The organism is Falsiroseomonas bella, assembly GCF_003173615.1.
Lineage (GTDB): Bacteria > Pseudomonadota > Alphaproteobacteria > Acetobacterales > Acetobacteraceae > Falsiroseomonas > Falsiroseomonas bella.
Map to the genome: position 1 here is coordinate 280,802 of NZ_QGNA01000006.1, position 42,372 is coordinate 323,173.

Annotated in this window: 39 protein-coding genes (1 of these 39 running past the window's edge); 16 read left to right on the forward strand and 23 right to left on the reverse strand. The window is 71.3% G+C overall.

Annotation, left to right across the window (positions count from 1 at the left end; translation table 11 throughout):
• The 3 genes in view from DFH01_RS24685 to DFH01_RS24695 are tightly spaced (each overlapping or abutting the next) and all read right to left on the reverse strand, a layout consistent with a single transcriptional unit that may run on beyond the window.
• Positions 1–1,375, reverse strand: the 5' portion of a protein-coding gene (locus tag DFH01_RS24685; RefSeq protein ID WP_109873172.1) for an adenine deaminase. The gene continues 392 nt to the left of window position 1, outside the view; 1,375 of the gene's 1,767 nt are visible here — the first part of the coding sequence; the start codon lies at positions 1,373–1,375; the stop codon falls past the left edge of the window.
• Positions 1,372–2,931, reverse strand: a complete 1,560-nt coding sequence (locus tag DFH01_RS24690; RefSeq protein WP_109873173.1) for an ABC transporter substrate-binding protein — start codon at positions 2,929–2,931, stop codon at positions 1,372–1,374. Before DFH01_RS24690 ends, DFH01_RS24685 begins: the two co-directional genes overlap by 4 nt.
• Positions 2,928–3,620, reverse strand: coding sequence for a phosphoribosyltransferase (locus tag DFH01_RS24695; protein WP_109873174.1), 693 nt, complete (start codon positions 3,618–3,620; stop codon positions 2,928–2,930). Before DFH01_RS24695 ends, DFH01_RS24690 begins: the two co-directional genes overlap by 4 nt.
• Before the next feature lie 88 nt (positions 3,621–3,708).
• Between DFH01_RS24695 and DFH01_RS24700 the strand changes: the two genes are divergently transcribed.
• Positions 3,709–4,638 carry a nucleoside hydrolase gene (locus DFH01_RS24700; RefSeq protein WP_109873175.1) on the forward strand — a complete coding sequence of 310 codons (930 nt, stop codon included), beginning with the start codon at positions 3,709–3,711 and terminating at the stop codon, positions 4,636–4,638.
• 161 nt (positions 4,639–4,799) lie between these two features.
• Here the strand turns inward: DFH01_RS24700 and DFH01_RS24705 are convergent, their stop codons facing one another.
• The 3 genes from DFH01_RS24705 to DFH01_RS24715 form a co-directional block, all read right to left on the reverse strand.
• Entirely contained in the window at positions 4,800–7,721 is a 2,922-nt protein-coding gene (locus DFH01_RS24705) for an ATP-binding protein (protein WP_109873176.1), read from the reverse strand.
• 1 nt (position 7,722) lies between these two features.
• Positions 7,723–8,805, reverse strand: a complete 1,083-nt coding sequence (locus DFH01_RS24710) for a TRAP transporter substrate-binding protein (protein ID WP_109873177.1) — start codon at positions 8,803–8,805, stop codon at positions 7,723–7,725.
• 131 nt (positions 8,806–8,936) lie between these two features.
• The gene (locus tag DFH01_RS24715; RefSeq protein ID WP_233256265.1) at positions 8,937–10,241 is read right to left on the reverse strand and encodes a Coenzyme F420 hydrogenase/dehydrogenase, beta subunit C-terminal domain; all 1,305 of its coding nucleotides are present in this window, start codon (positions 10,239–10,241) and stop codon (positions 8,937–8,939) included.
• A gap of 89 nt (positions 10,242–10,330) precedes the next feature.
• On the opposite strand from DFH01_RS24715, the gene DFH01_RS24720 reads away from it, so the two are divergent.
• Positions 10,331–10,765: an OsmC family protein gene (locus DFH01_RS24720; RefSeq protein WP_199231393.1), complete on the forward strand. Its 435-nt coding sequence runs from the start codon at positions 10,331–10,333 to the stop codon at positions 10,763–10,765.
• Between the two features lie 9 nt (positions 10,766–10,774).
• On the opposite strand, the gene DFH01_RS24725 is transcribed toward DFH01_RS24720, so the two are convergent.
• From DFH01_RS24725 to DFH01_RS24740, 4 genes are all read right to left on the reverse strand, one after another.
• Positions 10,775–12,481: a methyl-accepting chemotaxis protein gene (locus DFH01_RS24725; protein ID WP_109873178.1), complete on the reverse strand. Its 1,707-nt coding sequence runs from the start codon at positions 12,479–12,481 to the stop codon at positions 10,775–10,777.
• Between the two features lie 86 nt (positions 12,482–12,567).
• Complete coding sequence (locus tag DFH01_RS24730; RefSeq protein WP_109873179.1) at positions 12,568–13,899, reverse strand: TRAP transporter large permease; 1,332 nt, start codon at positions 13,897–13,899, stop codon at positions 12,568–12,570.
• Positions 13,900–13,956: 57 nt separating this feature from the next.
• Positions 13,957–14,478 (reverse strand): TRAP transporter small permease subunit, encoded by a 522-nt coding sequence (locus tag DFH01_RS24735; RefSeq protein ID WP_233256266.1) that lies wholly within the window; start codon positions 14,476–14,478, stop codon positions 13,957–13,959.
• Positions 14,479–14,480: 2 nt separating this feature from the next.
• Entirely contained in the window at positions 14,481–15,566 is a 1,086-nt protein-coding gene (locus DFH01_RS24740; protein WP_109873180.1) for a TRAP transporter substrate-binding protein, read from the reverse strand.
• 201 nt (positions 15,567–15,767) lie between these two features.
• Here DFH01_RS24740 and speB point away from each other — a divergent pair, with 201 nt between their 5' ends.
• The 6 genes from speB to DFH01_RS24770 all read left to right on the forward strand — a co-directional run bounded on the left by speB (position 15,768) and on the right by DFH01_RS24770 (position 22,813).
• Positions 15,768–16,655: an agmatinase gene (speB, locus tag DFH01_RS24745; protein ID WP_109873181.1), complete on the forward strand. Its 888-nt coding sequence runs from the start codon at positions 15,768–15,770 to the stop codon at positions 16,653–16,655.
• Between the two features lie 566 nt (positions 16,656–17,221).
• Positions 17,222–18,457: a type III PLP-dependent enzyme gene (locus tag DFH01_RS24750; protein WP_109873182.1), complete on the forward strand. Its 1,236-nt coding sequence runs from the start codon at positions 17,222–17,224 to the stop codon at positions 18,455–18,457.
• Positions 18,458–18,495: 38 nt separating this feature from the next.
• On the forward strand, positions 18,496–19,914 hold the full coding sequence (locus DFH01_RS24755) for a homospermidine synthase (RefSeq protein ID WP_233256267.1): 1,419 nt from the start codon (positions 18,496–18,498) through the stop codon (positions 19,912–19,914).
• A gap of 76 nt (positions 19,915–19,990) precedes the next feature.
• On the forward strand, positions 19,991–20,986 hold the full coding sequence (gene denD, locus DFH01_RS24760) for a D-erythronate dehydrogenase (protein WP_109873183.1): 996 nt from the start codon (positions 19,991–19,993) through the stop codon (positions 20,984–20,986).
• Positions 20,983–21,921: a 2-hydroxyacid dehydrogenase gene (locus tag DFH01_RS24765; RefSeq protein ID WP_109873184.1), complete on the forward strand. Its 939-nt coding sequence runs from the start codon at positions 20,983–20,985 to the stop codon at positions 21,919–21,921. The genes denD and DFH01_RS24765 overlap by 4 nt, the downstream gene beginning before the upstream one ends.
• A gap of 139 nt (positions 21,922–22,060) precedes the next feature.
• Entirely contained in the window at positions 22,061–22,813 is a 753-nt protein-coding gene (locus DFH01_RS24770) for a PRC-barrel domain-containing protein (protein ID WP_109873185.1), read from the forward strand.
• A gap of 20 nt (positions 22,814–22,833) precedes the next feature.
• On the opposite strand, the gene DFH01_RS24775 is transcribed toward DFH01_RS24770, so the two are convergent.
• Genes DFH01_RS24775 through DFH01_RS24785 form a run of 3 tightly spaced genes read right to left on the reverse strand, consistent with a single transcriptional unit; the run spans position 22,834 to position 26,664 of the window.
• Entirely contained in the window at positions 22,834–24,537 is a 1,704-nt protein-coding gene (locus tag DFH01_RS24775; protein WP_109873186.1) for an ABC transporter permease subunit, read from the reverse strand.
• A 13-nt stretch (positions 24,538–24,550) separates the two neighbouring features.
• Positions 24,551–25,591: an ABC transporter substrate-binding protein gene (locus DFH01_RS24780; protein ID WP_109873187.1), complete on the reverse strand. Its 1,041-nt coding sequence runs from the start codon at positions 25,589–25,591 to the stop codon at positions 24,551–24,553.
• Positions 25,588–26,664 (reverse strand): ABC transporter ATP-binding protein, encoded by a 1,077-nt coding sequence (locus DFH01_RS24785; protein WP_233256268.1) that lies wholly within the window; start codon positions 26,662–26,664, stop codon positions 25,588–25,590. The genes DFH01_RS24780 and DFH01_RS24785 overlap by 4 nt, the downstream gene beginning before the upstream one ends.
• 251 nt (positions 26,665–26,915) lie before the next feature.
• Between DFH01_RS24785 and DFH01_RS24790 the strand changes: the two genes are divergently transcribed.
• Genes DFH01_RS24790 through DFH01_RS24805 form a run of 4 tightly spaced genes read left to right on the forward strand, consistent with a single transcriptional unit; the run spans position 26,916 to position 30,929 of the window.
• Positions 26,916–27,947, forward strand: a complete 1,032-nt coding sequence (locus DFH01_RS24790) for an ABC transporter substrate-binding protein (RefSeq protein WP_109873188.1) — start codon at positions 26,916–26,918, stop codon at positions 27,945–27,947.
• A gap of 25 nt (positions 27,948–27,972) precedes the next feature.
• On the forward strand, positions 27,973–28,734 hold the full coding sequence (locus tag DFH01_RS24795; RefSeq protein WP_109873189.1) for an ABC transporter ATP-binding protein: 762 nt from the start codon (positions 27,973–27,975) through the stop codon (positions 28,732–28,734).
• A gap of 9 nt (positions 28,735–28,743) precedes the next feature.
• On the forward strand, positions 28,744–29,604 hold the full coding sequence (locus tag DFH01_RS24800) for an ABC transporter permease (RefSeq protein WP_109873190.1): 861 nt from the start codon (positions 28,744–28,746) through the stop codon (positions 29,602–29,604).
• A gap of 5 nt (positions 29,605–29,609) precedes the next feature.
• Complete coding sequence (locus DFH01_RS24805; protein WP_109873191.1) at positions 29,610–30,929, forward strand: cytosine deaminase; 1,320 nt, start codon at positions 29,610–29,612, stop codon at positions 30,927–30,929.
• A 4-nt stretch (positions 30,930–30,933) separates the two neighbouring features.
• Here the strand turns inward: DFH01_RS24805 and DFH01_RS24810 are convergent, their stop codons facing one another.
• Positions 30,934–31,515, reverse strand: a complete 582-nt coding sequence (locus DFH01_RS24810) for an NAD(P)H-dependent oxidoreductase (protein ID WP_109873192.1) — start codon at positions 31,513–31,515, stop codon at positions 30,934–30,936.
• A 56-nt stretch (positions 31,516–31,571) separates the two neighbouring features.
• Between DFH01_RS24810 and DFH01_RS24815 the strand changes: the two genes are divergently transcribed.
• From DFH01_RS24815 to DFH01_RS24825, 3 genes are all read left to right on the forward strand, one after another.
• The gene (locus DFH01_RS24815; RefSeq protein ID WP_233256269.1) at positions 31,572–32,009 is read left to right on the forward strand and encodes a cupin domain-containing protein; all 438 of its coding nucleotides are present in this window, start codon (positions 31,572–31,574) and stop codon (positions 32,007–32,009) included.
• Positions 32,009–32,590, forward strand: a complete 582-nt coding sequence (locus tag DFH01_RS24820) for an NAD(P)H-dependent oxidoreductase (RefSeq protein ID WP_109873193.1) — start codon at positions 32,009–32,011, stop codon at positions 32,588–32,590. Before DFH01_RS24815 ends, DFH01_RS24820 begins: the two co-directional genes overlap by 1 nt.
• A gap of 66 nt (positions 32,591–32,656) precedes the next feature.
• Complete coding sequence (locus tag DFH01_RS24825) at positions 32,657–33,625, forward strand: tripartite tricarboxylate transporter substrate binding protein (RefSeq protein ID WP_109873194.1); 969 nt, start codon at positions 32,657–32,659, stop codon at positions 33,623–33,625.
• 112 nt (positions 33,626–33,737) lie between these two features.
• Here DFH01_RS24825 and DFH01_RS24830 read toward each other — a convergent pair whose 3' ends face one another.
• From DFH01_RS24830 to DFH01_RS24870, 9 genes are all read right to left on the reverse strand, one after another.
• A complete protein-coding gene (locus tag DFH01_RS24830; RefSeq protein ID WP_158287895.1) occupies positions 33,738–34,397 on the reverse strand; it encodes a type 1 glutamine amidotransferase in 660 nt (219 codons plus the stop codon).
• Between the two features lie 25 nt (positions 34,398–34,422).
• The gene (gene queG, locus DFH01_RS24835; protein WP_109873196.1) at positions 34,423–35,463 is read right to left on the reverse strand and encodes a tRNA epoxyqueuosine(34) reductase QueG; all 1,041 of its coding nucleotides are present in this window, start codon (positions 35,461–35,463) and stop codon (positions 34,423–34,425) included.
• Entirely contained in the window at positions 35,460–35,975 is a 516-nt protein-coding gene (locus tag DFH01_RS24840; protein WP_199231401.1) for a type II toxin-antitoxin system VapC family toxin, read from the reverse strand. Before DFH01_RS24840 ends, queG begins: the two co-directional genes overlap by 4 nt.
• Positions 35,879–36,139 (reverse strand): type II toxin-antitoxin system Phd/YefM family antitoxin, encoded by a 261-nt coding sequence (locus DFH01_RS24845; protein ID WP_109873198.1) that lies wholly within the window; start codon positions 36,137–36,139, stop codon positions 35,879–35,881. The genes DFH01_RS24840 and DFH01_RS24845 overlap by 97 nt, the downstream gene beginning before the upstream one ends.
• A 38-nt stretch (positions 36,140–36,177) precedes the next feature.
• The gene (queF, locus tag DFH01_RS24850) at positions 36,178–36,645 is read right to left on the reverse strand and encodes a preQ(1) synthase (protein ID WP_109873199.1); all 468 of its coding nucleotides are present in this window, start codon (positions 36,643–36,645) and stop codon (positions 36,178–36,180) included.
• The gene (gene tgt, locus DFH01_RS24855) at positions 36,642–37,772 is read right to left on the reverse strand and encodes a tRNA guanosine(34) transglycosylase Tgt (protein ID WP_109873200.1); all 1,131 of its coding nucleotides are present in this window, start codon (positions 37,770–37,772) and stop codon (positions 36,642–36,644) included. The genes queF and tgt overlap by 4 nt, the downstream gene beginning before the upstream one ends.
• Positions 37,769–38,863, reverse strand: a complete 1,095-nt coding sequence (gene queA, locus DFH01_RS24860) for a tRNA preQ1(34) S-adenosylmethionine ribosyltransferase-isomerase QueA (RefSeq protein WP_109873201.1) — start codon at positions 38,861–38,863, stop codon at positions 37,769–37,771. Before queA ends, tgt begins: the two co-directional genes overlap by 4 nt.
• A 57-nt stretch (positions 38,864–38,920) precedes the next feature.
• Complete coding sequence (locus tag DFH01_RS24865) at positions 38,921–39,256, reverse strand: hypothetical protein (RefSeq protein ID WP_109873202.1); 336 nt, start codon at positions 39,254–39,256, stop codon at positions 38,921–38,923.
• 64 nt (positions 39,257–39,320) lie between these two features.
• Positions 39,321–40,319, reverse strand: a complete 999-nt coding sequence (locus tag DFH01_RS24870; protein ID WP_109873203.1) for a Bug family tripartite tricarboxylate transporter substrate binding protein — start codon at positions 40,317–40,319, stop codon at positions 39,321–39,323.
• Between the two features lie 170 nt (positions 40,320–40,489).
• Here DFH01_RS24870 and DFH01_RS24875 point away from each other — a divergent pair, with 170 nt between their 5' ends.
• The gene (locus DFH01_RS24875) at positions 40,490–42,250 is read left to right on the forward strand and encodes a glucan ABC transporter ATP-binding protein/ permease (RefSeq protein WP_109873204.1); all 1,761 of its coding nucleotides are present in this window, start codon (positions 40,490–40,492) and stop codon (positions 42,248–42,250) included.
• The last annotated feature ends 122 nt before the right edge of the window (positions 42,251–42,372 follow it).

Below are 42,372 nucleotides of genomic sequence, written 5' to 3' on the forward strand. Positions count from 1 at the left end.
GCGCGCCCCAGCCATCCGTCAGGCAGGTCCGCGGCACCGCGGGCGCACGGCCGTGGCGATGGATCATGGTGATCAGCGCATGGCCCTCGGGCACCACCGCCACGCCGTTGCGCACCGCGACCTCCGCCTCGCCCCAGCTCACGAAGCGCGCGCCCACCACCTTGCGGAGCCGCGCCTTGCCATCCGCCACCCCGTTCGGGCGAAGCTGGAAGGCCTCGAGCGGCTGCGGCGCCAGGCGCATCGTGTCGCGCGGCCCTGCCGTGCGCGGTGGCGGCGTCAGCAGCTTTCCATCGCGCGCCACGAGCCTGCCCGCCGTGAAGACGCGCTCGACAGCCACCGTCGTGAGCTCGGACAGAACAACGATATCCGCCTGCCGCCCAGGCGCGACCAGGCCGAGGTCGTCGCGCTTCAGCCGCATCGCCGCATGCAGCGTCGCGAGGCGGATCGCCGCGATCGGCGAGACACCGCGCGCGATGACGCGCGCGATGGTGTCGCGCATGCCGCCCTTCTCCAGCAATTCGTCGGGGAAGATGTCGTCGGTGCAGAGCACGAGGTTCGGCGGCAGCATCGGCAGCGCGGCGAGTGCCGTCAGCGCATGCGGCAGCACGTAGTCATGGCTGCCGCGCAGCTCCACTGTCATCCCCGCGCGCAGCTTCTGGACGAAATCCTCGGCGTCGGTGACCTCGTGGTCGGAGGTGACGCCGGCCGCCGCATAGGCCTGCAGGTCGGCGTCGCGCATGCCGCGCGCATGGCCATTGACGTTCTTGCCGGAAGCCAGCCCCGCGCCGACGATGCCGCGCATATGCGCCGTGCCGCGCAGCACGCCCGGCATGTCCATCACCTCCGCGACGCCCGCGACCTCCGGCCAGGACAGCATCTCGGCCATCTCCGCCGCGCCGAACGCGGCTCCGGCCATCTCGAGGCCCGGCGCGGAGGGCACGCAGGAGGGGGCGGCGATCAGCGTGCGCAGCGGCAGGCCGCGGCTCGCTTCGATCGCCCAGCGCACGCCGGGCAGGCCCAGCACGTTGGCCAGCTCATGCGGGTCCCAGACGCAGGTGGTGGTGCCGGCCGGCACCACCGTGGCGGAATAGTCCGCCGGCGCCATCAGGCTGCTTTCGTAATGCAGGTGGCTGTCGATGAAGCCCGGCGCGAGGAATTTTCCTTCGACACTCTCGACCGCCGCGGCGTCCTCGCGCGTGCCCGGCTGATGCACGCTCGCGATCAGCGGCCCGACGATCCCGACATCCGCCGCGCGCAGTTCCCCGGTCGCGACGTCCACCACCGTGCCGCCGGCCAGCAGCAGGTCGAAGGGCGCCGCGCCGCGCGCCGCCTGAACGGCGCGCGCACGGATCGCGGCGTCCACCGGATCGTTCATCGGCTACGGCCGGCGCTGAAGGCGAGCGTCATCTCGTCCGTCCGCGCCACATAGGTGATGCCGCGTCGCATCGCCCAGGTGTTCACCTGGAAATACAGCGGGACCAGCGCCGTCTGGTCGCGCAGTGCCATGCGCGTCGCCTGCTGCGTCAGCGCGCGGCGCTGCTCGTTGTCGATGGTGGTGCGCGCGCGCTGGATGATCGCGTCGATCTCCGGGTTGCTGAAGCGCCCGCGATTCGCCGTGCCGAGGCCGAGCTGCGGATTCCAGGAATGGATCTGCGTCTCCAGCATCCCCAGGATCTCCGGGTTCGGCGAGAAGCCCGCGAGGTTCACGGAATACTTCAGCTGCGCCGCCTCGCTCAGCCAGACCGATCGCGTGCGCGTCTCCACCGTCGTCGTGAGGCCGAGCCGCGTCCACATCTGCGCGATCGCCTGCACGATCTGCTCGTCGTTCGGAAAGCGGTCGTTCGGGCCGTTCACCTGCACCGCGAATCCGTTCGGCAGCCCTGCCTCCGCCATCAGCCGACGCGCCTGCTCCAGGTCGAAGGGCGGCGGCGTCAGGTCGGGGGAGGTGCCGAAATAGCCCGGCGGGCCCAGGTCGCCGGCCGCCAGCGCCTGGCCCTGCATGATGCGGCTGACAAGCGCTTCCCGGTTGATCGCCAGGCTCAGGGCGCGGCGCACCCGCGCGTCGCGCAGCGGATTGGCGATGGGGCCGCCATCCTTGGCGCGGACATGCGGGCTGGTCTCCCGGTCGGAATCGAGGGTCAGGAAGATGAGGCGGTTGGACGGGCTCTCCGCCGTCGCGAAGCGCTGGTCGGTGCGCAGCCGGGCGAAATGGTCGGGCGGCACGATCTCGATCAGGTCCACGTCGCCCGCCTGCAGCGCCGCCACGCGCGCGCCGGGGTTGACGATCGGGCGGAACTCCACGCGCGCGAAGGCCGGCGCGCCGCCAGCGAAATCCGGGTTGCGCTCCATCACCACCGGGCTGCCGGGCTGCCAGGAGACGTGGCGGAACGGCCCGGTGCCCACCATCGCGCGACCGGCATTGTAGTCCGCCGTCGTCGCCCCCTCGCCGTGCTTCTTCGACACGATCATGACCAGCGCCAGGAAGTTCGGCAGCAGCGGCGTCGGCTGGTGCGTGCGGATCCGCACCGTCGTCGGGTTCACGGCCTCCACCGCCGCGATCGGCCGCGTCGCGTAGCGGAAGCTCGAGGGGCTGTTCGGCACGTCCCCGGCGCGCCCGATGGTGAAGGCGATGTCCTCCGCCGTCACGGGCGCGCCGTCGTGGAAGCGCGCGCGCGGATCCAGCGTGACCTCCCACGTCGTGTCGTCGATCACGCGCATCGCGGTGGCGATCGCCGGGCGCAGGTTCTGCTGGTGGTCCTGCTCCATCAGCGGCTGGAAGACATGCCTGCTGAAGGCGATGTTGGTGATCAGGCTGGCGAAATGCGGATCGAGGCTGGTCGGCCCCGCCTCCACGCCGATGCGCAAATTGTCCTGTGCAATCGCCGGGGTGGCGAGCAGGGTGGCGGCGAGCAGGGCGGCACGCATCTTCATGCGGCGATATCCTTGGGCATGAGGGGGCAGAGATCGTGGCGCGCGCTGCCTGGCGCCGGCACCCAGCCGTCGTCGGCGCGCGCGAAGAGAGGCGTGGCGAAGACGGCACGCAGCGGGATGTCGTGCGGCCAGTCGGTGGCCCAGCGGTCGCCCTGGATCATCGCGACCAGCAGCGCCACCGGCGTCACGCCGGCCGCGGCCAGCAGCGCGAGGCCCGCGCGCGCCGATCCGCCGGTGGAGACCACGTCGTCCACCAGCAGCACGCGCCGCCCCACGAGGCGCGGCAGCAGCCGCGGATCGAGCCAGAGCCGGCGCTCCACCGGAGAGGTGATGGAGGCGGCGTTCACGCTCAGCCGCTCCTCGTACCAGCGCTTGCGCGACCAGCCCGGCGCCACCCAGTTCGGATGGCCCAGCGCCTCCGCGACGGCGGGCGCGAAGACCTGGCCGAGGGTGGGCAGGCCCACCACAACCTCCGCGCCGAAGGTCCGCGCCAGTTCGGTCATCCAGGCCGAGAGCCGGCGCACCACCCCGAAGCTCGCCTGGTTCGCCACGAAGCCGGCCACCGCCGTCTCGCCCAGGTCGCGCAGCGGCAGCCGCAGCGCGCTGCCATCCGGCATCGGCGCGTCATAGGTCGTTGTCCAGGCGCGCGGCGGCGCGGCGCGCGGCACGAAGCTCTGCCAGAACTCCATCGGGTCTCGGCTGGGTGGCTGCGCCGCAGCGTGGCATGCTGCCTGCACGGACCGCAACCGGCGGCCCGCTTCAGGGAAGCGAGACGGCATGGCGCCGAAGCCCACCATCATCGATTGCGACCCCGGCACCGACGATGCCATCGCGCTGTGGCTTGCGTTGGCCTCGCCCGAGCTCGACGTCAGGCTGGTCACCGTCGCGGGCGGCAATGTCGGCCTGGAGGCGACCACCGCCAATGCGCGCGCCGTTATCGGCCTGACCGGCCGCGCGGTGCCCGTGGTCGCCGGCGCCGAGCGCTCGCTGCTGGCCGATTTCCGCGCGGAGCCGGCGGTGCACGGAACCGACGGCCTGGGCGGCGTCCGCCTGCCGGATGGCCCGCCGCTCACCCCCGGCATCGCGGCCGACGCCATCCGCGACCTGCTGCGCGCCGCGGCCCCGGACTCGGTCACGGTGATCGGCCTAGGCCCCGTCACCAACCTGGCGCTCGCGCTGGCGACGGAGCCCGCGCTCGCCGGCCGCATCGCGGAAATCGTGCTGATGACCGGCGCCTGGAGCGAGGGCAACATCACACCCGCCGCCGAATTCAACGCCTGGAACGACCCCGAGGCGCTGGCGATGCTGCTGAACCTCGGCCGCCCGCTGGCGATGGCGACCCTCGACCTCACCGCCCAGGCCTTCGTCACGCCCGATCTGGTCGCGCGCATGGCGGAGCGCCCGGGCGGCGCCTGCTGGCAGGCCGCGCTGGCGATCCTGCGGGCGCTGCCGGCCTCCAAGCGCTTCGGCCATCGCGGCTATCCGCTGCACGATCCGTGCGCCGTCGCCTGGGCGATCGCGCCCGCGCTGTTCGGCGCGCGGCACGCCCATGCCGAGGTGGATCTCGGCTCCGGCCCCTCGCGCGGGCGCACCGTGGTGGACCGCTGGAACCGGCTCGGCCGCCCGGCGAACCATTCGCTGCTGGAAACGCTGGACGCGCCGGCCTTCTTCGACCTGCTCGCCGCGCGGATCGCCGCGCTGCCGTGACGCGGCGCGGCGGGTCCATGCTCTGCGGACGAAGGACCGACCTGCAGCCGCCGAAGGCGGCTGAGGCCGCGAATGCGGCCCGCGCCGCGTGGCGCGTAGCCAAGCGAAGCGCCGGCGACTGAGGCGACGAGGGCGAAGCCTTCGTCGGCCCGCTACATGTCTCAGTCCGCGCTGCCGTGCATCGCGAGGCGCGGCGGCTCGGCCGGCCGGCTGTCGTTGACCGGCTGCGGTCGCAGCGCGGCTTCCAGCGCCGGCACCGTCGCCGCACCCACCACCCGCACCTGCTGCAGCGCTTCGCCCACCGGGGCGGCGGTGCGCAGCCGCTGCTGCAGCGCCTCGATCGCCTGGGTCAGCCGCCGCGCGCCGAGGGTGCGGGCGGCGCCGAGCAGGCGATGCGCGGCCTGGCGCAGGCGCTGCTGGTCGCGCTCCATCGCCTCCGCGCCCAGCGTCTCGACGCCGAGGCGCAGCTCCGCCACGAACTCGGCGATCACCACGGCCGAAGTCGGGCCGAGATCGGCGGCGAGGCTGGCGAGCGCAGCGCTGTCCACCAGCGGCGCATCGGGCAGGGGGGGCGCCGGCGCCGCGGCGCTGTCCGGCGGCTCGCCGGCGGCGAGCCGGCCGACGACGGCCAGCAGCGATTCGCGGTCGATCGGCTTCGCCAGGTGCCCGTCCATGCCGGCCTCGTGGCAGGCGGCGATCTGCTCCGGCAGCGCGGAGGCGGTGACCGCCAGGATCGGGATGCGCCCGCGCGTGCCCGGCAGTGCGCGGATGCGCCGCGTCGCCTCCAGCCCGTCCATCACCGGCATCTGCACGTCCATCAGCACGACGTCGTAGGTCTCGCGCTCCACCGCCGCCACCGCCTCGGCGCCGTCCGAGGCGCTGTCCACCCCGTGGCCGGCTGCGACCAGCATCGCGCGCGCCACCATCCGGTTCGCCGCCACGTCGTCCGCCACCAGCACCCTGAGCCGCCGGGCATCGCCGGTGCCGAGGCGCGGCGGCGGCTCGGTACGCGGCGGCGCCGGCGGCGCGACCTCGCGCAGCGGCAGCTCCACCCAGAACAGCGCGCCGCGCTCGAGCTCGGTGTCGCAGCCGATGCGTCCGCCCATCGCGCCGGCCAGCCGCGCGGAGATGGCGAGACCGAGGCCGGTGCCCGGCTGCTCCTGCCCGGGGGCGGCGGCAAGCTGGGCGAAATCCTCGAACAGCAGGTGCCGCTTCTCCGCCGGGATGCCCGGGCCGCTGTCCTGCACCTCCAGCCGGATGCCGAGGCCGTCCGCCAGGCGCCGGGCGCGCAGCTGCACGCGCCCGCCCTCCGGCGTGAACTTCACCGCATTGCCGAGCAGGTTCAGCAGCATCTGCCGCAGCCGCGTCGGGTCCGCCTCGACGCCGTCCGGGGTGCCGGGCGCGACATCGAGGGTGAAGCGCAGCCCCTTTCGCGCGACCTCGGGCGCGAGCAGCCCGGCGCAGGCGTCCAGCAGCGGGCGCAGCGCCACCGGGCGCGGATGCAGCTCCAGCTTGCCGGCCTCGATCTTCGAGAGGTCGAGCAGCCCGTTCACCAGCTCCAGCAGGTGCCGCCCTGCCTCGTTCAGCGTCGCCACCTGCTCGCGCTGCGCGGTGTTCAGCGCGGGATCGTTCAGCAGCACCTGCGCGAAGCCGAGGATGCCGTTCAGCGGCGTGCGCAGCTCATGCGACATGCGCGCGAGGAACTGGCTCTTCGCCTCGCCCGCGGCGCGCGCCGCGTCGCGTGCCGCGGCCAGCTCCTCCATGGTGCGCTTGAGCTGGGTGATGTCGGTGCGGATGCCGACGGTGCCGCCATCGGCGGTGCTGCGTTCCGTGATCAGCACCCAGCGGCCATCGGGCAGCAGGCGCTCGATCGGCGGGTTGTTGGCGTGCCGCCAGGCGTCCATCGCGTTGATGAACGCGTCGATGTCCGGCCCGGCCTGCGGATACTGCCCGCGCACCGCGCCCTCGCGCATGATGTCGCGGAAATGCGCGCCCTGGTGGATGAAGGGCGCGGAGATCGCGTAGAAATCCCTGTAGCGCTGGTTGCAGGCGATCAGCCGGTCGTCCGGGCCGAACATCACGAAGCCGTCCGACATGCTCTCCAGCGCGTTCTCGAGCCGCGCGCGCCAGCTTGCGCGCTCGGCCTCCACCTTCTCGCGCTGGCGCAGCCCGACCAGCAGCGCCGCCGCCAGCGCCAGCACCAGCAGGGAGAACAGGCCCGAGACGGCCAGCGCCCGCTGGCTGTCCTGCCGCCAGATCGCCAGCGCGGCCTCGGTCTCGATGGTCGCGGTCACCAGCAGCGACGGGTAGAGCGTCGGCCGCACCGCCACCAGCACGTTGCGATCGTCGAAGCGGCTCGTCGCCTGGCCCGCGCTCGGCAGGCTCGAGGCCTGGCTCGAAAGCAGGCGACCGATCCGCGTCTCGTCATGCGGCAGGGAGGCGAGCAGCAGGCCGTCCTCCCGCTCCAGCGTCACGCGCAGGCCGGGCGAATCGCCGCCCACGGCCAGCAGCGTGCCGATCAGCGGCACCGGCACCTCGGCCACCGCGGCCAGGGTGCCGACCCCCGGCATGGTCACCGGCCGCGAGAAGAACAGCGACCACTCGCCGGTCACCGGGTTGCGCACCGGCCCGCCGATCGTCAGCCCGCCGCCGCTCGTCCCGGCATCGAAGAAGGACGGGCCGAGGGGCACCGGCAGCGGCCGCCTGCGCGACACGGAAAGCCCGGTCGCGAGTGGCGTGCTGTCCGCACCGAACAGCAGCACGTCGCGGAAGGCGAAGTTCTGGTTGTTGAGTTCGCGCAGCACCCGCGCGGCCCCGTTGGCGTCGAAGCCGGTGTCGGAGATGAAGGGCCGCAGCACCGCCGGCAGGCCCGCGAGCATGGCGTCCACCTGCACGAAGTTGCGGTTGATCGAGGCCTCCACCGCGCGGCCGATCCGGTTGACCGTGTCGAGGGCGGAAAGCAGGGCCGCGTCCCGCGCGCGGGAGACCAGCAGCGCCGTCGCCACGCCCTGCATCAGCAGCAGCGTGATCGCCGCGGCGACGAGGGCGAGCCGCAGGCGGCGGGTGGTCTGCAGCAGCGACATCTCAGTCCGCCGAGGCCCGCACGCCCACCAGCGGCGCCAGATGCGTGTTCCAGGCGTCCACGCAGTCCTGCCCGCAGCGGTTCACCCAGCGCGGCAGCACCACCTCGGTCAGCAGCCTGAGGCGGCGCTCCTCGTCCGCCGGGCTCACCGGCACCACGGTCATCGTGCCGCGCCGGCCCGCGGTGCAGCCGGGCAGGTTGGCGTTGCAGGCAAGCCCCTCGCCGGTCTCGTGCTCCGCGGCGCGCCAGATGCGCTCCTCCAGGTCGCGCACGCCCTCGCGGATCGTCTCCCTGAGGTCGGGCGGCAGCGCGGCCCAGGCGCTGGCGTTCGCGGCGAAGGCGGAAAGCCCCCAGCTCAGCGCCAGCGCATGCACATGCGTGGTCACGTTGTAGAGCCCGATGGCATGGCCCGAGAGGGTCCCGGTGATGGCGCATTCCACCACGCCGCTGCGGAAGGCGGGGATGATCTCGGCGAAGGGCGTCACCACCGGGCTGCCGCCCAGCGCCTGGATCAGTTCCGACTGTCCGACCGAGGATGTCCGCACCCGTCGCCCGGCCAGGTCCGACAGGCCCGAGAAGGGCCGGTTGCAGAACACGACCTGTGCCGGATAGGTGTAGATCGCGAGCAGCTCGATGCCGTAGCGCTCGCGCAGGAGACCCTCCAGATAGGGGCGGAAGGCGCCGACCGTCCGGCGCAGCGTGGCCATGTCGGGTGACAGCGCCGGCAGGTCCACCGCGTTGAATTCCGGCTCTTCCGTGGCGGCCAGCGGCAGGATGACCGTGCCGAACGGCACCACGCCGAGGCGCATCAGCTGCAGCATCTCCTGCCCGCGGATGCCGCTGCGGTCGAAGGGCGAGATCTCGGCGACGATGCGCCCGTTCGTCAGCTCGCCGATGCGCCGGTGCCAGAAGGGCTCCTCGAAGCGCACGAACTGGCTGACGCCCGCCAGGCCGCCGATGACCTTCAGGCGATACGCCTGCTCCTGCGCCGCCGCCTGGCCAGCCAGCAGCATGGCCAGCAGGGCGCCGGCAACGTGGGCGCCCACCAGGCGGGCGAACAGGTTCCGGCGCGGGACCGGTGGCATCGCGAACTCCCTGCTGGACGCGGTGGAGCCTGGGCATGACACGGCACCGGTCGCTGCCATCACATCCGGTCGGCAGAAAATAGCAAGCCGGCGGCAACCGTTGCGCGAAGAACTTACATTACATGGAATTTTTACGAACGTCTCCTCACACCCCCTGGCTTTGTCGGTTGTGCAACGGATGGCTCCGCTCGCCCGACCTCCGTCGCGCCGGGCGAGAGCCCATAGGGCCGGACCAGCCGCCAGACATGCGGGGGCACCATGCTGCGCAGACGGCGCGGCGCCATGTGGCGGAGGAACAGCACGGTCTCGACTGCCTTCATCTCCACCCGGGCACGCGCGAATTCCAGCCCGCGCGGGCCGATCCGCGGCATCAGCCAGCCGAGCAGCGGCCGCAGGAAGTTGGGCATGCGCCGCAGCGGCAGCCCGCCCGCCGCGCGTTCCGTATTCGCCAGGAACCCCTTCACCGCGCCCGCCCGCCGCCCGGCGGAGACCGGCGCCGCCGCCTCCAGCTCGGCTTCCAGCAGCCCGACCAGCTCCTCGCCGCGCGCATTGCGCACCAGCAGCCATTGCGCGCCGGTGCCGCCCATGTAGCCCACGGTGATGTCCGCCAGAACGTTGGTGTAGTCCACGCAGGTGCGGCAGGTCAGCGGGAAGAAGTCGGGCGGCAGCCGGCTGATCGGCAGCTGCAGGAAGGGGATGGTGCGCACCCGGCCGTCGGCGTGGCGCAGCTCCACATGGTAGTCGGCGCGGAACTCCAGATAGGTGATGGAGGCAGGGTCCGGGTCCAGCAGGTCCAGGAACCGGTGGAACATCTCTGTCGTGGTGTTGTCGGAACACGGCGTGCCGATGACATACAGCCGCTCCAGCCCCAGCTCGGCCTCGATCGCGCGCAGCGCGTGGACCTGGCAGGGAATGCCGATCACCGCCAGGCGCCGATGCCCCGCCCGCGCCGCCGGCTCCAGCAGCGCGAGCAGCGGCGCGAAGCCCATTTTCATACCGCGGCACGCCGCCATGTCCTCCGCCCGCGTCACCAGCACCGGCACCGGCTTCCAGCGATCCTCCGGATTGGCGGCCATGGCCAGCACGGCATCCACCGCGCGCGTCTCCAGCAGCCGCTCGCCGATGCGTGTCGCGATACCGGTCCATTGCGCGCCGTCCGAAGGGGTTCGCAGCGCCGCGCGCAGCATCCGGCGGAAGGGGCCGAAATGCAGCTCGTCCGGCCGCGCGGGATCGCGCGCGCGGCCATGCACCTGCGCTTCCAGCGCCCCGTAGTCCGGGCGGAGGAACTGGCAGGCGCGGCCGCAGGCCTTGGCGAGCGCGGTGCGCGACAGCCCGCAATCCGTGCAGAGCGCCCGCGGCGCGGCCGGCGCCAGGGCAGGGGCCCAGGGGCCCGTCGCGGGGGGCATGGGCACGGTCTGCACGAGGTCGTGGGGCATCGGCGGCGAGGCTAGAGGCAGCGCCCCGCCCATGTCACGCTTTCCATCATGCGCGGCCGCTTCGGCCGGCGCGACGGGAGAACGGAAAGATGGCATCCATCCGGCGCGAGGGCTCGGCGCTCTGGCAGGGCAGCGGCAAGGAGGGCAAGGGCACGCTGACCACGCAGAGCGGCACGCTGAGCAAGACGCCCTATTCCTTCACGGCCCGCTTCGGCGACGGGCAGGGCACGAACCCGGAGGAGCTGATCGCCGCCGCCCATGCCGGCTGCTTCTCTATGGCGCTCGCCTTCCAGTTGAGCGGCGCCGGCCATCCGCCGCAGGAGCTCGCGACCACAGCGCGCCTGACGATGGAGCAGGAGTCCGGCGGCTGGAAGATCGCCGCCATCGTGCTCGTCCTGAAGGCGAAGGTGCCGGGCATCGCGAAGGAAAGATTCGACGAGCTCGCCGCCGCCGCCAAGGCGAACTGCCCCGTCAGCAAGGTGCTGAACGCAGCGATCACGCTGGACGCGACGCTCGAGGCATAGCCCTGCGCGTCACGCCGCGCGCATCTGCTCCAGGAAGCGGTCGATCTGGCCGCGCAGCGCCTCCGCGCCGCGGCTGAGCTCGCGCGCGGCGGCCTGCACCTGCGTCGCCGCCGCGCCGGATTGCGCCGCTGCCTCGTCCACGCCGGCGATGCTCGCGGTGACCGTGCCGGTGCCCTGCGCCGCCTGGTTCACGTTCCGCGCGATCTCGGCCGTCGCGGCGCCCTGTTCCTCCACCGCGGCGGCGATCGCTGTCGCGATCTCGTTGATCCGCTCGATCACCTGGCCCACCGCGCCGATCGCGGCGACGACGCGTGCCGTCTCGCCCTGCACGGCCTGGATCTGACCGGCGATCTCCTCCGTCGCGCGCCCGGTCTGCGCGGCGAGGCTCTTCACCTCCGAAGCGACCACCGCGAAGCCCTTGCCGGCCTCGCCCGCCCGCGCCGCCTCGATCGTCGCGTTCAGCGCGAGCAGGTTGGTCTGGGCCGCGATCTCGCTGATAAGGCGCACCACCTCGCCGATGCGGCTCGCCTTGTCCGAAAGGCTCTGCACCGCCTCGCGCGTGCGGCCGGCCTCGTTCACCGCCTCCGCGGCCATGCGGCTGCTCTCGGCCATCTGGCGCGTGATCTCGCCGACCGACGAAGCGAGTTCCTCCGCCGCGGCGGCGACCTGCTGGACATTGGCGCTGGCCTCGCCGGCGGCGTTCCGGACCGTGCCGGCCTGCCGCGCGGTCGCCTCGGCGCCGCCGGCCATGGCGCTGGCCGTCGCCTCCATCTCCGTCGCCGCGGCGGCAACGGCCTTCACCACGCCGGCCGTCTCGGCCTCGAAGCCGCGCGTCAAAGCGGCGACGCGGTCGGCGCGCGCGGCCTTGGTCGCTGCTTCCGCGACCGCGGCGTCCTGCATGGCGCGGTTTGCGACCAGCTTCTCGCGGAACACCGCCATCGCGCCGGCGATGTCGCCCACCTCGTCCCGCCGGGCGGCGAAGGGGATGGCGCTGTCGGTGTCGCCATCGGCCAGGCTGCGCAGCCTTTCCGCCGCGGCGCCAAGCGGGCGGCCGATCGCGCGGCTGCCGATCAGCCAGCCGAGCAGGATTGTTGCGGCGAGGCCGGCGAGGGAGACCAGGACAATGGTCAGTTCCAGCTGGGCAATGTCGGATTGCGCCGCGGCTTCGGCATCGACGGCAACCTCCTTCGAGGCCGCCTCCATCCCCCGCAGCGCGGCCCGCACCGCGCCGAGCTGCGCCGTCGCAGGCTCCGCCGCCGTCACGTAGCGCTGGCGCATCGCGGCGGAAAAGTCGTTGCTGCGCTCCGCATCCGCCACGACCGCCAGGGCGGCGTCGAGCGTGCGGTTGAACGCCGCGAGAGGCTCGCGCACCTGTGCCAGCGCGGCAAGCCGCTTCGGGCCGGCTATGGCTTCAAAGTTGCGCAAGGCGTCCGCCACGCTCGCCCGCAGCCGAGCGGTTTCACGAAGGTTGCGGGCCGCCTCCGCCGCGCTGAAATTCTCCGTCAGCCGATAGCGCTCGATGGCGATGGCCAGGACTTCCTGGTGGATGCGGGCGGCGTGGGTCAGCGCCTCCGCGGCTTCCGCAGCCGTCGTGATCTCCCCCGTCGTGTCTCGCGACTTCAGCGTCACGGCGGTGCCGAGAACCAGCAGGATCAACGCGAAGGCGGCGCAGAGCGCGGCAAGCTTGGCGCCGATGCGCAGATTGGCGAAGGACATGCATGGGGCTCCCTGCGCGTGACCTGTCGGGCACGCCCCAAGGGCTTAGCCGGGCAAAATTAATGGCACGTAATTATACATCCACGTCACCACCCGATCGCCTTGGGAAGCCAGGTCGCCAACGCCGGAAACAGGAACACCAGCCCGACCGCCAGCACCTGCATCCCCACGAAGGGCACGACGCCGCGATAGATGTCGCCCGTCGTCACCTCCGGTGGCGTCACGCCGCGCAGGAAGAACAATGCCCAGCCGAAGGGCGGTGTCAGGAAGGAGGTCTGCAGCATCACGCAGATCAGCATTGCCAGCCACACCGGATCCACGCCCGCGCTGGCGAAGACCGGCAGGAAGATCGGCACGGCGATGTAGGAGATCTCGATCCATTCCAGGAAGAAGCCGAGCACGAAGATCAGCGCCAGCATGAACCAGATGTCGGCCGCGACGCCGCCGGGCAGGAAGGCGAACAGGTCGTGCACCATCTGCTCGCCCTGCAGGCCGCGGAAGGAGAGGGCGAAGACCTGGGCGCAGATCAGGATGAACATCATCATCGCCGTGATGCGCGCAGTGCTCCGCAGCGTCTCCACGACGAGACCCGGCGTCAGGCGCCTCCCCACCGCGCAGACCACCAGCGCACCGAGCGCTCCCATCGCCGCCGCCTCGGTCGGCGCCGCAACGCCCGCGATGATGGAGCCGAGCACGGCGACCACCAGCCCGACCGGCGGCGCGATCACCCTGACCAGCTTCGCCAGCAGGTCGCGCGTCGAGGTCAGCGCCCGTTCTTCCGCCGGCACGGCCGGCACCATCTCCGGCCGGATGATCCCGAGGACCAGGATATAGGCGCAGTAGATCCCGGCCAGCATCAGCCCGGGAAACACCGCCGCGGCGAAGAGCGTGCCGACCGAGAGGTTCATGATGTCGGCAAGCAGGATCAAAATCAGCGAAGGCGGGATGATCTGTCCCAGTGTGCCGGAGGCGCAGATGACGCCGCAGGCCAGCCCCTTGTCGTAGCCGCGGCGCAGCAGCGCCGGCAGCGTGAGCAGGCCGAGCGTGACCACGGTGGCGCCGACGATCCCCGTCGTCGCGCCCATCAGCACGCCGACGAAGACGATGCCGAGGCCGAGGCCGCCCCGCAGCGCGCCGGAAAGCCGCCCCACCACCTCCATCAGGTCCTCGGCGAGCCGCGATTTCTCCAGCGCCACGCCCATGAAGACGAAGAGCGGGATGGCCAGCAGCGAGTAGTTGGTGACCACGCCGAAGATGCGGTGCGGCAGCAGGTTGAACAGCATCGGCCCGAAGCCGAGCCAGCCGAAGACGAAGCCCGTCACGGCCAGCGTCAGCGCCACGGGCATGCCGATCATCAGCAGCCCGAAGAAGCCGACGAGCATCAGGATCGCATAGACTTCGGTGATCGGCATGGTCATCGGCTCTCCCTCCCCCGCGCGCGGGGGAGGGTTGGGGTGGTGGCAGGGATCAAGGTGTCAGGTCGCTTCGCGCGCGGTCCTGAGCTGCGCAAACGCTCGCAACGTCTCCGCGGTGAACTGCAGCAGCAGCAGCGCGAAGCCCACCGGGATGAAGGCCTTCAACGCCCAGCGGAACGGGATGCCGCCGGGATTGGGCGAGCCCTCGTCCTGCGCGAAGGACACGCCGACATAGCGCCAGGACAGCCAGATCACGAGCACGCAGACGGCAAGCCCCGCCACGCCGGCGAAGAGGTCGATCGCCGCCCGCACCCGGGGCCGGAACTGCGCATAGAGCACGTCCACCCGCACATGCTCGCCATGCCGCAGGGCATAGGCCGCGCCGAGCAGCGCGATAGGCGACATCAGGTGCCATTCCAGCTCCTGCGCCCAGACGCTGCCCAGCGAGAAGCCGTAGCGCAGCAGCACATTGGCCGACATCACGACGACGAGCGCCGCGACCGCCACGGCCGAAAGCTGGCCGAGGCGGTCCACGACGGCATCGATCGCGCTGGCCAGGCGCGTGGCGGTGTCCTGCGCCACGCTCAGCCCTGGCGGATGCGGCTGTGGTACACGGCCTCGGAGTAGCCGGCCCAGGCATCGTATTTCGCCTTGTAGGCGAAGTAGCTGTCATGCACGCGCTTCGTCACCGGATCGCGCGACACGGCTTCGTCCAGCACAGCCATCGTCTCCGTCCGCATGCGCTCCACGATGGGGTCCGGCAGCGGCTGCGCGATCACGCCCTGGTTCTTCACCAGGTCCTCCATCGCCTCGGCATTGTTCTTCTGGCACCACGCCTCGGAGATCACGTTGCAGGCCGCGACGGCGTTCTCGACGATGGCCTTCAGGTCGTTCGGCAGCCGCGCCCAGGCAGCCTTGTTGATGATCAGCTCGGACGCCGTCGCCGTCTCGTGCCAGCCGGTGGTGTAGTAGTGCTTGGCCACACGCTGCAGGCCGAGCTGGCGGTCCAGGAAGGGCCCGACGAACTCCGCCGCGTCGATCACGCCACGCTCGAGCGCCGGGAAGATCTCGCCGCCCGGCAGCAGCCGCACATCCACGCCGAGCCGCTGGTAGACGCGCCCCGCGAGGCCCGGGATGCGCATCTTGAGGCCGCGCAGATCCTCAACCTTCTCGATCGGGCGGCGGAACCAGCCGGTCATCTGCACGCCGGTGTTGCCGCAGAGGAAGGGCACCAGGTTGAAGCGGTCGTACACCTCGCGCCACAGGTCGAGTCCGCCGCCGTCGTACATCCAGCCATTCAGCCCCTGGTAGTTCAGGCCGAAGGGCACGGCGGTGAAATACTGCGCGGCGAAGGTCTTGCCGGTCCAGAAATAGGCATTCGCGTAGTTCATCTCGACGATGCCGGAGGAGACGGCGTCGAAGCCCTCGGCGGCCGGGATCAGCTCGCCCGCGCCGAAGAACTGGATGCGGATGCGGTTGTTCGACATGCGCTGGATGCGGTCGATCAGGTCGCGCGCGCTGCCCGGGCCGGTGGAGTAGAACGCGGCCTGCGGCCCGTAGAAGCTCGTCATCCGCCAGTTGAAGGTGGTCTGCGCCGTCACGACGGCGGGCGTGGCGAGCGCGCCGGCAAGGCCGCCGGCGGCGCCGGCGACGAGGTTGCGACGATTCATCGTATGAAGTCTCCCGGACGAGATTTTCGCTCTGTCTTCAGCAACCCGCCTTCAGCAATCCGCGTGCCAGCGGGCTGCCGCGCGTGACGCTGCCTGCGTCGTCGCTGATGGTCGCAGACAGCGCATCAAGCCACCGTCGTGTGCCCGCTTCCTGGGCAATCCACGCTGGCATCCCCCGGCGCAAACGGGCAGGAGTGGCCCATGAGCCTCGTCCCGACCTTCGCCACCCCGCCCGGCTTCCTCGGCCTGCCGCCGCGCGCGGGCAGCACCGGGACGACGATCGCCGGCATCCCGCTCGACCTCGGCACAACCAACCGCGCCGGCACCCGCGAGGGCCCCGCCGCGATCCGGCGTGCCTCCCGCATGCTGGTGGATGGCGCGCATCCGGTGACGCGGGTGGATCCCCGCGCGCTGGACCTCGCCGACATCGGCGATTTCCGCCTGGCGCTCGGCGACCTCGCCGGCAGCCTGGCGCTGATCGAGCAGCAGGCCGCGGAGCATCAGCACCTGGTCGCGCTAGGCGGCGAGCACGGCATCACGCTGCCCCTGCTGCGCGCGCTGGCGAAGCGCGTCGGCGGCCCGCTCGCGCTGGTGCATTTCGACGCGCATTGCGACACCTGGCCCGAGAGCTTCGGCCAGCGCTTCTCGCACGGGCAGCCCTTCTTCCATGCGATCGAGGAGGGACTGCTCGATCCCAAGCGTATGATCCAGATCGGCATCCGCTCCCCGGTGGAGCCGGAAACGATGGCCTGGACGCTGGGCAAGGGGGTCACGATCCTCTCGGCGCAAGCGGTGCACGAGATGGGGCCGGCATCCGTGGCGGCCGGGATCGTGGACGTGGTCGGCCCCGCGCCCGCCTATCTCTCCTTCGACATCGACGCGCTCGACCCCGCCTTCGCGCCCGGCACCGGCACGCCCGAGATCGGCGGCCTGGCGAGCTGGCAGGCGCAGGCGATCCTGCGGCGCATCGGCGGCCTCGATTTCCGCGGCATGGACGTGGTGGAGGTGGCACCCGCCTACGACCACGCCGAGATCACCGCCCTCGCCGCGGCGACCATTGCCTGGGAATATCTCTGCCGCGCCGTATAATTCGGTAACATTTCCGGCCAATTCTCACCGGGGCAGGGTGGGTCGGTCGAGATCGCGTGCGTCGGCCGAAAAATCCCCTTGCAATCGCCCCAGGCCGCCGCTATTTCTCCGGCCGTCGCCGCGGCCTGTCCGTGGCGGCGAGTTCCGACGCCAGCGCACGTGCCGCGAGGCCCCGTTTCCGGGCCACAGCAACGACGGGACGCGTCTCTTGTCCGTGCCGGCCACCCATGGGCCGGAAAGTTCGGGGGAGCCGCCTGTGTCGCCTGAATGCCGCGGCGCGAGACGATCTCGCGACCCAGCCAGCGCCTGATCCGGCGCGCCACGCCCCGGCCCGCACCGCCGCAGTCCCCACGGGCTGCGCGCGGCGAGCGCCCGCGGCGCCGGCGCCCCGGTTGAGCGCGGCGCCCTGCCACGTCCCGCCCGCCCGCAAGGGCGGCGCGCCGTGCGCCAGGGGGCTGCGTCAGGCCGCCTCGCGGCTCCCTCCTTCCCCGCCGCCGCGCCGTGCCCGACAGGGCAGGGGCGTGGCGGCGGGGCGTCCTGCCACTCTGCGCTTCGGAACCCCTGCGATGACCGATCTCCGCTTCCGCGGCGCCGTCAGCCCGCTCTCCCGCGCGCCTGGCGGCGCGACGCTCCGCCGCCCTGACCAGAAGCTCCCCCGGAGCGTCGACGCGCTCGTCGCGCGCCTGCGCCCGGAAGCGCCGCTGCACTGCATCCGCCCCGCCACGATCGAGGGCGCGGCGCGGTCCTTCCTGGCCGCCTTCCCCGGCGAGACGCTCTACGCCGTGAAGTGCAACCCGGAGCCCGCGGTGCTGCGCGCCCTCTGGCGCGGCGGCGTGCGCCGCTTCGACTGCGCCTCGGAAGCCGAGGTGCGGCTGGTGCGCAACATGTTCCCGGACGCCGCGATCCACTTCATGCACCCCGTGAAGTCCCGCGGCGCCATCCGCGAGGCCTGGCAGCGCCAGGGCGTGCGCGACTTCGTGCTCGACAGCGCGGAGGAGCTTGCGAAGCTTCGCGAGGAGACCGGGGGCGGCGAGGGGCTTGGCCTCGTTGTGCGTCTCGCGCTGCCGAAGGGCGGTGCGATGTACGACCTCTCCGGCAAGTTCGGCGCCGCGCCGGCCGATGCCGTCGCGCTGCTGCGCGCCGCGCGGCCGCATGCGCAAAAGCTCGGCGTCAGCTTCCATGTCGGCAGCCAGTGCCTGGACCCCTCCGCCTATTCCCGTGCCATCGCGCTGGCCGCGGCGGTGATCCGGGAGGCGGGCGTGGCGGTGGACCTGCTCGATGTCGGCGGCGGCTTCCCGGTCGCCTACCCCGATGTCGTGCCCCCGCCGCTCCCCGCCTTCATGGCGGCGATCCGACAGGCCGTCGCGGCGGAGGGCCTTTCGGGCCTCGCGCTGTGGGCGGAGCCGGGCCGCGCGCTGGTCGCCGCGGGCACCTCCGTGGTGCTGCAGGTGCAGCACCGGCGCGGCGATGCGCTGTTCGTGAACGACGGCGTCTACGGCGCGCTGTCGGATGCGGGCGCACCGGGCTTCCGCTTCCCGGTGCGGCTGCTGCGCGACAGCGCCGCGCCGCTCGTCGCCTGCAGCTTCTTCGGCCCCACCTGCGACAGTGCGGACCACATGAAGGGTCCGTTCCTGCTGCCGGGGGATGTCGCCGAGGGCGACTGGATCGAGGTCGGCCAGCTCGGCGCCTATGGCGCCTCGCTGCGCACCGCCTTCAACGGCTTCGACCGCGCGGGCATTGCCGAGGTGGCGGACCCGCCGCTGCTCGAGACGCCTGGATACGAACTGGGCAAGGCCGCCTGAGCGGCCTTGCCCCCCACCCCTCATCGGAGACACCGACGGTGAAGCACGCGACCTTCCGCGGCCGCCTGGTCATGCTCGGCTTCGGCTCGATCGGCCAGGGCGTCCTGCCCCTCATCCTGCGTCACATCGAGATCGCGCGCGACGACATCACCATCGTCACCGCCGAGCCGCGCGGCCGCGAGGTCGCCGCCGAATACGGCATCCGGTTCGTCGAGCAGGCCGTCACGCGCGACAATCTGTCCGAGCTGCTCTCGCCACTGCTGCGGGCCGGCGATTTCCTGCTGAATCTGTCGGTGGACGTGTCGTCGGTGGCGCTGATGAAGCTCTGCCAGGAGCGCGACGTGCTCTATCTCGACACCGTCGTGGAGCCCTGGGCCGGCGGCTACACCGATCCCGCCCTCACGCCCTCCCAGCGCTCCAACTACGCGATGCGCGAGGAAGCGGTGGCGCTGCGTGAGATGGCCCGGGGCGGTCCCACCAGCATCACCGCGCATGGCGCCAATCCGGGCCTCGTCAGCCATTTCGTGAAGCAGGCGCTGCTCGACATCGCGCGCGACACCGGCGCGCCGATTGCCGCGCCGCCGCCGGCGTCCGACCGTGCCGCCTGGGCGAAGATCGCGGCCGATCTCGGCGTGAAGGTGATCCACATCGCGGAGCGCGACACGCAGGTCGCCGACCGCCCGAAGAAGCCCGGCGAGTTCGTCAACACCTGGTCGGTGGACGGCTTCGTGGGCGAGGGCTGCCAGCCCGCCGAGCTCGGCTGGGGCACGCATGAGAAGGCGCTGCCGGCCGACGGCCACCGCCACGGCTTCGGCTGCGACGCGGCGATCTACCTGATGCGCCCGGGTGCGAGCACGCGCGTCCGCACCTGGACGCCGCTCGAAGGCCCGTTCCACGGCTTCCTGATCACCCACAACGAGAGCATCTCGATCGCCGACTACTACACGCTGCGCGACGCCGACGGGCGCGTGCTGTACCGCCCGACCGCGCACTACGCCTACCATCCCTGTGACGATGCGGTGCTGTCGGTGCACGAGCTGGCGGGCAAGAACTGGCAGATGCAGCCGGAGAAGCGGCTGATGACGGACGAGATCGTCTCCGGCATGGACGAGCTCGGCGTGCTGCTCTGCGGCCACGCCAAGGGCGCCTACTGGTACGGCTCGCGGCTCACCATCGGCCAGGCGCGGGAGCTGGTGCCGCACAACAACGCCACCTCGCTGCAGGTGACGGCGGCCGTGCTGGCCGGCGTGATCTGGGCCATCGAGAACCCGCGCCGCGGCCTGGTCGAATCCGACGAGATGGACCACGACCGCATCCTGGAGATCTGCCGCCCGTATCTCGGCGAGGTCGTCGGCGTCTATTCCGACTGGACCCCGCTGCAGGATCGCGGCGTGCTGTTCCCCGAGGAGGTGGACGCCACCGACCCCTGGCAGTTCCGCAACATCCGCGTGGCCTGACGGCGCCCGTGCCCGCTCGCCTTCCTAACCCGCCCATTCCGCCCTAGCCTGCGCCCCGGTTCGGGAGGGTCCAGGCATGCATGTCCTCGTCATCGGCGCCGCCGGCATGGTCGGCCGCAAGCTCGTCGCGCGGATCGCCGCGGATGGCGCGGTGGGCGGGCGGCCAGTCACCAAGCTCAGCCTGATGGACGTGATCGCGCCGCAACTGCCCGAAGGGATGGCGGGCGAGGCCTGGGCGGCGGACATCTCCGCCGGCGGCGCCGCGGACCGCATGATCGCCGGCCGGCCGGAGCTGATCTTCCACCTCGCCGCCATCGTCTCCGGCGAGGCCGAGGCCGATTTCGACAAGGGCTACCGCATCAACCTGGACGGCACGCGCCTGCTGTTCGAGGAGATCCGCCAGGAATCGCTGCGCGCCGCCGGCGAGGGCGCGGAGTACAAGCCCCGCGTCGTCTTCACCTCCTCCATCGCGGTCTTCGGCGCGCCCTTTCCGGACGCGATCGGCGACGAGTTCTTCACCACGCCGCTCACCAGCTACGGCACGCAGAAGGCGATCGGCGAGCTGCTGCTGGCCGACTATTCGCGCCGCGGCTTCTTCGACGGCGTCGGCATCCGCCTGCCCACCATCTGCATCCGCCCCGGCCTGCCCAACAAGGCCGCCAGCGGCTTCTTCTCCAGCATCCTGCGCGAGCCGCTGGCCGGGAAGGAGGCCGTGCTGCCCGTGCCCGACACGGTGATGCACTGGCACGCCAGCCCGCGCGCCGCGGTCGGCTTCCTGCTGCACGCCGCGACGCTCGATACCGAACCACTCGGCGCGCGCCGCAACCTGACGATGCCGGGCCTCGCCGCGACGGTCGCCGAGCAGATCGAGGCGTTGCGCCGCGTCGCCGGCGACAAGGCCGTCGCGCTGATCCGCCGCGAGCCCGACGAGACCATCATGAGGATCGTCGCCGGCTGGCCCCGCCGCTTCGACGCGAAGCGGGCGGAATCGCTCGGCTTCCAGGCCGAGAAGAGTTTCGACGAGATCATCCGCGTGCATGTCGAGGACGAGCTGATGGGGAAGGTGCCGTGAAGCCCGGCGTTCTTGTCGTCGGGGAGCTGCCTGACTGGGATCTCGGGGCGCTGGCCGAACGCTTCGAGGTCCATCTCTACTACGCCACGGCCGACAAGCCCGGCATGCTCGCGCGGCACCGCGACACCATCCGCGCCATCGCAACGAAGGGCGAGGTCGGCGCCAGCGCCGAGCTGATGGACGCCCTCCCGAAGCTCGAGATCATCGGCTGCTACGGAGTCGGCTACGACCTGATCGACGTCCCCGCCGCCAAGGCGCGCGGCATCCGCGTCACCAACACGCCGGACGTGCTGACCGAGGAAGTGGCCGACATGGCCATAGGCCTGCTGCTCGCCGCCGCGCGCCGCATCCCGGCCGGCGATGCCTGGGTGCGCGACGGATCCTGGAAGACCAAGGGCTCCATGCCGCTGCAGACCCGCGTCTGGGGCAAGCGCATCGGCATCGTCGGCCTTGGCCGCATCGGCGCCGCCATTGCCCGCCGCGCGGAGGCCTTTCGCATGCCCATCGCCTACAGCGCGCGGCAGAAGAAGGACGTGCCCTACGACTGGTATCCCACCCCCGCCGCGCTGGCGCCGCATGTGGACATCCTGATGGTCTCCGCCGCCGGCGGGCCGGCCACCAAGGGCCTGGTGGACAGGACGGCGATCGAGGCACTGAAGCCCGGCGCGATCTTCTGCAACGTCTCCCGCGGCACGGTCGTGGACGAGGCCGCGCTGCTCGCCGCACTGAGGACGAAGCGCATCGCCGCTGCCGGCCTTGACGTGTTCCTGAACGAGCCGGACATCGACCCGGAATTCCTCACCTTCGACCATGTCGTGCTGCAGCCCCACGCCGCCAGCGCGACGGTCGAGACGCGCAAGGACATGGGCGCGCTGATGCGGGCCAATCTCGAAGCCCAGATGGAAGGCCGCCCCCTGCTCACGCCGGTCGCCTGACCGGCTCGCCGCGGCCTGGTCGCCATGGCGGCCGGTCGCCGCCTGGCGTTTTCCGCCGCAGCGGGGTCGCCAGCGCGGGAACCCATCCGCCGCGCCGCGCTTTCCGGAAGGAAGGCGATGCGCGCGAAGGGAGGCGGCGATGCTCTGGCGATCCACCACGCTCATCGGCAGCGGGCTCCGTGCGCGGGACGGCGGGATCGGCAGCATCGCCGACCTGCTCTTCGATGAAACCGACTGGAATGTCCGCTGGGTGGTCGTGGACACGGGCGGTTGGCTCACGGGGCGGAGGGTGCTGCTGCCGCCCTCGTGCTTTGGCGCGGCGGGCGGCACCACGCTGGAATATCCGGTGGACCTCACGCGCCGCCAGGTTGAGGAAAGCCCCGAGATCGGCTTCGACGCACCCGTTTCCCGCCAGCTCGAATCACGCGTCTACGGCCATTACGGCTGGACGCCCTATTGGAACCTCAGCTTCGCGCCGCCCTTCGCCGCGCCCACCGCCGTTCCCGCCGCGGGCGAGCCGCCCCGCTCCACCCCCGAGACGCGCGAGGAGCCGAGCGGCGACCCGCATCTGCGCAGCGCGAAGGAGGTCACCGGCTACTACATCCAGGCGACCGACGGCGACATCGGTCATGTGGAGGAGTTCCTGGTGGACGACGACCCCTGGGCCATCCGCTACGTGGTGGTGGACACCGCCAATTGGTGGCCGGCGCGCAAGGTGATCCTCTCGCCGCGCTGGTTCAGCGGCATCGACTGGGCGACGCAGCAGGTGCATGTCACCGTCACGCGCGACCAGGTGAAGGCGAGCCCGGAGTACGAGCCCTCCAGCCTGCTCGCGCGCGAGCATGAGGAACGGCTGCACGCGCATTATGGCGCACGCCCCTACTGGGGCTGAGCCGACGCGGGGTCACCCATTCACCGCCGCCACACCCGGTCCAGCGGCATCAGCCGGTTCACCAGCAGCAGCAGCGCGATCGTCACCAGGATGAAGATGGTGCTGATCGCGTTCACCGTGTTCTCGAGACTGAAGGTCGCCTCGGCATAGATGCGCACCGGCAGCGTCTGCATCCGCGCCGTCGTCAGGAAGGCGGTGACCGTGACCTCGCCGAAGGAATTCAGGAACCCGATCACGCAGGCCACGCCGATGCCGGGGCCGAGCTGCGGCAGGATCACCCGGCGGAACACCCGCGCGGGCGTGGCGCCAAGCCCGCCCGCCGCCTCCTCCAGGCTGCGGTCAAGCTGCGCCACGGAGGCGCGCAAAAGCATGAGCATGAAGGGCGCGATCAGCACCACATGCACCGCCAGGATGCCGAGGAAGGGCGGCACCATGTTGAACCATTGCAGCAGCCGCAGCATGCCGAGCCCGATGGCGATGCCCGGCAGCGCCAGCGGCAGCACATAGAGCGCGCCCAGCGCCTCCCGCCCCGCGAAGCCGCCGCGCACCAGCGCGAAGGCGGCCGGCAGGCTGATCGCCAGCGCGATCGCCACCGCGCAGAGCGCCAGCTGCAGGCTGGTCCAGGCGTCTTCCAGGTAGCGCGGATTCTCGAGGATCAGCGCATACCATTTCAACGTGAAGCCGACGAACTGCGCGACGGTCGCCTGCGGGCTGTCGTTCACGCTGGCTACGGCGACCAGCAGCAGCGGGAAGACCAGCAGCAGGATCGCAATGGCCAGCAACAGCCGCGAGACGATGGGCGCCAACGCTTCCGCCACCGCCACCAGCGCGCGGCGCAGCGCCGGCGGCAGCCTCAGGCGCGGCAGGGGCGGGCGGCCGGGAATCCAGGGTGTCAGAAGCGCGATGGCGCGGCCGATCAGGAAGGTGGCCAGCACGCCCGCGAACAGCATGAGCATCGCGAGCGCCGAGGCGAGGGGATAGTTCATCACCTCGATGCCTTCCTTCAGCACGATCATGCCGCTGACCAGCACCTTCCGGCCGCCCACCAGCGCCGCCGAGACATAGGATTCCGAAGCGAGCAGGAAGGTGATGACCAGCCCCGCGCGCAGCCCCGGCAGCGACAGCGGCAGCACCACGCGAAAGAAGCGCATCGCCGGCCCGGCGCCGAGGCTCGTCGCCGCCTCGTCAAGCCGCTTCTCCTGGCCTTCCAGCACGTCGTAGAGCGCCAGCACCATGAAGGGCAGGAAGACCTGCGTCAGCGCCAGCCCCACCGCGAACCAGCCGAACAGCAGGTCCGGCCGCGGCAGGCCGAGCTCCACCGCGAGCGAGGCAACAATGCCGCGCGGCGCCAGCAGCAGGATGATGCCGAGCGAGCGCACCACCACGTTGGTCAGCAGCGGCACCAGCACGATCGCGAAGCCGAGCGGCTTCCAGCGCGGCGGCAGCCGCGTCAGCCACAGCGCCAGCGGATAGCCCAGCACCGCGCAGGCCGTCGCCACGCCGACGCCGAGCAGCAGCGTGTTGAGGAACACGCGCATGTAGAAGCGGTCGCCGACCAGCTCCACATACTGCTCGGTGGAGGGCACCAGCAAGATCGGGTCGAACATCCCGCCCGTCTGCTGCACCGACAGCAGCGCGACGGCGCCGAGCGGCGCGGCGAAGGCCGCAAGCAGCCAGACGCCGTAGGGCAGGGCCAGCAGGCCCGAGCCGACCCTGCCCGTCATGGAACGCCCCGTGTCAGCCAGCGATCTCGCGAGTGAAGCGGGAGGACCAGCGCGGCTCGTTCTGCGCCACCACGCCCCAGTCGAAATCCACCAGCTTCTCGACCGCCGCCTGGCCCATCACCAGCTTCGCCGAAAGCTCCGCCGGCAGCGTCAGGTTGGTGATGGTCGGGCTGTAGTAGATCTGCTCGGCATAGGCCTGCTGGCATTCCGGCGAGAGATGCAGGTTCACCCAGGCCTCGGCCAGCGCCTGGTTGCGCGTGCCCGTGGTGATGCAGGCCACGTTCATCGCCACCACCTGGCCCTCGGTGGGATCGGCAACGACGATGTTCGGGTTGCGCGTCTCGGCATAGCGGCGGGTGAAGCTGCCGAACTCCACGCTCGCCGCGCCGACGCCGCTGTCGAACATGCCGTAGAGCTGGTCCTGGCTGCCCTGGATCGCGGCGAAGGGCTTCAGGCGCGCGATGTTCTGGAAGGCCGGGTCGATGTTGCGCTCGCTGCCGCCCCAGACCTTGGCCGACATCAGCAGCGCGGAGGTGCCCTGCGCGCCCGGGTAGGTCGGCCAGATCACCTTGCCCTTCAGGTCGTCGCGCCAGAAATCCTTCCACGACGTCATCGGTGACGCGACCGCGCGGCGGTCATAGACGATGGTGACGGGGTTGAAGGCCACGCCGTAGCCGCCCTGCCGCGCCAGCGGATAGAGGTTGGCGAAGTTCGGCACATTGGCGGTCGGCGCCTGCGTCACGCCGTCGCGCACCGCCTGGCGGCTTTCCGAGATGTTCAGGTACAGCACGTCGAAGCTCGGCCGGCCTCGCTCGGCATAGGCGCGCGCGCGCCGCTCCGTGGTGCCGCCGAGCACGTAGTTGATCTTCACGCCGTGCTGCTGCTCCAGCGGCGTGCCGCAATACTGGCGCACGATCCGCTCCTGCACGCCGCCCCAGACGCCGACGGTGAGCTCGTCACCGCGCCTGATCTGCGCGACGGCGTCCTTGCCCCAGATGGCCGGCGCGGCGAGCGCGGCGCCGAGCATCGTGCGACGGGTGGTGCGAGCGGTCATGCGGCTTCTCCTGCAGCGGTCTCGAAATCCTCGATCCAGCTCATCGCATCCGTGGGCGCGACCAGCATGGCGTGAGCGCCCGGCGAGAGGGCCGGCTCGGCGGTGGGGCGGCGCACGCGCAGCCGGTGCGCCCCGACCGCGAGCTCGTAATGCACCGCGTCATCCAGCCGCGTCGCCGCCTCGATCCTCGCCGCGGCGACCAGCGGCGCGTCCGGCGCGCTGTCGGGCCCCGTCAGCCGCAGCCGCGCGGCGCGCAGCACCAGATGAGTCGGGCGCGCGCCCGCGGGCAGCGGGATCGGCGGCAGCCCCGCCGCGCGGAACATGCCGGCCTCGGCGCGCCCTTCCAGCACGCTGCGCGCACCCAGGAAGCGCGCGGTGAAGAGGTGGCGCGGATGCTCGGTCAGTTCCGCCGGGCTCGCGCATTCCACGATGCGGCCGCGATCCATCACCGCGACGCGGTCGGCCAGCGCCAGCGCCTCCTCCTGGTCATGCGTTACGAACAGGGTGGTGATCCCGGCCTGGGTGCGCAGCCGCGCGATCTCCTCGCGCATCTCCACGCGCAGCCCGGCATCCAGGTTGGACAGCGGCTCGTCCAGCAGCAGCAGTTCGGGCCGGATCACCAGGGCGCGGGCCAGCGCCACGCGCTGCTGCTGCCCGCCCGACATCCGCGCCGGATAGCGATCCGCCAGCCGGTCCAGCCCGACCATCGCCAGCGCCTCCGCCACGCGCGAGTCGCGTTCGGCGCGGGACACGTTGCGCATCTCCAACCCGAAGGCGACGTTGCCCGCGGCGGTCAGGTGCGGGAACAGCGCGTAGTTCTGGAACACCATGCCGATCTGGCGGCGATGCGGCGGATCGCGCTCCACCGCGCGTCCGCCGATCAGGATGCGGCCCGAGTCGGGCGCGATGAACCCGGCGACGAGCCGCAGCGTGGTGGTCTTGCCGCAGCCTGATGGCCCCAGCAGCGCGATGCACTCGCCCCGCGCAACGTCGAGGGAGACGCCGTCCACGGCGGCCATGGCACCGTAGCGCTTGATCAATGCGTCAAGCCGGAGATGTGGGGCGGGCTGCACGCCGGAAGGGTAGGCAATCCCGATGCCACACCGCTAGCGCGTCGGATCGCGGATTTCGTTCGCATCCCGGCGGTGGCCTGCCCAATTTTTTTGCGTCTGCCCGCTTTCGCGCCGCACCCGTGCCGGGCTATGTCGGCCGCGCCGGGGCGACGCCCTGGCACGCCCCTTGCTGCGACTGCGCCGACTGCCATTTGGCAGGGCGCGCGGCGCCGGTTGGCGCGCGGCCGAGACGCGACGGAGGATTCACCCGCATGGGCACCACGAACCGCACCCGCTACCGCGTCGAACGTCGCGCCCTGCTTGGCGGTGCCGCCGGCTTTGTCCTGGCCGCGGTGCCGGGCGCCCGCGTGCCGGTGGCGCAGAGCCTCGACAAGGTGTCGTTCCAGACCAATTGGCGCGCCCAGGCCGAGCATGGCGGATACTACCAGGCGGTCGCGGCCGGCATCTATCGCCGCCACGGCCTGGATGTGGAGGTCCGCATGGGCGGGCCGCAGCAGAACCCCGCACAGCTCCTGCTCGCCGGCCGCGTGGACATGATCATGTCCAACGGCTTCCAGGCGCTGAACTACGTGCGCGAGAACCTGCCCTTCATGACCATCGGCGCCATCATGCAGAAGGATCCGCAGATCCTGATGACGCACGAGGGCAACGGCATCAATTCCTTCGAGGACATGCGCGGCCGCCCGATCCTGATCGGTGCCTCCGGCCGCGTCACCTTCTGGCCGTTCCTGCGCCGCCGCTTCGGCTTCGCCGACGAGCAGATCCGGCCCTACACCTTCAACGTCGGCCCGTTCATGGCCGATCGGAACGCCATCCAGCAGGGCTTCCTCTCCTCCGAGCCCTACGCCGCGATCGAGGCCGGCGCGCGTCCGAAGGTCTTCCTGATCGCCGATGCCGGCTACAACAACTACAACACCACCATCGACATCTCCCGCCGAATGGTGGAGCAGAAGCGCGACGTGGTGCAGCGCTTCGTCAACGCCACCATCGAGGGCTGGACGCAATACATGACCGGCCAGGGCATCGAGGAGGCGAATGCGCAGATCAAGCGCGACAACCCCGAGATGACGGACGCCAAGATCGCCTACGCGATCCGCGTGATGAACGAGAACGGCATCGTCCGCTCCGGTGAGGCGCTGAGCCTCGGGATCGGCGCCATGACCGATGCGCGCTGGCAGTCCTTCTACGAGACGATGCGCGATGTCGGCCTCTATCCGCCCGGCATGGACGTCAAGCGCGCCTACAGCCTGGACTTCGTGAACAAGCGGGTCGGTCTTGCCTGACCATGGCTTTCCGGCGGCGACAGGCGTGACGGCGGGACCGCCCGTCGTCACCCTGCGCGGCGTGGCGAAGCGCTACGCGAACGGCACGCTGGCCGTGCAGGGCGTGGACCTCGCGATCGGGCAGGGGGATTTCGTCTCCCTGCTCGGCCCGTCGGGCTGCGGCAAGTCCACCGTCCTGCGCATGATCGCGGGGCTGATGGGGCCGAGCACCGGCAGCATCGAGATGGCCGCCGGCGGCAACGCGGCAGGCGACATCGGCTTCGTCTTCCAGGAGCCGACGCTGATGCCCTGGTCCAGCGCGCTGAAGAACGTGATGCTGCCGCTGCGCCTCGCCGGCACCGCGCGCAGCGAGGCAGAGGACCGCGCCGCCGCGGCGCTCGCCGAGGTCGGCCTCAAGGGCTTCGAGAAATCCTATCCCCGCGCGCTGTCCGGCGGCATGAAGATGCGCGTCTCCATCGCCCGCGCCCTGGTCACCAAGCCGCGCCTGCTGCTGATGGACGAGCCCTTCGCCGCGCTCGACGAGATCACGCGCCACCGGCTGAACAACGACCTGCTCACCCTCTGGGCGCTGGAGCGCTTCACCGCCGTCTTCGTCACCCATTCGGTGTTCGAGAGCGTCTACCTCTCCCGCCGCATCGTGGTGATGGCCGCGCGCCCCGGCCGCGTGGTGGAAGACATGGAGGTCAACGAAGCCTATCCGCGCGGCGAGGTTTTTCGGACCTCCGCCGAATACGCGGCGCATTGCCGCGCGGTGTCGGAGGCGCTGCACGGCGCCATGGGCGAATAGGGGGCGCGCATGGGTGTTTCCGTCTCGGCCAACGAAGTCGCCGACGCGCCGCAGGAGGCGCGGGAGCGCACGATCCTCGGCCTCACCGGCGAAGGCTGGGCTCGCATCCTGGCGCCGCTCGCCATCGGCATCATCGCGCTCGGCCTCTGGGAATGGGCGGTGCGCGTCAACGAGATCCCGCCCTACATCCTGCCCGGCCCCATCGAGGTCGGCCGCACCCTGATCCGGGACTGGCACACGCTGCAGGTCTCCCTCTGGATCACGCTGCAGATCACCTTCGCCGCCCTCTTCGTCGCCGCGGCGCTCGGCCTGGCGCTCGCCGTGCTCTTCGCCCAGTCGCGGGTGATCGAATTGTCGCTGTTCCCCTACGCCGTCATCCTGCAGGTAACGCCGATCGTCGCCATCGCGCCGCTGATCATCATCTGGGTGGACGACATCCGCATCGCGCTGCTGATCTGCGCCTGGATCGTCGCCTTCTTCCCGATCCTGTCGAACACGACGCTCGGCCTGAACAGCGCCGACCACAACCTTCAGGACCTGTTTCGATTGTATCGCGCCAGCCGCTGGCAGGTGCTGATGCGCCTTCGCCTGCCGACGGCGATGCCCTATTTCCTCGGCGGTCTGAAGATCTCGGGCGGCCTCGCGCTGATCGGCGCCATCGTCGCGGAATTCGTCGCCGGCACGGGCGGCCGCGCTTCCGGCCTCGCCTACCGCATCCTGGAAGCCGGCTACAACCTGCAGATCCCGCGGATGTTCGCCGCCCTCGTCCTCGTCTCCGCCACCGGCATCGCGATCTTCCTGGCGATGACCCTGGTGTCGCACCTCGCGCTGCGCCACTGGCACGAAAGCGCGATGAAGGAACGCAAGTGAAGGATATGCTTCAGCGCGCCGGCAGCCGCTTCTGGCTGCGCGATGCGCGCGCCCCCGGCGTGCTCGTGCCAGGGCTCGACGCCGACCGCGACCAGGACGGGCTGATCCGTCTCGACATCCGCATTGAGGACGGGAAGGTCGCCGCGGTCGCGCTGCCCGGCACCGCGCCGGATGGCGTGGATATGCGGGGCGGCCTGGTCTGGCCTGCGCCGGTGGATGCCCACACGCATCTCGACAAGGGCCATATCTGGCCGCGCACCCGCAACCCCGAAGGCAGCTTCATCGGCGCGCTGACCGCCGTGATGTCCGACCGCAACGCCGCCTGGAGCGGCGAGGACATCCGCGCCCGCGCCGATTTCGCGCTGCGCTGCGCCTATGCCCATGGCACGGTTGCGATCCGCACCCATCTCGACACCTACCTGCCGCACGCCATGACCACCTGGCGCGTCATGCGAGAGCTGCGCGACGCCTGGGCCGGGCGCATCGCGATCCAGATGTCCTCGATCTGCCCGGTGGATCGCTTCTCCGGCCCGGACGGCAAGGCGCTGGCGGATCTCGTCGCCGCCTCGGGCGGCGTGCTCGGCATGGTCACGCGCCCCTCCGGCGGTATCCATGACGACCTGCCCCCCGGCTTCCAGCAGGAACTCGACACCTTCTTCGCACTCGCCGAGGAACGCGGCCTCGACCTCGACCTGCATGTGGACGAAAGCGGCGAGACCGGCGCGCGGGCCCTGCGCGAGATCGCGCTGACCGCGCTGAAGCGGAAGTTCAAGGGCCGCATCCAATGCGGCCATTGCTGCTCCCTTTCCATCCAGCCGGAGGATTTCGCGCGCGAGACCATCGCCCGCGTGGCCGAGGCCGGCATCGACATCGTCGTGCTGCCGATGTGCAACATGTATCTGCAGGACCGCGTGCCCGGCCGCACGCCCCGCTGGCGCGGCGTGACGCTGGTGCATGAGATGCGCGCCGCCGGCATCCGCGTCTCCGTCGCCTCCGACAACACGCGCGATCCCTTCTACGCCTATGGCGACCTCGACATGGTCGAGGTCTTCCGTGAAGCGACGCGCATCCTGCATCTCGACCATCCCTTCGGCGACTGGCACCGCGCGATGGCAGCCAACCCGGCGGAGGCGATGGGGCTGCAGGGCAGGGGGCTGATCGCCGCCGGCGCGCCGGCCGACCTGATCCTGTTCTCCGCGCGCTTCATGACGGAGCTGCTCTCCCGCCCGCAATCGGACCGCATCGTGCTGCGCGACGGCCGCGTGCTGGAAGCGACCGCGCCGCATTGGCGCGAGCTGGACGCGGTGGTGGGTGTTTCCGGCTAGCCGCCTACCATTTGGCGAAATGCGCTCGCACCTTCGCCACGAACGCCTCGCATTCGGCGCGCGTGCGCTGGTCCATGCGCGTCAGCGTCACCCACTCCACCTTGCAGTCCCGCGCGCAGAGCCGCCGCATGCCGCGCCCGAACAGCTTGCGGTCGATCCGCCCGATATACCACAGCAGCCAGGTCGGCGAGCCATAGGTGGTCACAACGGCGATGCGGCGGATGTTGGTCAACGCCGGCTCGATCGCGCCCGCACCGAGATGGAATGCCACGCCCGGCGCCCAGACGCGGTCGAACCAGCCCTTGAGGATCGCCGGCATGCCGTACCACCAGGTCGGATGCACCAGCACCAGCGCCTCCGCCCGGCGCAGCGCGGCGACATGGTCCTCGATGCCCTGCAGGTTCGCCGGCACGTCGTGGTAGCGCCCGCGTTCCTCGGCGCTCAGCACCGGATCGAAGCGCTCCGCATAGAGATCGCGCAGCTCGACCGTGTGGCCCGCCGATTCCAGCGCGGCCTTCGCGGCGTCCCGAAGCCCCGCCGCCAGGCTGTCCTCGCGCGGATGGGCGTAGATCATCAGCACCTGCATGCCGCCCGCCTAGCAAGCGGCGGGCCGGATGCGCAACGGCAGAAGGAGACGGCCCGATGATGACCGCCCCGGTGATCGGCAAGCGCGCGAAGGACCTGCGCGGCTTCCGCATCGCGCCGAACGACACGAACTACTTCGCCTGCCTCTTCGACCCGCTGGAGGACGGCGTCTCCTTCACCCTCGTCGTCGAGATCTTCGAGCCCGGCGGCCGCACGCCCCCCAACACGCACCAGGCCGCCGAGGAATGCTTCATCGTCCTGGCCGGAAGCGGCAAGGCCTATGCCGACGGCGCAGAGATGCCGATCGGCCCCGGCGACGCCTTCGTCCTGCGCCCGGGCGTGGAGCACATTGTCCTCAACGACACGAACGAAAAGCTCTACTGCCTGACGCTGATGGCGCCGAACGAGGGTTTCGCCGAGCTCATCCGCAACGGTACGCCGGTCGATCTCGCGCCGGAGGACATCGCCGTGCTCACCGGCGCGGGCCGCGCCTGATGCGCGTGCTCTACCTCTACGCCCATCCGCTGCCCGAGAGCTTCCACGCTGCGATACGCGACGCCGCACGCGAAGGGCTGCGCCAGGCGGGGCACGAGGTGGATCTCTGCGACCTCTACGCCGAGGGCTTCGATCCGGTGCTGAGCGCCGCGGAACGCCGCGGCTACCACGCCGTGCCGGACAACCGCGCGCCGGTCGAGGACTACATCCGCCGCGTGGAACGCGCGGAGGCCTTCGTGCTCTCCTTCCCCACCTGGTCCTTCGGCCTGCCCGCGATCCTCAAGGGCTTCTTCGACCGCGTCTTCGTGCCCGGCGTTTCCTTCACGCTGCAGGATGGCGTGGCGCGGCCGAATTTCGGGCATATCCGCAAGATCGCCGGCATCAGCACCTATGGCCGTCCCTGGTGGAACGCGCTCTTCGTCGCCGATCCGCCACGCATGGCCGTCACGCGCTATCTGCGCGCGCTGACCGGTTGGAAGGCAGAGGTGCAGTATCTCGCGCTCTACGACATGAACCGCGCGACGGAGGCGCGCTGCGGCGCCTTCCTCGCGAAGGTGCAACGGGAGATGACGCGCTTCTGACCCTGGCTTGCCCTGCGCGCGCGATTTGGCGATGGTGCGCCCCCAATTCGCAGGGAGGAAACCGGGATGACCCGCATCGCCCGTCGTGGCGCGCTCGGCGCGCTTGCCATCGCCCTTGCCGCGCCGCGCCTCGCCGCAGCGCAGGGCAACACCATCCGCATCGTCGTGCCCTTCGCGCCGGGCGGCTCCACCGATGCGGTGGCGCGGCTCGTCTCGCCGGGGCTCACGCAGCGCCTCGGCGCGACGGTGGTGGTGGAGAACCGCTCCGGCGCCGCGGGCTCGATCGGCGCGGATGCGGTGGCGAAGGCGCGGCCTGACGGCCTGACCTGGCTGCTCACCTTCGACAGCCATGCGACGATCTCCGCGCTGCTGCGCAACCCGCCCTTCGACCTGATGAAGGACCTCGATCCGGTCATGCTGATCGGGGGCTCGCCCTATTCGATCGCGACCAAGGCGAACAAGCCCTTCCGGAACCTCGCCGATGTGATCGCCGCGGCGAAGGCGCGGCCGGACGCCGTCTCCTACGGCTCCACCGGCAACGGCACCATCGGCCACCTGACGATGATCCTGCTGGGCGAGGCGGCGGGCGTCCGCATGACGCATGTGCCCTATCGCAGTGGCGGCCTGGCGGTGAACGACACGGTGGCCGGCACGGTGGACATGATGATCGGCTCCTCCGCCCTGCTGCTGCCGCACATCAATGGCGGCACGCTGCGCCCGCTGCTGCAGTTCGGCCCGCAGCGCCTGTCGGGCCTGCCGAACACCCAGACCTCGACTGAGGCCGGCTTCCCCAACCTGATCGCCGAGGCCTGGTGGGGCGTCTTCGCGCCGCATGGCACGCCTGCGCCGATGGTCGCCCGCATGAACGCCGCGCTGCGCGAGACGCTGCAGGAGCCGCGCGTGCAGCAGGTGATGACCGAGACTCAGCAGGCGCGGCTGGTGATGTCATCGCCCGAGGAGTTCGGACGCTTCTTCGCCGCCGAGGTCGAGAAGTGGGGCCGCGTCGTCCGCAGCAGCGGCATCCAGCCCGACTGAGCTTTTTGGTTGCCCTCAGACGGCGGGCGCGCGCTCCGCGCGCTTGCCTTCGCGCCACTTGGCGCGGCGCGCATTCGCGCGCTCGGCCGGCTGCGCCGGCCGCGTCTGCAGGTCACTCCTCCGTCGCGCGCCGCAGCAACCACCCATACAGCGCTGCGCGTGCAGCCTCGCGCGCCGGATAGATCCGCGCGCTCTCCGCCGCCAGCGCCGAGGCATCCACGAGGCCGGGCGGTGTGTAGCGCTCCGCCCAGTCCTGCATGATCGCGGGTGTCGCCTCCGGGTGGAACTGCACGCCGATCGCGCGCGGCAGCGCGAAGGACTGCACCGTGCCCGCATCCTCCGCCAGCACGGCGGCGCCTGGCGGTGCGGTGATCGCATCGCCGTGCCAGCGCGGCCAGGGGCCGGCCAGCACCGGATCCTCGGCGCGCGCAATGCCGAACCAGCCCCGGAAGAAGCGCCCATCCTTCATGCGTGCCGAATCCCCGCCCGCCGCAGCCGCCATCATCTGCGCGCCGAAGCAGATGCCGACGGTCGGCCGCCGCTGCGCCATCCGCTCCGCCAGCAGCGTGCGCTGCCGCGCGATCCATGGGATATGCGTGTCATACGCGCCGTGCGGCGAGCCGAGCGAGACCAGAAGCTCCGCCTCCTCGATATCCTGCGCCGCCGCTTCCTCCCCGGCGACCACGCGCAGCTTATGGCCCTGCGCCGCGAGCCATTCGCCGAAGGCGCCTTCCGGTGCGCTCTCGCTGTTGCGCAGGATCAGGATCTGCATGCGGTCCTCGTCGAGCGGGGGGCGTTCAGGCCGGCAGTCGCGCCGCCGCCCAGCGCGCGCAGTCCGCGACCACCGGGTCGGCATCCTCGCACAGCGCCTGCGCCGCGGGCTTCAGCGACGGATCGCCCGAATTGCCGATGGCCACCAGCACGTTGCGCACGAAGCGGTCGCGCCCGATGCGCTTGATCGGGCTGCCGCTGAACAGCGCGCGGAAGCCGGCATCGTCCAGCGCGGCCAGCTCCGCCAGCTTCGGCGCTTGCAGCGCGGCGCGCGGCGCGAAGGCCGGCTCCTCATGGGCGTGCGCGAATTTGTTCCAGGGGCAGACCGCCAGGCAGTCGTCGCAGCCATAGATGCGGTTGCCCATGCGCGCGCGCAGGCCTTCCGGGATCGGCCCGCGATGCTCGATCGTCAGGTAGGAGATGCAGCGCCGCGCGTCCAAGCGATAGGGCGCGGGAAAGGCATCCGTCGGGCAGATGCGCAGGCAGGCATCGCAAGACCCGCAATGGTCGCTCTCCGCCCCATCCGGCTCCAGCTCCAACGTACAAAAAATCTCGCCGAGGAAGAGCCAGGAGCCATGCGCGCGGGAGACCAGGTTGGTGTGCTTGCCCTGCCAGCCGAGCCCCGCCTGCTGCGCCAGCGGCTTCTCCATCACCGGCGCGGTGTCCACGAACACCTTGAGCTCGGTCCCCTTGAAGCGATGCGCCATCCACTGGCCGAGCCGCTTCAGCCGCCCCTTCACCACGTCATGGTAGTCGCGGTTGCGGGCATAGACGCTGATCGTCGCGCTGTCGCGCCGCGCCAGCGTCGCCAGCGGATCGCGTTCCGGCGCGTAGTTCACGCCGAGCGAGATCACGCTCACCGCTTCCGGCCACAGCGCGCGCGGATGCGCCCGCTGCGCTGCGCGATCCTGCATCCAGCCCATGCTGCCGTGATGCCCCTCGGCCAGGAAGGCCGCGAGGCGCTCCCGCACCTCCTCCGCCAGATGCGCGCGCGCGAAGCCGACAGCATCGAAGCCGAGCGCGAGCGCCTGCGCGCGGATCAGCTCGCGCGGCGAGGAAGCCGTCATCCCTCCAGTACCACTGCGCCGAGTCCGCGTGCCGACTCCGCCATGCGCGCGTCGAAGGTCGCAACGGAGGCGCCCAGCCGGAGCGCGAGTGCGATGTGCATGGCGTCCTGGGTCCGCAGCGTCATGTCCAAGCGCCGAAGAAAGCCTTCGGCCAGCAGCACGTCACCGTTCTCGAGTCTCGCGGGCAGCGTGGCCGCCGCAACCCAGGCGCCGAGCTTCGCGAAGGCCTCGCGCGCGGCGCCATCGTCCATGCGCCGCGTCCGCGCCCGGAGCGCCATGACGGAGGCGAATTCGGCGCGCGCGAGGTCGCTGACCATCACCGCGGGATCGTGGCGCTGGAGCAGCGCATCGGCGCGCTCGGACAGTGCATCCTCGGTCAGCAGCGCGACCAGGACGCTGGTGTCGAGATAGGCGTTCAGCGTCGCTGCTCGTCGTCGCGCAGGCGGCCGACAAGGCTCGCCGCGTCCTCCGGATCCGCTCCGCCGCCCTTCACGCGGTTGGCACGCAGCCAGGCGAGGCTTTCCGCATTCGACATCCGCGCCGGCGCGTCGCCGACCGGGCGCAACGCAACGACAGGTCGCCCATGCCGCGTGATGACGACCTCCTCGCCTTGCAAGGCGCGGTCGATCAGGCCCGACAGATGGGTCTTCGCCTCGGCGACGCTATGCGTGCTCATGCCCGGATTATGGTCATCGAATGACCAGATTTCCAGGCTCACCCTCGCCCGCGATACGGCGCCACCCCCTGGTCGGGAATCCACACCCCCTCCGGCGGCGTCCCCGTCTGGTAGAACACGTCGATCGGGATGCCGCCGCGCGGATACCAGTAGCCGCCGATGCGCAGCCATTCGGGATCGAGCAGCTCCACGATCCGCTTCCCGATGCCGACCGTGCAGGCCTCGTGGAAGGCGCCATGGTTGCGGAAGCTGGTCAGGAAAAGCTTGAGCGACTTGCTCTCGACCAGCCAGTCCCGCGGCACGTAGTCGATCACGAGATGCGCGAAGTCCGGCTGCCCCGTCATCGGGCAGAGCGAGGTGAATTCCGGCGCGACGAAACGCACGCAGTAGCGTGTGCCGGGATGCGGGTTCGGCACCCGCTCCAGCACCGCTTCCTCGGGCGAGCGCGGCTGCTCCACATGCTGGCCGAGCATCGTCAGGCCGGAGACGTCGGTCTTGATGGTCATGCCGCCTTCCTCTCCGCCTCGCCCTCGGCCCAGACCGCTTCGATCGCCGCGGCCTCTGCCTCGAAGCGGCCTTCGACGATCGCGCGGCGCAGGCGCGCCATCAGCGTCTGATAGTAGCGGATGTTGTGCCAGGTCAGCAGCATCGGCCCCAGCATCTCCTCCGCCTTGATCAGGTGATGGAGGTAGGCGCGGGAATGCCGCGTGCAGGCCGGGCAATCGCAATCGGGATCGAGCGGCGAGGGATCCTCCGCGTGCCGCGCATTGCGCAGGTTCAGCACGCCGCGGCTGGTATAGGCGCGGCCTGTGCGCCCGCTGCGCGTCGGGATCACGCAGTCGAACATGTCCACGCCGCGCCGCACCGCGCCGATCAGGTCGGCCGGCGTGCCGACTCCCATCAGGTAGCGCGGCGCGTCCTCGGGCAGCAGGGGCGTGGTGGCGTCCAGCACCCGGAACATCTCCGACTGCCCCTCGCCGACCGCGAGCCCGCCGATCGCATACCCCTCGAAGCCGATGCCGCTCAGCGCCGCGACGCTCTCCGCGCGCAAATCGTCGAAGGTGCTGCCCTGCACGATGCCGAACAACCCATGCCCGTCGCGGGGCACGAAGGCCTCCCGGCAGCGCGCGGCCCAGCGCATGGACAGCCGCATGCTGTCCGCCGCCTGCGCATGCGTGGCGGGGAAGGGCGTGCATTCGTCGAAGCACATCGTCACGTCGGCGCCCAGCAGGTGCTGGATCTCCACGCTGCGCTCCGGCGTCAGCCGGTGGTAGCTGCCGTCCACATGGCTGCGGAAGGTCACGCCATCGGCGTCCATCTTGCGCAGGTCTGTCAGGCTCATCACCTGGAAGCCGCCGGAATCCGTCAGGATCGGCCCGCGCCAGTCCATCAGCCGGTGCAGCCCGCCGAGCCGCGCCACGCGCTCCGCGCCGGGCCGCAGCATCAGGTGATAGGTGTTGCCGAGCACCATCCGCGCGCCGGTGGAGCGCACCGCATCCGCCGTCATCGCCTTCACCGTGCCGGCGGTGCCGACCGGCATGAAGACCGGCGTCGGCACCTCGCCATGCGCCGTATGCAGCGTGCCCGCGCGCGCCGCGCCATCCGTCGTGGTCAGGGACCAGCGCAAGGTCATGCCGGCAGGTCCTGCGCGCAGCGGAACAGCAGGCTCGCATCGCCATAGGAGAAGAAACGGTATTCCCGCGCGATGGCATGCGCATAGGCCGCGCGCATGCGCCGCGTGCCGCTGAAGGCTGAGACCAGCATCAGCAGCGTGGATTTCGGCAGGTGGAAATTGGTGAGCAACGCATCCACCGCGCGGAAGCGGAAGCCCGGCAGGATGTAGAGGTCGGTCAGCCCGCGGAAGGGCGCCACCGTCCCGTCCTCGCGCGCCGCCGTCTCCGTCACGCGCATCGCGGTGGTGCCGAGCGCCACCACCCGCCGTCCCGCCGCGCGCGCCGCGTTGATCGCCGCCGCCGCATCCTCGCCGATCTCGGCCCATTCGCGGTGGATGTGATGCCGGCGCGGATCGTCCTCGCGCACCGGCAGGAAGGTGCCGGCGCCGACATGCAGCGTCACCGTCGCGCGCTGCACCCCGCGCGCCTCCAGCGCCGCCAGCAGCCGGTCCGTGAAGTGCAGGCTCGCGGTCGGCGCGGCGACGGCGCCGGGGCGCTTGGCGAAGATGGTCTGGTAGTCCGCGGCGTCCTCGGCGCGCGGCCCGCCTTTGCGGTGGATGTAGGGGGGCAGCGGCACCTCGCCGGCCTGCTCCAGCGCCACGGCCAGCGCCGCCTGGTCGGGTCCGAAGTCCAGCAGCGCCGTGCCGCCCTCGCGCTCCACCACGCGGGCGACGCAGCCCTCCGCGCCCTCGATCGCGACCTCGTCGCCCGGCCGCAGCCGGCGGGCGTTGCGCACCAGCGCCTGCCAAAGACCGCCACCCTCGGCGCGGTTCAGCATGATCTCCACCCGAGCATCGCCGCGCCTTCCGTGCAGCCGCGCCGGGATCACCCGCGTGTCGTTCACCACCAGCAGGTCGCCGGGATCGAGCAGCGCCGGCAGGTCCAGCACGCCGCGATCCTCAAGGCCCTCGGCGCGCACCACCAGCAGCCGCGCGGAATCGCGCGGCCGCGCAGGCGCCTGGGCGATCAGGCGCTCGGGCAGGTCGTAGTCGAATTCCTCCGTGCGGAGAGGCGCACCTTCCGCGCGGGAGGGGGGAGGGGCCTCCGGCATGACGGCCGCATGTGGCCCGCCCCCGCCGCCTTGTCCAGCGTTCCGGCCCGGCCGGGCCTACGCGCGCGGTCGCCAGCGCACCAGGTGGCCCAGGTCATCCGCCTCGCCCTCCGTGGCGCCGATCACCGCGTCCAGGGCCAAGTTGCCGCGCCCGGGAATCTCCAGGATCGGCGGTTCGAAGGAGACGATCCGCGCCCCGTCCGGCGCCTCGACATGGCCGGCGGGCCTTGTCTGCCCGGCCTCGTCCGGCTCGTTGCCCATCGGGTGGGCGTCCGAGGGCTCGTCACTGCCAGCATAGCCCACGCCCTTGTAGGGCGCGAAGGTGTAGCGCAACTCCCGCTCCCCGTCGGCGCGGGCGATCGGGTAGCGATAGACCGCGAAGCGTTCCGGCACCGGGCGACCCCCTCCATCCGGCCGCGCAACGCGCCGGCGGGCCGCCCGGTTCCGGCGGCGCCGGCTACTCCACCCGCGCGCCGGAGCGGCGGACCACCTCGCCCCACTTGGCGATCTCGGCCTTGATGAAGGCGTCGAAGGTCTCGGGGCTGGTGCCGCCATCCGGCGTCAGGTTCGGCGGCATGCCGCCGAGGTCGGCCAGGCGGCGCTGCATGTCGGCCTCCCGCAGGATGGCGTTCAGCTCGTCGGAGTAGCGCTGGATGGCGGCGCGGGGAGTGCGCGCCGGCGCCTGCAGCCCGAACCAGGCGGTCGCCTCCACGCCGGGGAAGCCGGCTTCCGCCGTGGTCGGCACCTCCGGCATCGCCGGCGTGCGCTCCTTCGTCGTCACCGCCAGCGGGCGCAGCCGCCCCTCGCGCAGATGCCCGATGACGGAGGGCAGGTTGTCCACCGCCACGTCGATCCGGCCCGCGATGGTCTCCTGCAGCATCGGACCCGCGCCGCGGAAGGGCACATGGGTCATGTCGATCCCGGCCTCCAGCTTGAGCAGCTCGCCCGTCATGTGCAGCGAGGTGCCGGCGCCGGAAGAGCCGATGTTGAGCTGGCCCGGCCGCGACTTGGCCAGCGCCACCAGCTCCTGCAGGGTCCTCGCCGGCAGGTTCGGGTTGACGAAGATCGCGTTCGGCACCCGGATCATCAGCCCGACCGCCGCCAGGTCCTCCGGCTTGATCGGCATCCGCGAGCCGTAGAGCTCGTAGTTGATCGCGCCGCCGCTGATCGTCTGCATCAGCAGCGTGTGGCCGTCCGGATCGGCCGTGGCCACCACCTGGCTGCCGATATTGCCGCCGGCGCCCGGGCGGTTCTCCACCACCACCTGCTGGCCCAGCCGGCGCCCCAGCGGCTCGGCCAGGATGCGGGCGGCGATGTCGGTGGTCCCGGCGGGCGTGAAGCCCACCACGATCCGGACCGAGCGGCTGGGCGCCCAGGCCTGGGCGCGGGCGATGCCGGGCAGGCCGAGGGGCAGGGCGAGGCTGGCGCCAAGCAGGACGCGGCGGCTGGTCTTCATGGTCGTTCTCCTCCATGGCGGAACCCGGCGTCCCGCTGCGGCATTTGCCCGGCGTTCCTGCCGCAGATCGGCGGCGGCTTGCAAGATGGTGGGAATTTGGCGAGTCCTTGTGGCGGGACTCCAGGGCGCCGGGATTTCCGGGGCACGCGGACGTGGAAGGGGCCCGGTGCATGCACTTCTTGAAGGTCTACCGGCGCGTGCTGGCGCTGCTTGCGCCGGATCGCTGGGTGGCCATCGGGCTCGCCTTCGCCGCGCTGGCCATCGCCGGCCTCTCCTTCCTGGAACCGGTGCTGTTCGGCCGCGTGGTGGACCTGCTGGCGCGCTCAGAGCGGATCGAGCCGGAGGCGCTCTGGACCGAGGCCTTCGCGCTGCTCGCCCTCTGGGCCGCGGTCGGGCTCTCCTCGATCGGCGCGAATGTCGCGACCGCCCTGCTGTCGGACCGGATGGCGCACCGCAACCGCCTGACCGTCATGGGCGGCTATTTCGAGCATGTGCTGTCCCTGCCGCTCTCCTTCCATGGCGACACGCAGTCGGGCCGGCTGATGAAGGTGATGCTGCTCGGCTCGGACAACCTCTTCGCCTTCTGGCTGTCCTTCTTCCGCGAGCACCTCGTCACCTTCATCGCCGCCGCCGTCCTGCTGCCGCTGACGCTCATCATGAACTGGCGGCTGGGGCTGCTGCTCGTGGCGCTGGTGGTGCTCTTCGCCGTCGTCTCGGCCTGGGTGATCAGCAAGACCCATGCCGCGCAGAGCCAGGTGGAGGCGCTGCACACCCAGCTTGCCGGCAACGCCCAGGACGCGCTCTCCAACGTGATGGTCGTGCAGTCCTTCACCCGCCTCGGCTCCGAGGCGCGGCTGTTCCGCGACATCATCACCCAGGTGCTGGACCGCCAGTTCCCGGTGCTCAACTGGTGGGCGGTGGTCTCCGTGCTGACCCGCTCGGCCGCCACGCTGACCGTCATCGCGATCTTCATGCTCGGCACGCTGCTGCACCTGCGCGGCCAGGCGACGGTCGGCGAGATCGTCTCCTTCATGGGCTTCGCGACCCTGCTGATCGCGCGGCTGGAAGGCGCGGTCGCCTTCGTCTCCCACCTGCTGCTGCAGACGCCGGCGCTCGAGCAGTTCTTCGCCGTGCTCGACAGCCGCTCCTCCGTGCCGGAGAAGCCGGATGCGGCCTCGCTCGGCCGCGTCACCGGCGATGTCCGCTTCGATCAGGTGGCCTTCGCCTATCCGGGCGGCCCGCGCATCCTGGACGGCATCGACTTCCACGCCCCGCCAGGCCGCACCGTGGCGCTGGTCGGGCAGACCGGCGCGGGCAAGTCCACCGCCATGGCGCTGCTGCAGCGCCTCTGGGATCCGGTGGACGGCAGCATCACACTGGACGGCCACGACCTGCGCGACATCACGCTGGAAAGCCTGCGCCGCAACATCGGCGTCGTCTTCCAGGAGGCGCTGCTGTTCAACCGCTCGATCCGCGACAACCTGGTGGTCGGCCGCCCCGACGCCACGCAGGAGGAGATCGAGCGTGCCTGCCGCATGGCGGAGGCGCACGACTTCATCGCGATGAAGCCGCAGGGCTACGACACCATGGTGGGCGAGCGCGGCTCCTCGCTGTCCGGCGGCCAGCGCCAGCGCCTGGCGATCGCGCGCGCCCTGCTGAAGGACCCACCGGTGCTGATCCTGGACGAGGCGACCAGCGCGCTCGACGCGGCGACCGAGGCGCGCGTGCAGAAGGCGCTCAAGGCGCTGATGGCGGGCCGCACCACCTTCATCATCGCCCACCGTCTCTCCACCGTGCGCGACGCCGACGAGATCCTGGTCTTCGAAGGCGGCCGCGTGGTGGAGCGCGGCGGCTTCGCCGAGCTGGTGAAGCTCGACGGCCGCTTCGCGGAGCTGGTTCGTACGCAGCTCTCCCTGGCCGAGAGCACCTAGGTCCTGAACCCAAAGTCCTTGCTGCGACGCGACGCGATCTGATTCACCGTCGGAGTTGACGGGGGATAGGGGCATGTCGCGGTTCGATTTGAGCGAGGCGGAGTGGCGGATCATCGAGCCGT

What these genes read in the sequence shown, in the direction of transcription:
- DFH01_RS24790 (WP_109873188.1), top strand. Translation starts at nt 26,916, where the DNA reads ATGGGCACCACGAACCGCACCCGCTACCGCGTCGAACGTCGCGCCCTG.
- DFH01_RS24780 (WP_109873187.1), bottom strand. Translation starts at nt 25,591, where the DNA reads ATGACCGCTCGCACCACCCGTCGCACGATGCTCGGCGCCGCGCTCGCC.
- DFH01_RS24725 (WP_109873178.1), bottom strand. Translation starts at nt 12,481, where the DNA reads ATGTCCTTCGCCAATCTGCGCATCGGCGCCAAGCTTGCCGCGCTCTGC.
- DFH01_RS24740 (WP_109873180.1), bottom strand. Translation starts at nt 15,566, where the DNA reads ATGAATCGTCGCAACCTCGTCGCCGGCGCCGCCGGCGGCCTTGCCGGC.
- DFH01_RS24810 (WP_109873192.1), bottom strand. Translation starts at nt 31,515, where the DNA reads ATGCAGGTGCTGATGATCTACGCCCATCCGCGCGAGGACAGCCTGGCG.
- DFH01_RS24695 (WP_109873174.1), bottom strand. Translation starts at nt 3,620, where the DNA reads ATGGAGTTCTGGCAGAGCTTCGTGCCGCGCGCCGCGCCGCCGCGCGCC.
- DFH01_RS24815 (WP_233256269.1), top strand. Translation starts at nt 31,572, where the DNA reads ATGATGACCGCCCCGGTGATCGGCAAGCGCGCGAAGGACCTGCGCGGC.
- queG (WP_109873196.1), bottom strand. Translation starts at nt 35,463, where the DNA reads ATGACGGCTTCCTCGCCGCGCGAGCTGATCCGCGCGCAGGCGCTCGCG.
- queA (WP_109873201.1), bottom strand. Translation starts at nt 38,863, where the DNA reads ATGCCGGAGGCCCCTCCCCCCTCCCGCGCGGAAGGTGCGCCTCTCCGC.
- DFH01_RS24690 (WP_109873173.1), bottom strand. Translation starts at nt 2,931, where the DNA reads ATGAAGATGCGTGCCGCCCTGCTCGCCGCCACCCTGCTCGCCACCCCG.
- DFH01_RS24700 (WP_109873175.1), top strand. Translation starts at nt 3,709, where the DNA reads ATGGCGCCGAAGCCCACCATCATCGATTGCGACCCCGGCACCGACGAT.
- DFH01_RS24845 (WP_109873198.1), bottom strand. Translation starts at nt 36,139, where the DNA reads ATGAGCACGCATAGCGTCGCCGAGGCGAAGACCCATCTGTCGGGCCTG.
- DFH01_RS24820 (WP_109873193.1), top strand. Translation starts at nt 32,009, where the DNA reads ATGCGCGTGCTCTACCTCTACGCCCATCCGCTGCCCGAGAGCTTCCAC.
- DFH01_RS24715 (WP_233256265.1), bottom strand. Translation starts at nt 10,241, where the DNA reads ATGCCCCACGACCTCGTGCAGACCGTGCCCATGCCCCCCGCGACGGGC.
- DFH01_RS24805 (WP_109873191.1), top strand. Translation starts at nt 29,610, where the DNA reads ATGCTTCAGCGCGCCGGCAGCCGCTTCTGGCTGCGCGATGCGCGCGCC.
- DFH01_RS24730 (WP_109873179.1), bottom strand. Translation starts at nt 13,899, where the DNA reads ATGACCATGCCGATCACCGAAGTCTATGCGATCCTGATGCTCGTCGGC.
- DFH01_RS24770 (WP_109873185.1), top strand. Translation starts at nt 22,061, where the DNA reads ATGCTCTGGCGATCCACCACGCTCATCGGCAGCGGGCTCCGTGCGCGG.
- denD (WP_109873183.1), top strand. Translation starts at nt 19,991, where the DNA reads ATGCATGTCCTCGTCATCGGCGCCGCCGGCATGGTCGGCCGCAAGCTC.
- DFH01_RS24875 (WP_109873204.1), top strand. Translation starts at nt 40,490, where the DNA reads ATGCACTTCTTGAAGGTCTACCGGCGCGTGCTGGCGCTGCTTGCGCCG.
- speB (WP_109873181.1), top strand. Translation starts at nt 15,768, where the DNA reads ATGAGCCTCGTCCCGACCTTCGCCACCCCGCCCGGCTTCCTCGGCCTG.
- DFH01_RS24720 (WP_199231393.1), top strand. Translation starts at nt 10,331, where the DNA reads ATGGCATCCATCCGGCGCGAGGGCTCGGCGCTCTGGCAGGGCAGCGGC.
- DFH01_RS24800 (WP_109873190.1), top strand. Translation starts at nt 28,744, where the DNA reads ATGGGTGTTTCCGTCTCGGCCAACGAAGTCGCCGACGCGCCGCAGGAG.
- tgt (WP_109873200.1), bottom strand. Translation starts at nt 37,772, where the DNA reads ATGACCTTGCGCTGGTCCCTGACCACGACGGATGGCGCGGCGCGCGCG.
- DFH01_RS24710 (WP_109873177.1), bottom strand. Translation starts at nt 8,805, where the DNA reads ATGCCACCGGTCCCGCGCCGGAACCTGTTCGCCCGCCTGGTGGGCGCC.
- DFH01_RS24705 (WP_109873176.1), bottom strand. Translation starts at nt 7,721, where the DNA reads ATGTCGCTGCTGCAGACCACCCGCCGCCTGCGGCTCGCCCTCGTCGCC.
- DFH01_RS24830 (WP_158287895.1), bottom strand. Translation starts at nt 34,397, where the DNA reads ATGCAGATCCTGATCCTGCGCAACAGCGAGAGCGCACCGGAAGGCGCC.
- DFH01_RS24870 (WP_109873203.1), bottom strand. Translation starts at nt 40,319, where the DNA reads ATGAAGACCAGCCGCCGCGTCCTGCTTGGCGCCAGCCTCGCCCTGCCC.
- DFH01_RS24825 (WP_109873194.1), top strand. Translation starts at nt 32,657, where the DNA reads ATGACCCGCATCGCCCGTCGTGGCGCGCTCGGCGCGCTTGCCATCGCC.
- DFH01_RS24750 (WP_109873182.1), top strand. Translation starts at nt 17,222, where the DNA reads ATGACCGATCTCCGCTTCCGCGGCGCCGTCAGCCCGCTCTCCCGCGCG.
- DFH01_RS24775 (WP_109873186.1), bottom strand. Translation starts at nt 24,537, where the DNA reads ATGACGGGCAGGGTCGGCTCGGGCCTGCTGGCCCTGCCCTACGGCGTC.
- queF (WP_109873199.1), bottom strand. Translation starts at nt 36,645, where the DNA reads ATGACCATCAAGACCGACGTCTCCGGCCTGACGATGCTCGGCCAGCAT.